Here is a 54,522-nt window from a genome sequence, read left to right as displayed (position 1 = left end):
CAGGTTCTGGCCCTCGGCGAGCATGCCGGCCAGCAGGTCGCCGGTGCCCAGCGCCGGCGCGCCGGCGGCGCGGGCCCGGTCGATCGCCAGGGTGATCACGGTACGGGCGCGCGCGGTGAACCGGGGCAGCCGCTCGCCCAGGTCGTCGGCGCCCAGGTCGCCCAGGGCGGTCTGCCGGATGGCGGTGATCTGGCGGACCGCCTGCTCCAGCGCGCGCTGGCAGACCGCCGACACCGGCACCCCGCTGTCGCGGACCGCGTCGGCCAGTTCGTCGGGCAGGTAGACGTTGATCTTCGGCATGCTCGCCTCCAGGTGGGGTTGGCAGGGGTTATGTTATAGGTATACCCCCTCAGGGGTTAGTTGCGCCAGCGGTTGTGCCCCCATTATTTTCGGCGCAGGGCCGGGGGCTTCCGTGACCGCGCGGGGCGAACCGCCGCCGCGAACTGCCCGGACGCCGCACGGCCTCCCGACGGCGACCAAACGACCGTTAAGCTGAGCGGGTGGCAGTCGACGAACCGGACCCGGCCGCCCGCCGGCCCCGCATCGAAGACAGCGTCGTCTGCACGACGGACGGCGTCGCCCGGCTCACCACCACCCCCACGGAGCTGATCGCGCTATGACTGTCGACCGGATCCTCCCCAGCGAGGACGCCCAGGACCTGCTCGACCTCGCCACCGAGCTGGCCGACCGGGAGCTCGCCCCGCGCGCCGTCGAGTTCGAGCAACGGGCCGAGTTCCCCCGCGAGGTGCTGCGCACCCTGGGCCGCGCCGGCCTGCTCGGCCTGCCCTACGCCGAGGAGCACGGCGGCGCCGCCCAGCCGTACGAGGTGTACCTGCAGGTCCTGGAGATCCTCGCCAGCCGGTGGCTCGCCGTCGCCGAGGCGGTCAGCGTGCACACCCTCTCCTGCTACCCGGTGGCCCAGTTCGGCACCGACGCCCAGCGCAAGCTGCTGCCCGACATGATCGGCGGCGAGCTGCTCGGGGCGTACTGCCTCTCCGAGCCCCAGGGCGGCTCGGACGCGGCGGCCCTGACCACGAAGGCCCTCCGCGACGGCGACGCGTACGTGGTGACCGGCACCAAGGCGTGGATCACCCACGCCCAGGTCGCGGACTTCTACAACATCTTCTGCCGCACCGGCGGCCCCGGCCCGAAGGGCATCTCCTGCCTGCTGGCCGACCGCGACACCCCCGGCATCGCCCCGCAGGCCGCCGAGCGCACCATGGGGCTGCGCTCCTCCCCGGTGGCGCAGGTCGCCTTCGACGCCGCCTGCGTCCCGGCCGAGCGGCTGATCGGCGGCGAGGGGGCCGGCTTCACCATCGCGATGTCCGCCCTGGACTCCGGCCGGCTGGGCATCGCCGCCTGCGCCGTGGGTCTGGCCCAGGGCGCGCTCGACTACGCGCTCGGCTACGCCCGCGAGCGGCAGCAGTTCGGTCGGGCGATCGTCGACTTCCAGGGCCTGGGCTTCCTGCTGGCCGACGCGGCCACCCAGATCTCCGCCGCGCGGGCGCTGACCCTGCACGCGGCCCGGCTGCGCGACGCCGGCCGCCCGTACTCCATCGAGGCGGCCAAGGCGAAGCTCTTCGCCACCGACATGGCGATGCGGGTGACCACCGACGCGGTGCAGGTGCTCGGCGGCGCCGGCTACGTCACCGACCACCCCGTGGAGCGGTACCTGCGGGAGGCGAAGGTGCTCCAGATCGTGGAGGGCACCAACCAGATCCAGCGCCTGGTCATCTCCCGGCACCTGGCGAAGGGCTAGCCGCCGCCCGGCGGGCGGCCCGCCGCCGGGTGGACGGTGCCGCGCGCCGGTCGGCCGCCCCGACCGCCGGGACCGGCGGACCGGACCCTAACCTGGGCCGATGGACTTCGAGCGGATCACCGTCGACCCCGACGTGATGGGCGGTGCGCCCTGCGTGCGGCAGTCCCGGGTGCCGGTCGCCACGATCCTGGCGATGATGGCCGACGGGATGAGCGCCACGGACATCCTCACCGATCTGCCGTTCCTGGACGAGGAGGACATGGCCGAGGTGCTGCACTACGCGGCGGACTCGGTGCGGCGTCGGGCGGCCCGGTGAGCGTCGCCGCCGCCGGTGGGTCGTCGCATGAGGACGGGTTTGCGGGTAGGTTGCACGCCGTGGAGGACATCGACCGGGCCATCGTCGCGGCGCTGACCGTCGACGGGCGGCTGTCGTACACCGATCTGGCCGAGAAGGTGGGCCTGTCGGTCTCCGCGGTGCACCAGCGGGTCCGCCGGCTGGAGCGGCGCGGCGTGATCAAGGGGTACGCCGCGCGGGTCTCCTTCGAGGCGTTGGACCTGCCGCTGACGGCGTTCGTGGCGATCCGGCCGTTCGACCCGTCGCAGCCCGACGACGCCCCGGAGCGGCTGGCCCACCTGCCGGAGATCGACTCCTGCTACTCGGTGGCGGGGGAGGACTTCTACCTGCTGCTGGTGCGGGTGGCGAGCCCGACGCACCTGGAGCGGGTGCTCCAGGAGATCCGGACGGCCGCGAACGTCACCACCCGCACCACCGTGGTCCTCTCCACCCCATACGAGCACCGGCCGCCGATGATCAGTGCCGAGCAGTCGACGCGGCGACCTCGGGGGTCGGGGGAGCAGGCTGGTTCCACCGCCGGATGACCCGTCGCCCGTGTTCGTGACCGAGCACGCCGACGGTGGCGGTGTCCAGCCTCAGCAGCCCGCCGCCCGTCGCCGGCAGCCCGATCCACCGGGCGGCGAGCACCCGCAGGCTGTGCCCGTGGCCGATCAGGGCGACGTCGCCGGCGTCGAGCAGGGGAGCGACCCGGTCGAGCACCCGGTCCACCCGCAGGCCGATCTCCTCGGGTGATTCCCCGCCGGGGCAGCCGTCGGCCCAGATGTCCCACCCGGGGCGTTCGGTGTGGATGTCGGCGCTGGTGCGCCCCTCGTACTCGCCGTACTCCCACTCGGCCAGGTCCGGGTCGGTGTCGTCGACGGTGAGCCCGGCCAGCAGCGCGGTGCGCTGCGCCCGGGTGCGGGGGCTGGACAACACCCGGGCGAACCGCCGGCCGGCGAGGACCGCCCCCAGCGCGCGGGCCTGCCGCTCACCCTCCGCCGTGAGATCCAGATCGGTGTACGAGGTGTGCTGGCGGTTGGCGCTCCACTCGGTCTGACCGTGGCGGATGAGCGTGATTTCTCCCATCCGCCCAGTCAACCACCCACCCCCGCACCTAGCCTCCTAGGAAGCCCTAGACGCGGTTTATCAGCCCTTACCCCTGCCCACGAAGCCCCTCGCAGCGCCCCTTGGCCCGCGCGTCCGCACTGTCCGCACTGTCCGTCGTGCGGACCGCCCGTCGTCCGGCAGCGCTCGGCTCTGCGGGGTTGTCTCTGCCGGGCCGGGTGTCCCTCGCGCGCCCTTTGGAGCTGATGTCGTCAACGACTCATGGGGGGTGATGTCGCAGACGACTCAGCTCCAAAGCGTCCGAACGGAGGGTGCCGCTGCCGCTGGCGTGGTTGCCGAAGTCGTTCGCACGGCGGTCGGGAGCAGGGCGCCGAGCGAGAACAGCATCATTACCGGGACGCCGAGCAGGAAGACCGACCCCCACCAGAGGTCGTCAGCAACGCGCCGCCGATGATCGGCCCCAGCGCGGTGCCGCCCATGGACAGGCGCCCAGACCGAGATCGCGCGGGTCGGCGAGGCCCAGCAGCGCCCGGGCGCCTCCAGAAAGGGTAAGCATTTGCTTCACCATAGGCGGCCGACGCGCTAAAGTGAAGTACATGCTTAACCGTCAGGAGCCGCTCGATCGGCTGTTCCAGGCCTTGGCCGACAGCACCCGCCGGGCGATCGTCGAGCGGCTCGTCCGGGGTCCCGCCACGGTCAGCGACCTCGCGCGCCCGTTCGACATGTCGCTCTCCGCGGTGCTGCAGCACCTGCAGGTGCTGATCGACAGCGGGCTGGTCGCCTCGGAGAAGTCCGGACGGGTGCGCACCTGCCGAATTGAGCCCGCCGCGCTGCGTACGGTCGGGGACTGGGTCGGTCGGCAACGAACCGGCTGGGAGCGGAGCTTCGACCGCCTCGGCGACATTCTCGACACTTCCGGAGAGGACAATGACTGACCGCTCGGTGCTCACTTCGACGTTCACCCTGGAGCGCGACTACCTGGTCGCGCCCGCGAGGGCCTTCGCGGCCTGGGCCGATCCCGCGATCAAACGCCGGTGGTTCGCGCCCACCGCCGACGATTACGAGCTCGACTTCCGCGTCGGCGGTCGAGAGCTGAACCGCTCCGCGGCGCTGACGTTCACGTCGACGTACTACGACATCGTCGCGGGGGAGCGGATCGTCTACAGCTCCGTGCTGGCCGACGACGACCGTCCGGTGACCGCCTCCCTCACGACCGTGCAGTTCTCCGCCGACGGCGGGGCCACCCGACTGTTGCTGGTCGAGCAGGACAGCTTCCTCGACGGCCACGAGGACCCGGCGTGGCGCGAACAGGGGACCGCGAGCTGGCTGGATGCCCTCGATGCGGTGTTCAAGGCGGCCTGACCGCCGAGCGATCCAGGTCGCGAGGTGACAAACTAGCGTCCTAGGACGCGTTAGCGGCAGCACTCCGCACCGCTCCGCACCGCTCATACCAAAAGCGGCCCCCGGCTGACGCCGGGGGCCGCAGGGGAGCCGCGAAGCTCAGTCGTCGGCGTGGTGCTCGCGCCACCACTGCTGACCGGCAGCGGGGAGCGTGTCGATCGGGTCGTAGTAGGCGTACGTCTTGTGCAGCGCCTCCAGGTCGGCCGACTCGATGGAGGTGCGGTAGTTCTTCGTCCAGTAGGAGATGCCGCGCTCACGGTCGTAGTCGGTGAGCATGTGCACCCAGCGCTTGCCGACGAACGGCACGTCGCAGACGATCCGCGGGGTGGCGTAGCCGGGCAGGTAGCCCATGATGTCGTGCTGGAGCTGCTGGGCGTGCCAGACCGGGACCCGCCAGTGCTCGGCGTTGGGGATCATGTCGCACATGTAGAAGTAGTACGGCAGGATGCCGGCTTCGCCCTGCAGGGCGAAGCAGAGGTCGAGCAGGTCGGTGGCGGTGGCGTTGACGCCGCGCATGAGCACGCCCTGGTTGCGCACGTCGCGTACGCCGACGTCGAGGGCGGTCTGGGTGGCCTTGGCGACCAGCGGGGTGATCGACTGGGCGTGGTTGACGTGGGTGTGGATGGCCAGGTTGACGCCGCGCCGGGCGGCGGTGCGGGCGACGCGCTCCAGGCCCTCGACCACGTCGGGCTGCAGCCAGTGCTGGGGCAGACCCATGAGGGCCTTGGTGGCGAGCCGGATGTCGCGGACGGTCTCCAGCTCCAGCAGTCGCATCAGGTACGACTCAAGGTTGCGCCAGGGCACGTTGGCCACGTCGCCGCCGGAGACGACGACGTCGCGGACGCCGGGGTGGGCCTTGAGGTAGGCCATGTGGGCGTCGTAGCGCTCGACGGGCTTGAGGGTGAGCTTGAGCTTGTCGACGGCGGGGGTGGAGTTGCCGACGAGGTCCATCCGGGTGCAGTGCCCGCAGTACTGGGGGCAGGTGGAGAGCAGCTCGGCGAGGACCTTGGTGGGGTACCGGTGGGTGAGCCCTTCGGCGGCCCACATGTCGTGCTCGTGCAGGGAGTCGCGGCTGGCGTAGGGGTGTGACGGCCAGTCGGTGCGCCGGTCGGAGGCGACGGGGATCATGTAGCGCCGGATCGGGTCGGCGAGGAACGCGTCGGTGGTCATCGGCGCGTGCGGGACCATGGTGTTGATCATCTGCGGCGGCACGAGCATCGACATGGTGGCCAGGGCGGCCTGGTCGGCGGCGAGGTCGTCGTAGAACGAGTCGTCGACGGTGTCGCCGAGCACGGTGCGCAGCTGCTTGATGTTCTTGACGCAGTTGACCCGCTGCCACTGGGCGTTCTCCCACTGTTCGCGGGTGATGTGGCGCCAGCCGGGGAAGCGCGTCCAGTCGGGTTCGACGAGCTGGGTGCGGCGGTATTCGTAGGGCTGGCCGGCGGTGGGTGCGGCGACCGGGGGCTGGGGCCGGCGGGGTGGCGGGATGGTCTCCGCCGTCTGGGTCTGGGTCACGGCCCCTCCTCGGTGCGTGTGCTGCGGTGATCAGCGGCCCGAAGGCTACTGGAAAATATTCGGCGAAGAAACTAGTCTGCCGTAAGTTTTCCCGTTACGCGAGTCCTGGCCGGGGCTTCGGACGGCTGGGTGGGGAGGTCGACGTGACGTCACCGGTTGGTCTGCATCGCGTTGTCGAGCCGGCGGGGGTGCTGCCGCAGGCGGCCTGGCGGCTGGACGCCCGTGCGGAGATCGCGCCGAACGAGGTGCGGGTGCGGGTGGAGCGGCTGAACCTGGACGCGGCGAGTTTCCGGCAGCTGTGGACCAAGCACGGTGGCGACGGCGACCTGGTGCGCGCCGAGGTGCTGGAGATCGTGTCGGCGCGGGGGAAGATGCAGAACCCGGTGACGGGCTCGGGCGGGATGTTGATCGGCACGGTCGACGAGGCGGGGCGGCGCTCGCCGCTGGGGCTGCGGGTGGGCGACCGGGTGGCGACGTTGGTGTCGTTGACGCTGACCCCGTTGACGATCACGGACGGGTTGGCCGGGTGGGACGGGCGCAGTGAGCAGGTGCCGTGCGAGGGGTGGGCGATTCTGTTCGCCCGGTCGATCGCGGCGGTGCTGCCGGCGGATCTGCATCCGGAGCTGTCGTTGGCGGTGTTGGACGTGTGTGGGGCGCCGGCGTTGACGGCGCGGGTGGTCGCGGAGCAGGTGGCGCGGCGGCGGCGGGCCGGTGATGAGACGCCGGTGAGCGTGGCGGTGATCGGTGGGGCGGGCAAGAGCGGGTCGTTGTCGTTGGCGGCGGCGCGGCGGGCGGGTGCGGGTCGTACGGTCGGGGTGGTGCCGGTGGCGCGGGAGCGGGACGCGCTGGTGGCGGCGGGGCTGGCCACGGAGGTGGCGTTGGCTGACGCGCGGGATCCGGTGGCGTTGTCGACGGCGGTGACGACGGCGTTGGGGGTGCCGGCGGACGTGACGGTGGTGTGCGTGGACGTGCCGGGGTGTGAGCACGGGGCGGTGTTGGCCACGGCGGACGGCGGGACGGTGATCTTTTTCTCGATGGCGACGAGTTTCGCGGCGGCGGCGTTGGGGGCGGAGGGCCTGGCGGCGGACGTGACGATGCTGGTGGGCAACGGTTACGTGCCGGGGCATGCGGAGTTGGCGTTGGGGTTGTTGCGTTCGGAGCCTGGGGTGCGTGGGTTGTTCGAGGCGCGGTTGGCGGCAGACTGAGTGTCATGACGACTCCCTCGACGACGCACCCGGTGACGCTGTACCGCGGTGGCGTGCTGCATTGTCCGGCGGATCCGGGTGCGACCGCGTTGTTGGTGCGGGATGGGCGGATCGCCTGGTTGGGTGTCGACGCGGACGCGCCGGCGGCGGATCGGGTGGTGGAGTTGGGTGGGGCGTTGGTGACGCCGGCGTTCGTGGACGCGCATGTGCATGCGACGGACACGGGGTTGGTGTTGTCGGGGTTGGATCTGTCGGGGGTGCGTTCGGCGGGTGAGTTGTTGGCGGCGGTGTCGGGGTTCGCGGCGGGGTTGCCGGCGGACGCGGTGGTGTTGGGGCACGGTTGGGACGAGTCGGCGTGGGGGGACGGCTCGTTGCCGGCGGCGCAGGAGTTGGGTCGGGCGGCGGGTGGGCGGCGGGTGTATCTGTCGCAGGCGTCGCTTCATTCGGCGTTGGTGTCGCCGGCGTTGTTGGCGGCGTGTCCGCAGGTGGTGGGGGCGGTGGGGTTCGACGCGTCGGGGTGGGTGCGGCGGGATGCGCATCATGTGGTGCGGGCGGCGGCGTTGGGGTCGGTGCCGCGGGCGCAGCGGGTGGCGGCGCAGCGGGTGGCGTTGGGTCGGGCGGCGGCGTTGGGGATCGCGGCGGTGCACGAGTGTGGTGGGCCGGAGATCTCCGACGAGGAGGACTTCACGGGGTTGTTGGGGCTCTCGGGTGCGGGGTTGCCGGAGGTGTACGGGTACTGGGGTGAGTTGGGTGGTGCGGCGCGGGCGCGGGAGTTGGGTGCGGTGGGTGCGGGTGGGGATCTGTTCGCCGATGGGGCGTTGGGGGCGCGGACGGCGCATGTGTCGCAGCCGTACCTGGATGGGGAGGTCGGGGGGTGTGGGCACGGGTATCTGAGCGCGGAGCAGGTGCGTGATCATTTGTTGGATTGCGCGGCGCAGGGGATGCAGGGCGGGTTCCACGCGATCGGTGATGCGGCGATTGCGACGGTGTTGGCGGGGTTCGCGGGGGCGGCGGCGCGGTTGGGGATGGAGCGGGTGCGGGCGGCGCGGCATCGGGTGGAGCACGCGGAGCTGTTGAGTAAGCGGTTGATCGCGGGGTTCGTGGAGTTCGGTGTGGTGGCGAGTGTGCAGCCGGCGTTCGATCGGTTGTGGGGTGGTGCGGGGCGGATGTACGAGTCGCGGTTGGGGTTGGCCCGGTCGTTGGAGTCGAATCCGTTGGGGGCGATGCATGCGGTGGGGGTGGGGTTGGCGTTCGGGTCGGATTCGCCCGTGACGCCGTTGGATCCGTGGGGGTCGGTGCGGGCGGCGGTGGCGCATCACAGTGCGGTGCAGCGGATGAGTGTGCGGGGGGCGTTCGCGGCGCATACCCGGGGTGGGTGGCGGGCGGTGCATCGTGATGGTGAGGGGGTGTTGGCGTTGGGGGCGGCGGCGACGTTCGCGGTGTGGTCGACGCCGGCGGGGGTGCAGGGTGGGTTGCCGGTGTTGCAGGCGGCGGATCCGGAGTTGCGGGGGGCGGGGGATGTGACGCCGTTGCCGGTGTGTCTGCGTACGGTGCTGCGCGGTGAGGTGATCTTCGATGGTCAGTGAGGGGCGTGTGATGGGCAAGCTTGATCTGGATCCGGTGTTGGTGGCGCGGGCGCGGGAGTTGGCGCGTCGGGCTGGTGGGCCGGTGGTGGAGTTGGCGCGTAGCCACACGACGGTGTCGGTGGAGCGGGCGGTGTTGCGGTTGGCGGGGGTGGTGGGTGCGGATCCGGAGGGGATTCCGTGGGTGAACCGGTTGGTGGATGCGGTGGTGGCGGATGTGGGGTTGGGGCATGGGGTGGCGGTTCCGGTGTTCGACGCGTTGGCGCGGGAGGGCATGTCGGATGTGACGTTGTTGGCGCAGAAGGCGGCGGCGGGGTCGGTGCGGTTCGGGGTGCCGTCGGGTCGGGGGTTGACGTCGGCGCGGCGGGCGGCGCGGCGGGCGGTGGCGGTGGGGGTGCGGCGGATTGATCGGCGGCGGGTGGAGCGGGAGCGGTTGGTGCGGCGGTTCGGGGATCCGGCGCGGCGGCCGTGGGTGTATCTGATCGTGGCGACGGGTGACATCTATGAGGACATTCCGCAGGCGCAGGCGGCGGCGCGGGCGGGTGCGGATGTGATTGCGGTGATCCGGTCGACGGGGCAGTCGTTGTTGGATTATGTGCCGGAGGGTGCGACGCGGGAGGGTTTCGCGGGGACGTATGCGACGCAGGAGAATTTCCGGTTGATGCGGGCGGCGTTGGATGAGACGTCGCGGGAGTTGGGCCGGTATGTGCGGTTGACGAATTATGCGTCTGGTTTGTGTATGCCGGAGATGGCGACGTTGGCGGGGTTGGAGCGTCTGGACATGATGCTCAACGATTCGATGTACGGGATTTTGTTCCGGGACATCAATCCGGTGCGGACGTTCGTGGATCAGCGTTTCTCGCGGCAGGTGCATGCGCGGGCGGGGATCATCATCAACACGGGTGAGGACAATTATCTGACGACTGCGGATGCGGTGGACGAGGCGCACACGGTGACGGTGTCGCAGTTGTTGAACGAGTTTTTCGCGCATGAGGCGGGGTTGGCGGACTGGCAGTTGGGTTTGGGGCACGCGTTCGAGATCAATCCGGAGGTGCCGGAGTCGTTCCGGTTGGAGTTGGCGCATGCGTTGTTGGCGCGGGAGTTGTTTCCGGATGCGCCGTTGAAGTGGATGCCGCCGACGAAGCACATGACGGGGGACGTGTTCCACGGCAATTTGTTGGATGGGTTCTTCAATTTGGTGGGTGCGATGACGGGGCAGGGGATCCTGCTGGTGGGGATGATGACGGAGGCGGTGGTGACGCCGTGGTTGTCGGATCGCGATGTGGCGTTGCGTAATGTGCGGTACGTGTTGGGGGCGGCGGGTGGGTTGCATGAGGATTTCGTGCCGGCGCCGGGTGGGTTCATTCAGCAGCGGGCGAATCGGGTGTTGGGTGAGGCGGTCGATTTGTTGGAGCGGATCGGTGAGCAGTCGTTGTTGACGGCGATCGCGGAGGGGACGTTCGGGATCATGAAGCGGCCGGCGGATCGGGGTAAGGGTTTGTCGGGGGTGGCGGCGCACGAGGCGGACTACTACAACCCGGTGACGGAGATCCTGGAGCAGCCGGCATGACGGAGAAGCAGATCGTGCGGCCGTACGGGGACACGACGGGCGACGGGATGGTGCAGGTGTCGTTCACGTTGCCGGTGTCGCATGACAAGCGGGCCGAGGGCGCGGCGGTGCAGTTGGCGAACAAGATGGGCATCGATCCGGCGATGGTGGTGCATGCGCGGCCGATGAGTGAGGGGTTCACGTTCTTCGTGGTGTATGGGCGGGTGAACCATCTGGTTGACCTGTCGGTGGTGCGGGTGGTGGAGCGGGACTTCGCGCTGTTGTCGGCGAAGGAGGTCAACGCGGTGGTGAAGCAGCGGTTGCGGCGGAAGTTGTCGGTGGTGGGGGCGTGTATCGGCACGGATGCGCACACGGTGGGTATCGACGCGATCCTGAATGTGAAGGGCATCGCGGGGGAGAAGGGTCTGGAGTATTACCGGGAGTTCAAGGTGACGAATCTGGGTGCGCAGGTGAGTGTGCCGGAGTTGGTGGAGGCGGCGCGGGTGGAGCGGGCGGATGCGGTGTTGGTGTCGCAGGTGGTGACGCAGCGGGATGCGCATCTGCACAACACGCGGGAGATGTCGGCGGCGTTCCGGGAGGCGATGCCGGCGGGGCGGCGGCCGTTGTTGGTGGTGGGTGGGCCGCGGTTCGACGAGGCGATGACCGCGGAGTTGGGGGTGGATCGGATCTTCGGTCGGGGGACGACGCCGGGTGAGGTGGCGTCGTTTCTGGTGCACGCGTTGGTGACGAACAGGAAGGTGGGGTCGTGAGCGACGGGCGGTTGGGGTTGACGGTGACGCATCGGCGGTACGTGCCGTATTCGCATGCCCATTACGCGGGTGACCTGGTGGATGGGGCGTACGCGTTGGGGTTGTTCGGTGACGTGGCGACGGAGGTGTGTATCCGCACGGACGGCGATGAGGGGTTGTTCGCGTCGTACGCGCAGGTGCAGTTCCTGGCGCCGGTGCGGGCGGGGGATGTGGTGGAGGTGTCGGCGACGGTGACGCGGGTGGGTACCCGGAGTCGGACGTTGGAGTTCGAGGCGCGGGTGGTGTGTCGGGGGTGCCCGGAGCGGGGTGAGTCGGCGGCGCGGGTGTTGGCGGAGCCGATCGTGGCGGTGACGGCGACGGGCACGGTGGTCGTGCCGGCGCGGGCGTGAGGGCGGCGGTCTGCGTCGACGTCGGGTCGACGTACACGAAGGCGGCGGTGGTGGATCTGGATGCCGGTGTGTTGGTGGGGGTGGGGTCGGCGCCGACGACGGTGGGCTCGGATGTGTTGGAGGGTCTGGACGCGGCGGTGGGGGCGGCGTCGGCGGGCCTTGCCGTGGGGGACGTCCCGTGGTTGGTGTGTTCGTCGGCGGGTGGGGGGTTGCGGTTGGCGGTGGTGGGTTACGAGCCGTTGGTGACGGCGCAGGCGGGCCGGCGGGTGGGTTTGTCGGCGGGGGCGAACGTGGTGCATGTGGCGGCGGGGCGGTTGGGTGCGGCGCAGCTGGCGGGGTTGCGGGCGGCGCGGCCGGATGTGGTGTTGCTGGTGGGGGGCACCGATGGTGGGGATGCGGAGACGTTGACGCACAACGCGACGCGGTTGGCGCGGGCGCGGTGGCGGGTGCCGGTGGTGTTGGCGGGCAACGCGGACGTGGGGGAGGAGTTGCGGGGGTTGTTGGCCGGTGCGGGGGTGCCGGTGACGGTGGCGGGCAATGTGTTGCCGCGGATCGGGGTGTTGGCGCCGGGGTCGGCGCGGGTGGCGATCCGGGAGGTGTTCCTGCGGCATGTCATTGGTGGTAAGCGGTTGTCGCGGGGGCCGAGGTTCGGTCGGTTGGTGCGGGCGGCGACGCCGGATGCGGTGTTGACGGGGGTGGAGGTCCTCGCTGACGCGGTGGGTGGTGATCTGTTGGTGGTGGATGTGGGTGGGGCGACGACGGATGTGTATTCGGTGTTGACGCCGGACGAGCGGGCGCAGGGGCCGGGTACGCAGGTGGCGGGGGCGTTGTGGCGGGCGCGGACGGTGGAGGGGGATCTGGGGGTGCGGTGGAGCGCGCCGGGGGTGGTGCGGGCGGCGGAGCAGGAGCGGTTGTTGGCCGCGGGTGAGGCGGAGGGGTTGGCGGTGGCGGCGGCGCGGCGGGCGGCGCAGCCGGGGGTGTTGGCGGGGGGTGCGGCGGATTGGGCGGTGGATGCGCGGTTGGCGGGGTTGGCGGCGATGGTGGCGGTGCGCCGGCATGCGCGGGGTGGGGCGACGGGGGAGCGTGGGGGGCGGGATCTGCGGGATGTGCGGTTGGTGGTGGGGTCGGGGGGTGTGCTGCGTCACTGTCCGTCGGGGGTGTCGGCGGGGGTGCTGGGTGGGGTGTTGGCGGATCATGCGGGTGGGTGGGCGGTGCCTCGGGCGGCGCGGGCGGTGGTGGATGCTGATTATGTGCTGGCTGCTGCGGGGTTGTTGGCGGCGGAGCATCCGGTGGCGGCGGTGGCGTTGCTGCGCCGCTATCTGGTCGGGGATTGAGACACGCCGACGCGACACGCCGTGGTGGTGGGGCGACTGGCCGGTGCCGGGTTGACAGGTGCCGGGGTGGTGCACGTACCGTCTTTGAGTCCTACTACGGGAAGCGGCTGTTGTTCGCTTCGTCCCTTCGTCCGCTGGCCGAGTGACCTTTTCGGGTCGCGGCGGCCAGGTCCAGCGGGCGGGGGTCGGCGGGGCGGCGCGAACCGGTCGCGGTTACCGGTGTACGGGCAGGGTGAGGTGCACGGCCAGTAGACAACGGCCAGGCGGGGGCAGCCAGTCCACCGTCGGGCCGGTCCGAAGGTCGGCGTGCCTGATTCTTGTCCCACCGGCCGGGGAGGGCCTGGGAGCATCGGGGCGCGGCGTATGCCGCGCCCCGATTTTGTTTCCCGGGGTGTCAGTCGGTGCGGGGGTGGGCGCGTACGTGCAGCCGTTCGCCCTGGGGGCCGAAGAGGGTGAGTAGTTCGGCGGGGTGCGGGTCGGGGTTGGTCACGGCGTGTGGCAGGCGGGTGTCGAATTCGGCGACCTCGCCGGCGGTGAGCAGCAGGTCGTGTTCGGCCAGCAGCAGCCGGACCCTTCCGGAGAGCACGTACAGCCATTCGTGGCCTTCGTGGGTTTGTTGCTGCGGTTGTGCGGGGGTGTGTGGGGGCAGGATCTGTTTGAACGCCTGTAGGCCGCCGGGGCGGCGGGTCAGCGGCAGGAATGTGATGCCGTGGCGGACGATGGGGCGCGGGCGTACCCGGGGGTCGCCGGTGGGTGGTGCGCCGACGAGTTCGTCCAGCGGCACCTGGTGGGCTCGGGCGAGGGGCAGCAGCAGTTCCAGGGTGGGGCGGCGGTTGCCGGATTCCAGGCGGGACAGGGTGCTGACGGAGATGCCGGTGGTCTGGGCGAGTTGGGCCAGGGTGGTGCCGGCTCGGGTGCGCAGGGCCCGCAGTCTGGGGCCGACCGCGGCCAGGACCGCCGCCTGATCGTTTGCCATACCGGCAACGTTACTTGCTGTCGCGGTGTTGTCGGGCGCACCGTGGGCGCGACGACGGGCGACGGAGGCGATGACGGTGGACGACGGATACGACGTGGTGGTGGTCGGTGGGGCGGTGGCGCTGGGGCGGGCGCGGCGGCGGGTGCTGGTGGTCGATGCGGGGCGGCCCCGTAACGCCCCGGCCGGGGCGGTGCACAACTTCCTGGGCCTCGACGGGGTCGCGCCGGGGCGGTTGTTGGCCGACGGGCGGGCGGAGGTGCTGCGCTACGGCGGGCAGGTCGTCGACGCGACCGCTGAGGACGCCACGCGCGACGGCGACGGGTTCGTGGTGCGGTTGGGCGGCGGGCGGGTGGTGCGGGGGCGGCGGCTGCTGGTGACCACCGGGCTGGTCGACGAGTTGCCGGACGTGCCGGGGTTGGCCGGGCGGTGGGGGCGTGACGTGCTGCACTGCCCGTACTGCCACGGGTGGGAGGTGCGTGACCGGCGGATCGGGGTGCTGGCCACGGGGCCGTTGGCGGTGCAGCAGGCGTTGTTGTGGCGGCAGTGGAGCCCGCGGGTGGTCCTGTTGCGTCACGGCGTCGTCGAGGTGGGCGATGTCGAGGCGCGGCGGCTCGCGGCGCGGCAGGTCAGTGTGGTCGACGGCCCGGTGGTCGGGTTGGAGGTGACCGGTGACGCGCTGACCGGGGTGCGGTTGGCCGGTGGTGGGGTGGTGGCCCTGGACGCCTTGGTGGTTGGCGCGGAGGCGAGCGCGGCGGCGGGGGTGTTGGGGTCGCTCGGGTTGGCCGCGACGCAGGTGCTGGTGGGTGGGCAGGTGGTCGGGGCGCAGGTCGACGCTGATGGGGTGGGGGCGACCGCCGTGCCGGGGGTGTGGGTGGCCGGCAACGTGGCGGATGTGCGGGCGCAGGTGGTGACCTCGGCGGCGGCGGGGTTGACCGCCGCGGCGGCGATCAACGCGGATCTGGTGGCCGAGGAGACCGACGTGGCCGTGGCGCAGCACCAACGTGAGCTGGACGCGATGGTGCGGCGGGACTGGTGGGAGCGGCGGTACGAGGATCATCCGGTGATGTGGAGCGGGCGGCCCAACCCGCAGTTGGTGGCGGAGGCCGCCGACCTGCCGGTGGGGCGGGCGTTGGACGTGGGGTGCGGGGAGGGCGCGGACGCGGTGTGGTTGGCGTCGCGGGGGTGGCGGGTCACGGCCGTGGACATCGCGGCCGTCGCCGTGGAGCGGGCCGCGGCGTATGCCGCGCAGGTCGGCGGGGAGGTTGCGGCGCGGATCACGTGGCGGCAGGCGGACCTGCGGGAGCAGCCGCCGGCCGCCGGCGGGTACGACCTGGTGTCGGCGCAGTACATGCACCTGCCGCGGGAGCAGCGGCGGCGGTTGTTCGCCGGGTTGGCCGAGGCGGTGGCGCCGGGGGGCACCCTGCTGATCGTTGGCCATGACGTGTCGGATCTGCGTTCCGGCGCCCACCGGGCGCATTTTCCTGAGTTGATGTACTCGGCCGGTGAGGTGGCCGGTGACCTGGATCCGGGTTGGTGGGAGGTGCGGGTGGCGCAGGCCCGTCCCCGGGTGGTGGCCGATGCCGAGGGGCGGGACGTGACGGTTCACGATGCGGTGCTGGTGGCCCGCCGCCGCTGACCGCCGGTTCCTCCGCGTGGGGGTGGGGCGCTCTGTGCCGTGCCCGGGCCGGCGGGGGTAGCGCCGGCGTGCGGCGGTGGTGGGCGGGTAGCCTTCGGCGGGTGATCGTGGTGAGGTGCCGGTGACGACGCTGCAGCGGCAAGAGCGGGCGCGGGCCGCCGCCGACGGCGGGGGTCCGCTGCGGTTGGCGGTGGCCGCGCCGATGGCGGTGGCCGCGGGGTTGGCGTTGTTGGTGGCGTTCCCCCCGTACGGGGTGTGGCCGTTGGCGCCGGTGGGGGTGGCGTTGTTGGCGGCCGCGGCGCACGGGCGGCGGGTGCGCGCGGGGGCGGGTCTGGGGTTCCTGGCGGGGGTGGCGTTGTTCGCGCCGCTGCTGGAGTGGACGAATTTGCACACCGGTGCGTTGCCGTGGGTGCTGTTGTCGCTGTCGCAGGCCGCTTTCGTGGCGGGGTTGGGTGCGGTGACGGCGGTGGTGTCGCCGCTGGTGCGGCGGTGGCGGTGGGCGTGGCCGGCGGTGACCGGGGTGTTGTGGGTGGGGCAGGAGGCGCTGCGGTGCCGGGTGCCGTTCGGGGGTTTCCCGTGGGGTCGGTTGGCGTTCAGTCAGGGTGATTCGCCGGCGCTGCGGTGGGCGGCGCTGGGTGGGGCGCCGTTGGTGACGTTCGTGGTGGCCGCGGCCGGGGGGCTGCTGGTGGCGGCCCTGTGGCGGCCGTGGCGGGGCCCGCGTGGGGTTGCCGGGCGGTGGGTGGCGGTGGTGGCGACGGCGGGGGCGGTCGCGGTGGTGGCGTTGGGGGCGTTGGTGCCGGTGGGGGTGGCCGGTTCGGGTCGGGCGGTGACCGTGGCGGTGGTGCAGGGAAACGTGCCGCGCCTGGGGTTGGACTTCAACGCCCAGCGGCAGGCGGTGCTCAACAACCACGTGCAGGCGACCTTGGATTTGGCGGCGCGGGTCGACGCCGGGCAGCAGGCCCGACCGGACCTGGTGGTGTGGCCGGAGAACGCCAGTGACATCGACCCGCTGCGCAGCGAGGCGGCGGGGCGGCGGATCACCGCCGCGGCGGACGCGGTGCGGGCGCCGATCCTGGTGGGGGCGGTGCTGGTCGGTCCGGGTGAGGGGCAGAGCCGCAACGCGGGGATTCTGTGGCGGCCGGGCAGCGGCCCCGATCTGGGGCAGATGTATACGAAGCGGCATCCGGTGCCGTTCGCCGAGTACGTGCCGTTGCGGGACGTGGCGCGGGCGGTCAGCAAGGAGGTCGACCGGGTGCGCAGCGACATGGTGCCCGGGCAGCGCCCTGGTGTCGTGGATGCCGGGCCGGCGGTGCTGGGTGACGTGATCTGCTTCGAGGTCGCCTACGACGGGCTGGTGCGCGACACGGTCACCGGTGGGGCGCAGTTGTTGGTGGTGCAGACCAACAACGCGACGTTCGACGTGGCGGAGGCCCGTCAGCAGTTGGCGATGGTGCGGTTGCGGGCGGTGGAGCACGGTCGGGCGTCGTTGATGGCCTCCACGGTCGGGGTGTCCGGGTTCGTGGGTGCCGATGGGCGGGTATCCGACGCCACCGGGTTCAACACCCGCGCGGTGGTGGTGCGGCAGGTGTCCCTGGGTGACGGGCGGACCGTGGCCACGCGGGTGGGGGTGTGGCCGGAGGTGGCCCTGGCCGCCGCGGCGGTGGCCGTGTTGGTCGCCGCGGTGGCGCTGCGGCGCCGGCGCCCGGTGGTCACCGGGTAGCGGACACGTCGGCGGGGGCCGGCGGGGGCGGAGGAGCGGTGGGCGCAGCGGCAGGGGTGCCGCCCCGGGCGGCGTTGGAGCGGGTGTTGGTGGTCATTCCCACCTATGACGAGGCCGACAACGTGGCGTCGATCGTGGGTCGGGTCAGGGCGGCCGCCCCGCAGGTGGACGTGTTGGTGGCCGACGACAACAGCCCCGACGGCACGGGGGTGGTCGCCGACGCCCTGGCCGCCGCGGACGCGCGGGTGCATGTGCTGCACCGGCCCGGTAAGCAGGGTCTCGGCGCGGCGTACCTGGCGGGGTTCGGGTGGGCGCGCGAGCGCGGCTACGACGCGGTGGTGGAGATGGACGCCGACGGTTCGCACGCCCCGGAGGATCTGCCGAGGTTGTTGGTGGCCGCTGGTGACGCGGACGTGGTGATCGGGTCGCGGTGGTGTCGGGGGGCGTCGGTGGTGGACTGGCCGTGGCGGCGGTTACTGCTGTCGCGGTGCGGGAACCTGTATGCGCGGCTGGCGTTGGGGGTGCCGGTGGCGGATGCCACGGGCGGGTTCCGGGTGTACCGGTTGGCGGCCCTGGACGCGGTGGACCTGGGGTCGGTGTGTTCGCAGGGGTATTCGTTCCAGGTGGAGTTGTCCCGGTTGGCGCATCGGGCGGGGGCGCGGATCGTGGAGGTGCCGATCACGTTCGCGCAGCGGCAGCGGGGGGCGAGCAAGATGAGCCCGTTGATCGTGGTGGAGGCGTTGTGGCGGATCACGGTGTGGGCGGTGCAGGACCGGTGGGGGTGGCGGCGCGGCGTCGCCGCCGGTCGGCTGCGTCGGCGGTGAGTGGCGGCGTGTCATGCTGGGTGGGATGACGTGACGGGCCGAGGGGGGTCGGATGCGCCGAGGACTGAGGTTCGTGCCGGTGGCCGCGCTGGCGGCCGCGCTGGTGGAGTTGGCGGTGTTCGTCGGCGTCGGCCGGGCGATCGGGTTCGGGTCGGCGGTGCTGCTGGTGTTCGCGGCGTCGCTGCTGGGGCTGGTGCTGCTGCGTCGGGAGGGTATGCGGGCGTGGCGGGGGTTCCGGGCCGCCGCGCAGGCCGCCCGCCCGCCGGGGCCGCAGGTCACCGACGGGCTGGTGGGGTTGCTGGGTGCGTTGTTGTTGGCCGCGCCGGGGCTGGTCAGCGGCGTGTTGGGGGCGGCGTTGCTGGTGCCGCCGGTGCGCCGGTTGGCCGGTGTCGGGGTGCGTAGGGCCACGGAGCGGCGGGTGTCGTCGATGGTGGCCGGTGACCTGTTCGGGCCGCGGGTGGTGCGGGTGCGTCGCGGGGCTGCCGAGCCCACGCCGCCGGCAGCGGGTGAGCCGGCCGCGCCGGCGGCGGCGCCGACGTTGGTCGACGGGGGTCGTGCCATCGAGGGGGAGATCGTCGAGCCGGGCCGCTGACGGGCTGCCACGAGCAACGCCCCCGGGAGGTGGACTCCCGGGGGCGTTCGTGCTGTGGTGCGGTGTGGGGTTCAGGCGCGGCCGCGGCGGGTGCGGATCTCCTGGAGCCGTTCGGCGAGGATCTCCTCCAGCTCGGCGATGGAGCGGCGCTCCAGCAGCATGTCCCAGTGGGTGCGCGGGGGCTTGGCCTTCTTCTGCTCCGGTTCGGTGCCGTCGACCAGCCGGGCGACGCTGCCGTCGAACTTGCATTCCCAGGTGGTGGGGACCTCGGCGTCGACGGCGAACGGCACCTCGAACTGGTGGCCCTTGGCGCAGAGGTACTCGCGGGTCTGACGCGGCGCGAGCTCCGTGTTGCGGTCGGATTCGTAGCTGACCGCCCCCAGACGGCTTCCGCGCAGCATACGCTCGCCCATGATCGACTTCCCCTCGTTCGTGGTGCTGGTCTTCTCGTGTAACGGTCGGTGTCGGCCGGGTCATTCCCCGTGGCGCAGGTGAGCGCACGGCACGGCCGCCGCCTGGCAAGGGTAGCCGGCCGGGGCACCCACCCGGCGGCGTCGCCCGGCCGGGGCGTCGGTGGGGGTGTGCGGCGGTTCACCCGGATGATACCCAACCCGGCGGTGTGCGGCTCCGCCCGCCCGCCGCCGCGCCGGGAAACGGCCCCCGCCGCAAGCCCGGCCGGCCGGTGACGGGCGGCGGGGTGGGTCAACGCGGCGGGGCGCCCAGCCGGGCCAGGGCGGCGGCCAGGTCGCTGACCTGGTCGACCAGTTGCGCCGAGCGGCGCTGCGCGGCGTCGCGTTCGGTCTCGGCCGCGCGCAGGCGGGCCTCCAGCTCACCGGCGCGGCCCTCGACGGCCGCCGCGGCCTGCCGGGCCGTGGCGAGTTCACCGGTGAGGGCGTCGCGGGCGGCGTCGACCTCGGCCAGTCGCGCCGACAGCGCCGCCGCCTCCTCCCGGGCGGCCTGCGTCGCGGCCCGCGCCACCTCGGCGTCGCGGCGGGCGTCGAGGGCCTCCCCGCGCAGCCGGTCGGCCAGCTGGCGGGCCTGGGTGGCCTCGGCGCGGGCGGCGTCGGCCCGCTCGGCGGCCCGGTGGCCCTCGGCGCGGGCCCGCTCGGCGTCGGCGTCGGCCGCCTCGGCGCGGCGGCGCGCCGCGTCGGCGGCGTCGGCGGCGCGGCGGGCGTCGGCGCGGGCGACGTCACGTTCGGCGGCGGTGTCGGCGGCGCGCTGCCGGTCGGCGTCGCGTTCGTCGCGTACGGTGCGCAGCTCGTGGCGGGCGGCGTCGCGGTCGCGTTCGGCCTGCACCCGCAGCGCCTGCGCCGCGCCCGCGTCGCGGCGGGCGGCGTCGCGGGCGGCGTCGGCGTCCTCGGCGCGTTGCCGGTCGGCGGTCGCGTCGGTCTCGGCTCGTTCGGCCCGGGCCCGGGCGTCGGCGGCGGCGTCCTCGGCGCTGCGGGCCTGCTGGCGGGCGCGGGTGGCCGCCGCCGCGGCGTCCTCGGCGTCGCGGCGGGCCTCGTCGCGTTCGGTGTGTGCCTGTGCCAGCTGCGCGGTGCTCTCCGCGCGTAGCTGGGTGAGCTGCCGTTCCACCCCGGCGGGGGAGAGCTCGGCGTGCAGGGCCTCGGTGAGGGTCTGCACGATCTGGTCGAGCCGGTCCACCGCCTCCCAGGTGCGGGCCACCTGGCCGGGTAGGCCCGGTGCGCTGCGGTGACGCATCCGGCTGTTGCGGGAGTCCCGCTGGCAGGCGCCGTCGTTGTCGCGGCAGTAGCGAAACGGTCGGCCCGCGCCGGCGCGCTGCGGCACGTCGCGCCCGCAGTGCGCGCAGGGCCGGGTCTCGGCGGGGGAGGTGTCGGCGTCCATCGTGGCGGAAGTCTAGCCACGCCCCGGCGGGTCGGGTCTCGGCGCGGCGGGTCAGCCGGCGGCGCGGGCCGCGCCGTCGAGGGTGTAGCGGCGTTGCGCCAGCAGCGCGGCGCACATCAGCGCCGCCGGCAGCAGCCCGAAGCCCCACCGGATCGCGGTCAGCGCCGCGTCGGGCTGGGTGACCGCCTCGCCGCCGGCCGAGGCGACGAAGCCGCCGGCGGTCAGGCAGAGCGCGTACGCGTAGGGGCCCAGCGCCGCGCCGGTGGCCTCGGTGGCCGTCCACACCCCCGTGTAGGTGCCCGCGCCGGTGGCGCCGGCGGCGCGGATGACGTCGGGCACCATCGCGAACGGCAGCAGTTGCATCCCGGCGAAGGACACCCCGAGCAGCGCCACGGCCGCGACGAGGACGGGTAGGCCGGCGGGGAGGCCCACGGCGAGCACCAGCGACCCGGCGGCGAAGGCGCCCTGCGCGGCCAGCAGCGCCCGCTGTTTGCCGACGCGGCGGGCGACGGCCAGCCAGCCGGGGGTGACCAGCAGCGCGGGAGCGACGAACGCCGCGACGAGCACGGTGGTCAGCGCCGGGCGGCCCAGGGCGTACTGCGCGTAGTAGGGCACCCCGGCCAGCACCAGGTGGGTGGTGGTGGACATGGCCAGGTAAGCGGCGACGAGCCAGCGGAACTGCCGGTCGCGCAGGGCGGCGGTCAGGGTCCGCCATCCGCCCGCCGGTGCCGGCGGGGCGGTGGTGCCGGCGGCGGAGCGCAGCCGGCCGATGCCGGCCACCCCGATGAGCATCGCCGCCCCGGTGGCGGCGGCGAGCAGCAGTCCCATCCGTTGGTAGCCGGCGCGGGTGGCGGTGTCCCCGCCGGTGAGCAGCGGCGCCAGCAGCCCGGCGGCGAGGATGCCGGCGGTGAGGACCACCATCCGGAACGCCATCAGCCGGGTTCGTTCGTGGTAGCCGATGCGCAGGTCCGCCGGGGTGGCCAGGTAGGGGACCTGGTAGGCGGCGAAGAGGAGGTTCCCGGCGACGAAGCAGAGCGCCACCCAGCCGGCGGCGGGCGCGCCGGTGAGTCCGCCGGGGACGGCGAAGAGCGCGGCGAACGCCACCGGCAACAGGCAGCCGGTCAGCAGCAGCGCCCGCCGGTCGCCGCGGCGGGCCAGTTGCACGTCGCAGCGGTGCCCCACCCAGGGGTGCAGCAGCACGTCGGCGACCTTGGGGGCCAGCAGCGCCAGACCGGCCAGCCATGGGGTGACCGCGAGCACGTCGGTGAGGAAGTACAGCAGCAGCAGCCCGGGGACGGTGACCCAGACGCCCATGCCGAGTGAGCCGGCGGCGAAGCCGATCAGCGGCCCGCGGGGCAGGCCCACGTCGGCGGCCGGTGCGGCGGTGTCGCGTGCGGTCATCGTCTGCGTCCTTCCGCCGGCACACCGTCCCAAATCCAACGGTCGCTGGATTGTAGGGGGACAATGGTGGCTGTGACCACACCCCGCCGTCGCCCGGGTCGGCCCCGGCGCTGTGAGACCCGGGACACCCGCGAGGCGGTGCTCACCGCCGCGACCGCGCTCTTCGCCGCCCGGGGCGTCGACGCCGTGGGGCTGCGGGAGGTCGCCGCCGCCGCCGGCGTCGACGTGGCGACGGTCTCCCACCACACGGGTACGAAGGCGCAGCTCTACGACGCCTGCTTCGCCCGGGTGTTCGCCGCCGAGCGGGAGGCGTTGCAGGCCGCGGCGGGGCGGGCCCGCGCCGCGCTGGACGCCGGCGCGCCGCAGGCCCTGCGCGCCCTGCACGACCTGCTCGACGTGTTCGTGGACTTCCTGGAGGACCGGCCGGAGACCACGGCGTTGTGGTTGCGCCGCTGGTTGGAGCCGCCGCGGCACGCCGAGCTGGACCAGCGTTACGCCGCCCCGCTGTACGACCTGGTCGAGCGGTTGCTGGTCGCGGCGGCGGCGGGTGGGGCGTTGGTGGAGCCGACCCCGCACGTCACGGTGCGCAGCCTGGTGTGGGCGGTGCACGGGCACGTGGTGGCGTTGACCGCCGAGGGGACGTCCCCGGCGCGGGAGCGCCGCGAGTTCCGGGCGTTCGCCCACCGTCTCCTCGACGCCCTCTACGGTCCCGCCGCTTGACGGGCCGGTCCGCCGGCCCGCATATTATCCAACGCATGTGGGATTAGGTGTCGGGAGGGGAACGCATGGGCACGCCACCGCGCGTCGCGGTCGTCGGGGCCGGCGCCGCCGGCCTGGCCACCCTCAAGGCCCTCGCCGACGCCGGCGTACCCGCCGTCTGCTTCGAGGCCACCGACACCGTCGGCGGCCTGTGGGTCTACGGGTCGCCCGACTCGCCCGCCTACCGCACCCTGCACCTGAACACCAGCAAGTCCCGCACCGAGTTCGCCGACCACCCCATGCCCGCGCACTGGCCCGATTACCCCGACCACGAACTGGTCGCCGGGTACCTGCACGACTACGCCCACCGCTTCGGCCTACGCGACGCCGTGCGGACCGGTCACACCGTCACCGCCGTCACGGCCGGCGACGACGGCCGCTGGACCGTGCGGGCCACCGGCCCGCACGGCGAGGTGACCGTCGACGTGGAAGCGGTCGTCGTGGCCAACGGCCATAACCGGGTGCCCCGGCTGCCCGAGCCCGGCTACCCGGGCCACTGCGCCGCCGAGCAGCTCCACAGCCACGACTACCGGGGCCCCGAGCAGCTCACCGGCCGGCGGGTGCTGGTCGTCGGCGGCGGCAACTCCGCCATGGACATCGCCGTGGACGCCTCCCACACCGCCCGGTCCACCCTGCTGTCCCTGCGACGCGGGGTGTGGGTGGTGCCGAAGTACCTGCTGGGCCGCCCCTCGGACACCCTCAACGGGGCCCTGGCGCGGCGGCTGCCCTGGCGGGCGCGGCAACGCATCAGCCAGGCCATGCTCGCCGCGACCGTCGGCCCTGCGGCCCGCTACGGGCTGCCCACCCCCACCCACGGTTTCCTCCAGGACCACCCCACCCTCTCCGACGGGCTGCTGTCGCGGCTCACCCACGGCGCCGTGCAGGCCCGCCCCGGCATCGCCGCGTTCCACGACCACCGGGTCGAGTTCACCGACGGCCGCGTCGACGACGTCGACCTCGTCGTCTGGTGCACCGGCTACCGCGTCGCCATCGACTTCCTCGACCCGGCGCTGCTCGGCGCCGGCGCCGACACCCTGGCGCTGTACCGGCACGTGTTCCACCCCGACGCCCCCGGCCTGACGTTCGTCGGGCTGATGCAGTCCACCGGGGCGGCGTTCCCCCTGGTCGAGGCCCAGGCCCGGCTCGTCGCCGCGCACCTGGCCGGCCGGTACGCGCTGCCCGACGCCGCCGCGCAGCGCGCCGCGTGCCGCGCCGAGCTGCGCGCCGCCACCGCCCGGTGGGGGTCCCGGCGCCCGGCCATGCGGGTCGACTTCGACACCTACCTGGCCGAGTTGGGCCGGGAACTGACCGCCGGCGCCCGCCGGGCCCGCGCCGCCGGGGCGGCGGCGTGAGCGCGCTGACCGGCCGGCGGGTGCTGGTCACCGGGGCGCGGGGCACCTTCGGCCGGCACCTCGGCGCGGCCCTGAGCGCCGCCGGCGCCCACGTCGTCGGCCTCGACCTGCACCCCGACCCGGCCGCCGCCGTGCCGGTGCTCGGCGTCGACCTGACCGACCCGGCCGCCGCGCCCGCCGCCGTGCGGGCCGCCGTCGACCGCCTCGGCGGCCTCGACCTGCTGGTCAACAACGCCGGCGTCGGCGGGCCCGCCCCGGCGGAGCTGCCGCCCGACGACACCGTGCGCCGGCAGATCGAGGTGAACCTGCTCGCCGCGTGGCACACCACGGCGGCGGCGCTGCCCGCCCTCGTGCCCGCCCACGGGCGGGTGATCTTCGTGGCGAGCCGGATGGCCGTGCTGCCCCTGCCGCTGGCCGCCGCGTACGGGGTCAGCAAGCGGGCCCTCGTCGCGTACGCCGACGCGTTGCGCCTGGAGGTCGGCACCCACGTCGGGGTCAGCGTGGTCTACCCCAGCATGGTGGCCTCACCCATCCACGACACCACCGTGCGCGCCGGGCTCTCCCTCGACGGGGTGTCCCGACCCGAACCCGTGGCGGGCGTCGTCGCCGCGATCCTGCGCGCCGCCACCGCCCGCCGCGCCCCACGCGACGTGGCCACCACCGGCCGGGGGCGCCTGGAGCTGGCCCTGGCCCGGCACGCGCCCGCGCTCGCCGACCGACTGGTGCGGCGTACCGTCGCCGCCCGGGTCGCCGCCGGTGGTTTCGACGGCGCGCCGCTGGCCGCCGGTCTGGTCCGACGCCACCGCGACCCCGCCGGCTGACCACTCCGGCGCACCGCGCGACCGAGGGCGGGGCGGGCCGCGCCGAGGCCCGGCGCTGGGCCACACTACGCAGATGTCGGTCCTGCTGCGGGTCCCCGCGACCGCCCACCGTCCCGAGCTGCTGCTGCGCCCATGGTGCGACGCGGGTGTGAATGGTGCGACGCGGGTGTGACGGGAATGCCCGGCGGCCACGCGACGCTGCCCTCACAGGGCAGGAGGGTACGGCGGGTGCGGGGGTGACGACGGTGACCGACAGGTGGGAAGCGGCGGCGGAGGCGCAGATCCGCGCCGCCCAGGACCGCGGCGAGTTCGACAACCTGCCCGGCATGGGCAAGCCGCTACCGGGGCGCAACACCCCCTACGACGAGTCGTGGTGGATCAAGAGTTTCCTGGAGCGGGAGAAACTGCCCGGCGACCTGCTGCTGCCCACCCCGCTGCAGCTGCGCCGGCGCATCGAACAGCTCCCCGACGAGGTGCGTTACCTGCCCACCGAGGAGTCCGTGCGGGCGTACGTGGGGGAGCTCAACGCCCAGGTCGTGGCCTGGCTGCGCAACCCGACGGGCCCGCGGATCGCGGTGCGGCCCGCCAACGCCGACGAGGCCGTGCAGCAGTGGCGGGCGATGCGCGCCGCCCCGGCCCCGGCCGCCGGGCCGCAGCCGGACCTCGCCGACGCCCCGCCGTGCCGCCGTCGGGCCCGGTGGCGGTTCTGGCGTCGCCGCGACCGCTGACCCCGCCCGCCGCGCCGCACCGCCGCCGCCGCAGAAACGACAACGGCCTGCGGAAACGACAAAGGCAAGGAGCTCGTCGGCTCCTTGCCACCTTCAACATATAGCGCACCGGGGGTCTTGCCGCAAGACCCGGGTCGTGGCGCAGACTCTCCAGCCGACGCCGGAACCCGCGCGGATGTGGGGATCCGCGACGCGTACCCGGTGGTGGGCGCGCGGTGGACGTGGCGTCGTCGAATGGGGGGCTTTTCGTGATCGACGTGATCGTGGTCGGCGGCGGACCGACCGGTTGCATGCTGGCCGGTGAGCTGCGGCTGCACGGGGTGGACGTGCTGGTGCTGGAGAAGGACACCCAGCCACCGGCGTACGTGCGGGCGCTGGGTCTGCACGCGCGCAGCATCGAGGTGCTCGACCAGCGCGGCATCCTGCAACGGTTCCTCGACCTCGGTAAGCAGTACCCGGTCGCCGGGTTCTTCGCCGGCATCCCCGCCCCCGCCCCGCAGGGGCTGGACACCGCGCACCCGTACGTGCTGGGCATTGCGCAGCCGGTCACCGACCGGCTGTTGGCGCAGCGCGCCACCGAACTCGGCGCGCGGCTGCGGCGCGGCGGCGAACTGGTCGCACTCGACCAGGACGACGAGGGCGTCACCGCCGACCTGGCCGACGGCACCCGGCTGCGCGCCCGTTACCTCGTCGGCTGCGACGGCGGGCGCAGCACGGTGCGCAAGCTGCTCGGCGTCGGCTTCCCCGGCGAACCCACCCGGGTGGAGACGCTGCTGGGCGAAATGCGGGTGGACGTGCCGGCGGAGACCGTCGCCGCCGTGGTGACCGAGGTCCGCCGGACCCAGAAACGCTTCGGCCTCGGGCCCGTCGAAGACGGGCTGTACCGGGTCGTCGTGCCCGCCGACGGCGTGGCCGCCGACCGGGCGGTGCCGCCGACGATCGAGGAGTTCCGGCGGCAGCTGCGGGCGGTCGCCGGCACCGACTTCGGGGTGCACTCACCGCGCTGGCTGTCCCGCTTCGGCGACGCCACCCGGCTGGCCGAGTCCTACCGCCGCGGCCGGGTGCTGCTGGCCGGCGACGCGGCGCACATCCACCCGCCGACCGGTGGGCAGGGGCTCAACCTGGGCATCCAGGACGCGTTCAACCTCGGCTGGAAGCTCGCCGCGCAGGTGGCCGGCTGGGCGCCGCCGGAGCTGCTGGACAGCTACCAGGCCGAACGACGACCGGTGGCCGCCGACGTGCTGGGCAACACCCGCGCGCAGATGCACCTGCTCTCCCTCGACCCGGACGCCCAGGCGGTGCGCCGGCTGCTGACGGAGCTGATGACCTTCCCCGACGTCAACCGGCACCTCACCGAGAAGATCATCGGAATCGGCATCCGGTACGACTTCGGGGCGGGCCACGACCTGCTCGGCCGGCGGCTGCGCGACGTGCGGCTGCGCCGGGGCCGGCTCTACGAGCTGACCCACGCCGGCCGGGGGTTGCTGCTGGACTCCACCGGGCGGCTGTCGGCGGCGGGCTGGGCCGACCGGGTCGACCACGTCGTCGACGTCAGCGACGAGCTGCCCGCGCCGGCGGTGCTGCTGCGCCCCGACGGGCACGTGGCGTGGGTCGGCGACGACCAGCGGGACCTGGCCGACCACCTGCCCACCTGGTTCGGCGCGCCCGCCGTCTGAACGCGAAGCCGTGGGGCGGTGCGACGGGGCGGCGCGGCTGCCGAGCGCGGGGCGACCGGGCGGCCGGGTCAGCTGCGCGCCGGCGACCAGCCCTGCGCGGCGAAGCGGGAGGCGTCGGCGCCCTCGCCGTGGAAGAGCACCCCGTGCCGGTCCGCCGCGACGACCCGGTCGACGTAGACGCCCCGGCCCTGCCCGGAGCCGTCGGTGCTGCTGGCCCACCGCAGGTGGGTGGCCCCGTCGGGCAGCGCCACCGACACCTGCCACCACACCCGGCCCCCGTAGCCGGTGACCGTGCCGTCGGCGCTCCACCGGCGGTGGGCGTCGCCCAGCCGCATTGTCGCCGGCGCCCAGGTCCGCCCGCCGTCGGCGGAGACGTCGAAGCGGACGGTGTCGAAGCGGGGTTCGGTGTCGTACCAGAGCAGGAAACTCGCCGTCGCGCCCCGCGCCGGCCGGCGCAGCGGCGCGGTGAGGGTGCTCGTCGTGGCGTCGCGCGGGTCGGCCCGCCACGCGGCGGCCGTACGGGGGCGCACCGGCATCGCCTCGGCGAGGTCCCGGGCGACGGCGCGGCGGGCCACGTTGTTGCTGCCCCAGCCCCGGTCGGGGTGCACCCGGTTGCTGAGCATGATCACGAACGAGTGGGACAGCGGGTCCACGACAATGGATGTGCCGGTGAAGCCGGTGTGCCCAAACGCCACCGGCGACGACAGCCCCATCATGTACCAGTGCTTGTTGAGCTCGAAGCCGAGCCCACGGTCGCTCTCCGGGTTGGCCTGCTCCAACGCCGCGTTCTCGTTGACCAGCATGGCCCGCACCGTGGCCGGGCGCAGGATCCGCCGACCCCGGTACTGGCCGCCGTTGAGCAGCGACTGGCACAGCACGGCCAGGTCCGCCGCCGTGGAGAAGACCCCCGCGTGCCCGGCCACCCCACCGAGGGACCAGGCGTTCTCGTCGTGCACCTCACCCCAGACCAGGCCCCGCCCGGCGTACGGCTGGTACTCGGTGGCGGCGATGCGCGCCCGCCGCTGCGGGTCGGGGTTGTAGCCGGTGTCGGTCATGCCCAGCGGCCCGGTCACGCCGTCGGCGACCAGCTGCTCCAGCGGCCGGCCGGTGACCCGCTGCACCAGCACCCCCAGGGCGATCAGCCCCAGGTCGGAGTAGACGTACTGGCCCCCCGGGGTCGCCCCGGCGGCCAGCGGCGTGGCCAGCGCGGCGGCGAAGCGCTCGGCGGGCGTCGGGTAGCGGCTCCACAGCGGCGTGAACGCGGGCAGCCCCGAGGTGTGGGTCAGCAGCATCCGCACGGTCACCGCCGCCTTGCCGCCGGCGGCGAACTCCGGCACGTACCGGGCGACCGGGGCGTCCAGCGCCACCCGCCCCCGTTCCACCTGCTGCATGGCCACGATCGTGGTGAACAGCTTCGACACCGACGCCAGGTCGAAGATGGTGTCCGGGCGGGCCGGGATCCGCTGCTCGGGGGGCAGTTCCACGCCCGTCAGCTCCGGCGGCGGGCCGACGGAGGCGTACCGCACGGCGTCGCCCACGGCCGCGTGGGACACGACCACCCCGTCCTTGGCGGCCAGGACCACCGCGCCCGCGTACGCCGGGTGGTCGGGGTGGTCCGGGGTCGGCCGCAGGTACGCGGCCAGGTCGGCGGGGAGGCGGTCGACCTGCTCGGGCAGCAGCCCCACCTGCCGGGCGGTGCCGGGGCGCAGCGTGTCGCGGCGGAAGTCGATGTCGGCGGGGCTGACCGTGGGCGGCCCGGACCCGGCCGGGCCGGCCGACGACCCGGCCTGGTCGGCGGGCAACCCCGGCCGAGCCGGGTCGGCGGTCGCCCCGGTCGCGGGCAGGGTGGTGCCCGCCACGGCCAGGACCAGGGCGAACGCGAGGCGACGCAGCGGACGACGCATGACCCGACTCCTTCGGTCAGTACAGCAGGTAGGGCCGGCGGCGCCGGTGGAACGCGGCCAGCTCCTCGGCCCACGCCCCCACCACGTCGTCGACGTCGGCGCCGGCGTCGATCTGGGTCCGCAGGCGCGGCGACCCGGTGAGCTTGTCGATCCAGTACGGGCGCACCGTGTCCCACGCGTCGCGCCGCCAGGCGAACGCCGGGTACTTGTGGGCCTCCACCAGCATCGCCACGCCCGCGCGGATCGGGTCGAACACCGCCGGGTCGACGACCTTGACCTCCACCCCCGCGCAGGGCTTGTTGAGCAGCGCCGGCTTCTGCCCGGCCGACGTCGGCGAGAAGTACGCCTCCCGGAACTGCACCCCCGGCAGGTTCCGGGCGTTGAGCCGGTCGGACCAGTGGTAGTCGAAGTCGGTGTCCAACCCGCCGATCAGCTCGAACGGGCGGGTCGTGCCGCGCCCCTCGGTGATCGACGCGACGCCCTCGAACAGGCCGGTGCCCGGGTAGACCAGCGCGGTGTCGACGGTGGGCATGTTCGGGCTGGGCATCACCCACGGCACGCCCGTGTCGGCGGCGAGGTCGTCGCGTTTCCAGTTGCGGCACCGCACCACGTGCAGGTCGACCTGCCGCCCCGCCTCGGCCGGCAGGAACGTGGCGTTGAAGAACCGGGCCAACTCCCCGACGGTCATCCCGTGCTGCTGGATGATCTCCTTCAACCCCACCCCCGACGTGTACGGGGTGGTCATCATCGGCCCGTACGCGCGCCCGCCGATCGGGTTGGGCCGGTCCAGCACCACGTAGCGCCGGCCGACCTTCGCCGCCGCGACCATCGACGTGTACATCGTCCAGATGTAGGTGTAGAAGCGCACCCCGACGTCCTGGATGTCGAAGACCACCGTGTCCACCCCGGCCTCGGTGAACATCGCCTCCCACTTGGCTCCGGTGGCGCCGTAGGCGTCGTAGACGGTGATGCCGGTGCGGGCGTCGACGCCGTTGCCCTCGCTGCCGCCGGCCTGCGCCGACCCCCGGAAGCCGTGCTCCGGGCCGAACGCCGCGACCAACTCGACCCGACCCGAGCCGTGCATCAGGTCCACCAGGTGCCGGTACGCCGCGTCGACGCCGGTGGGGTTGGAGATGACACCCACCCGCTGCCCGGTCAGCTCGGCGAACCCGGAGGAGACCAGCTCGTCGAGGCCGGTGCGGACCCGCCGGCCACGCCCGGCGGCCGCCGCCGGTGCCGCCGCGCCGCCGATCACGCCCGCCCCCAACGCCGTGGTGCCGACCGCGCCGGCAAGGAAGTTCCTGCGCTGCATCTGTTGCCTCCTACCAGCTCAGACCGTGGCCGTAGGGGTAGAGCACCGTGCCCGGCCCCTGCGCCGTGGGAATCGTGACGGGCAGCCGCCCCCGCGGGGACAGCTCGCCGTGCAGCGCGCGCACCAGCGCGTCCATCGCCGCCCGGGTGTACGAGTAGGTCGCCAGGTAGGTGTCCACGCCCGGCAGGTACGCGATGTCGTACGGGTCGCGGACCGCCACCACGACCACGGGTCTGCCGGTGTCGACCAGCGCCGCGACGAGGCGCCGCTGGGTGGCGCGCGGGTCGGTGCCGGCGGTGTCCCACGCCTTGTTCACCAGCACCACGGTCAGGTCGTGGGCGGCGGCCTGGGCGGCGGTCGCGGCGATCGTCGCGTCCGAGGGCAGCGTCGCCGGCCGGGCGGTGGCCCGCGCGCCGCGCACGGTGAACCCGTCGGCGACCGTGGCGATCGGGGCGAAGGCGGCGCTGTCCCAGCCGGTGACCAGCACCGACCGGTCGGCGCGCGGCAGCGGCAGCAGGCCGGCGTCGTTGCGTACGGCGGTCAGCGTCGGGTCGGTGACCGCCGCGACGGCGGCGAGGTGCGCCGGCGCGCCGACGGTGCGCACGGCCCGGTCGACGTCGACCAGCGGGGAGCCGGCCAGGCCCTGGCGGTACTTCAGGGCGAGGATGCGGCGCACCGAGGCGTCGATGCGGCGTTCGGTGAGCTCGCCGGTGGTGACGGCGCGCAGCACCGCGTCGCGGGCCAGCGCCAGGTTCGGCGGCATCAGCAGCTGGTCGGCGCCGGCCTTGAGCGCCAGTACGGGCACCCGCTCGTCGCCGTACTTCGCCCGCACGCCGGCCATGTTCAGCGCGTCGGTGACGATGACGCCCTGGAAGCCGAGCTCGCCGCGCAGCACCCCGGTGAGGATCGGCGGCGACAACGTCGCCGGGTCGCCGGAGGGGTCGAGGGCGGGGACCACGATGTGCGCGGTCATGATCGACTCGACGCCGGCGGCGATCGCCCGCCGAAACGGCGGTGCGTCGATGCGGTCCCACTCGGCGCGGCTGTGGTCGATCACCGGCAGGCCGGTGTGGCTGTCGGTGGCGGTGTCGCCGTGGCCGGGGAAGTGCTTCGCCACCGCGCTGACCCCGGCGTGGTCCTGAAAGCCGGTGACCTGGGCGGCGGTGAGCGCGCCCACCAGGGCGGGGTCGGCGCCGAAGGACCGCACGCCGATCACCGGGTTGGCCGGGTCGACGTTGACGTCGGCGATCGGCGCGTACGGCTGGTGCACGCCCACGGCCCGCAGCTCCCGCCCGGTGATCTCCGCCGCCGTGCGGGCGGCCTCGGCGGAGCGCGCCGCGCCGAGCGCCATCGAGCCGGGGAACTGGGCGGCGGGGGAGGGCATCCGCACCACCGTGCCCTGCTCCTGGTCGGTGGAGATCAGCAGCGGCACCCGGCCCTTGGCCCGGTCGCCGAGGGCGGCGCGTTGCAGCCCGTTGGAGAGGGTGGCGATCTGCCGGGGGGTGTCCAGGTTGTGCGACCAGGAGAAGTAGCAGACCCCGCCGAGGTGGTACCGGTCGACGACCTCGGCGGGGGTCTCGACGCCGAACGCGGCCCGGTTCGCGGCCCGGTCGGCGGCCGTGGGCTCGGTGGCGTCGCCGCCGTAGACGTAGGTGGCGAAGAGCTGGCCGACCTTCTGCTCCAGGCTCATGTGCCGCAGCGTCGAGGTGACCCAGCCGTGTTCGCCCGCCCCGGGCCGCGCCGGTGCGGCGGCGACAGGGGCGGCGGCCTGGGCGGGCAGTGGGGCCAGCGCGGTGGTCAGGGCGGCCAGCCAGGTGGTGGCGGCGGCGAGTCGGGTCTGCATGGACGGCGACCTCCCAGTCCGGGTGGCTGAAACTTAGCTACACATCGATGCCTCGTCAAGAAGCTAAGCTTCGAGGTCCTGGTCGTGCGAAGAGGGACGTCATGAAACTGCTCGTGTACGGCGCCGGGGTCACCGGCAGCCACTTCGCCGCCCGCCTGCACGAGGCCGGACACGACACCACGCTGCTGGCCCGGGGGGAGCGCCTGGCCGCCCTGCGCCGCCACGGCGTGCAACTCGCCGAGGCCGACAGCCCGAGCGTCCGGCGGGTGCCGGTGCCGGTGGTCGCGCACCCGGCCGACGGGTACGACCTGATCGCCGTCTGCGTCCGCGCCCATCACCTGGACGCGGTGCTGCCGTCACTCGCCGGTGTCGACGGCGACGTGCTGTTCCTGCTCAACTGGGCGGCCGGCGCGCAACCGCTGGGCGCGGTGATCGGCCCCGAGCGGGTGCTGCTCGGCTTCCCCTCGATCGCCGGCACGATGGACGGCGACGTGGTGCGCCACCGCGCCCCCACCCTCATGACCCGGCTGGCCCCGATGCCGATCGGCGAACCCGACGGCCGCACCACCGCGCGACTGCGACGCATCGTGGGGGCGCTGCGCGCCGCCGGGATCAACGCCAGGGCCGAGCCGCGCATGGAGTCCTGGCTCAGGACGCACGCCGCGTTCGAGGTGCCGCTCGGTCAGGCGGTGCACGCGGCGGGCGGCCCGGCGGCGCTGGCCGACGACCCGCAGGCCGTCCGCGACATGGTCCGGCGGATGCGGTGCCACCTGGCCGCCCTGCCGACGCCGCCGGTGCCTCGGGCGTTCGGGGCGTTGCGGACGCTGCCGGAAGGGCTGCTCGTGACCGTGCTGCGGCGCTTCCTGCGCAGCTCCACCGCCGCGCAGAGCGCGCTCGGCAGCACCTCGCCCGCGACGGCGGCCGAACTCGATCGGCTGGCCGAGCAGTTGCGCGCCGACGCGCCGGTCCGGTAGGCGATCAGCGCGGACCCACCCCCGGCATCAACTGGTGTTCACGCTGGTGGGCGCGCCCTCAGGCGTCGTCCTCGGCACCTGAGACACCCCTACCGGACACTGGGGTCATGCAGACCGTCGCGCAGTTGACCATCGTCCGTCACGGGCAGAGCGCCGCCAACGTCGCCTTCGCCGACGCCCACGCCCGCGGTGTCGCCGAGCACGGCCTCACCGGCCGCGACGCCGACGTCGCACTGTCGCCGCTGGGCTGGCACCAGGCCACCCAGCTCGGCCGCTGGCTCGCCACCCGCCCCATCGACGAACGCCCCGAACACGTCGCCTGCTCCCCCTACCTGCGGGCCCGACAGACCTGGACCCAGGCAGCCGACACCGCCGCCTCCCTCGGCGTCACCCTGCCGCCGGCCGACCTCGACGACCGGCTGGTGGACCGGCTCATGGGCGACCTGGAACTGCTGACCCCCGGCATGATCGCCGAGCGGTTTCCCGCCGAGGCGGCCCGCCTCACCGCCGACGGCCTCTACGCCTACCAACCACCCGGCGGCGAAACGTTCGACGACGTCGCCATCCGGGTCCGTGCCGTCCTGACCGACCTGAACACCCGCCACCCCGGCCGACGGGTATGGGTCGTAGCCCACGACGCCGTGGTCGCCGCCGCCCGCCACATCCTCGACGAACTGCCGTTCGTCGACCTCGACGCGATCCTCACCACCACCCCGATCACCAACACCTCACTCACCCGATACACCCACACCGACGGCCACCTCGACCTGGTCGAATTCGCCGCCACCGCCCACCTGACCGAAGAGGACCACCATGCCCCCCTCATCCGATGACACGCCCCTGCCGGGTCGCCTCGACACCCCCGCTCCCGACTGCCAGCAGATCCACCGCAGGTGTGTGCTCGCACCCGGAACTTGCTAGAGGCCGAGTTGGACCGGCTGGTCCGGCGTCCCTGCGGTGAGAAGCGCTGTCAGCGGTGTGGCGAGGTCGCGGGGCGAGAACAGCTCAGGTCCCCGGTAACCGGCGATCTCCGAGAGCTGCCACCACCGGAACGCGGCCAGGTTCTCCGCGGCGAGTTGGTCGTCTGTCAGCTCGCCGCGGGGCTGGAAGTGCTTCGCGCGGACGAGGAAGTAGTCGTTGATGATGCCGTCGAAGCCCGGCACGTGGCCGGCGTCCACGACTTCCTGGTGCCAGACGTGGGGTGGGTCGGCGGTGATCGCCAGACCGGTCTCCTCACGCAGCTCACGGCGCAGAGCCGTCAGCCGGTCCTCACCGGCTTCGACGCCGCCGCCCGGGGCAGCCCAGACGACCTTTGCCTGCTGCGGCACCACCGGGTGAGGAAAGACGAACCGGCAGAGCAGGATGCGGTCGTCCTCATCAAGGATGATCGCGCGGACGGAGCGGCGCAGGTGCGGCGTCATGGCATATCCGACGCGGCGGAGAGACGGATGACGATCGACATCGCCGCAGAGTATCAACGGCTCGCTTGCACCTCAGTCGGTCAGGCCGCCGGCCGGGGCACGGTGTCGGCTGGATGCGGCAGCTAGGACAGCGCTGCCGCAAGGTCGGTAGCGGCCTCATGCGCAGCAGCAGCCCGTCAGCCGGACCGCTCGGCCCCTCCCGAGCCTGAGCGCGGCTTGCCTTCGAGCGCGCTCGAAGCTCTAGCGTCCAGGCCGTGACCACGACGAACGGGACGAAGACATGGATCATCACGGGCGCGAGTTCGGGCCTCGGCCTAGCGCTCGCCGAGGCGGCACTCGCGGCCGGCGAGCAGGTGATCGGGACCGCGCGACGGGCCGACCGGTTCGACGGGCTCACGGCACGGTACGGAGATCGGTTCCTCGCCATCGCGCACGATGTGCGCGACACGGCGGGAGCGGCCGCGGTCGTGCAGCGGGCGCTGGAGGTGTTCGGGCGCGTCGACGTGCTCGTCAACAACGCCGGCGCCGGACAGGTCGGCGCCGCCGAAGAGATCGAGGACGCCGCGCTGCGGGCCATGCTCGAGCAACACCTGTTCGGCCCGGCCGCCTATGTGCGTGCCGTGCTGCCCCACCTGCGGGAGCGTCGCTCGGGTGCGATCGTGCAGATGAGCAGCCAGGGCGGGCGGATGTCGTTCCCCGCCGTCGGCAGTTACTCCGCCGGCAAGTTCGCGCTTGAGGGTTGGTCGGAGGCGCTCGCGGGCGAGGTCGCACCGTTCGGCATCCGCGTCCTCATCGTCGAGCCCAGTCGCTTCCGTACCGCGTTCAACGCCACCGACGTGCTCAACACCGCGCCACGGAGCTCGATCTACGACGAGGCCGTCGGTGCCGTGCGCGCGAACATGGCCGAGGCCGACGGCATCCAGGAGGGCGACCCGGTACGCGCCGCCCGGGTGATCCGCGACATGCTCGACACCCCCGACGCGCCGCTGCGGCTTCCGCTCGGCGCCGAGGCGGTTCGCAATCTCACCCGCGTCTACCGTGGTGCGCTCGACGACGTCGAGAAATGGGCGTCCGTGAGCGAGTCGGCAGACTTCCCAGGCTTGCCGCCCGCGGTCCGTGCGTTCTGATCGCCGTACGCTGTGGGCCATGGCCACTGAAGGGCTGATCGGACGCATCCTCGCTGCCAGCGACGGGCCGTCCTCGTCGGTGATCGACGCGCTGCACGAGCTGCTCGACGACGCCACGATCGAGGCCTCGGCGGCACACTTGGGCATCGCCGAGGCCGCCCGGCTTGTCGGGCTGTCGACGCATGCCCTCCGGTACTACGAGCAGGAGGGACTCGTGCGGCCCGCTCGCAACGCCTCCGGGTACCGCGAGTACTCCGCGGTGGACCTGCGCCGCCTCGTCTTCCTCACCCGGATGCGCCTGTCCGGCATGACCATGACCGACCTCAAGCGCTACATCCTGCTCGTCGAGCAGGGTCCGAGCACCATCGCGGAACGTCGCCGCATCATGCTCGACCAGCAGGACCGAATCACGCGGCGGATCCGCGAGCTCGGGCTGGCGCTGGAGACCACCGACTACAAGATCCGCGTCTACGGAGGACACCCGGAAGGCTGACGCCCACCCGCCACCCAGCGGGTCGGCAGAGGCCTGGTGCCGGCTCGGCAACACGTTCAGTCCGGCGCGGAGACGGCGATGGAAAGGACATGGCTGCTGGCGCCGAGCAGGCTCGGTTCGTCCTCCACGCCGCGCGACATCTCCAGCAGCAGGGCGGTCAGGTCCGGGCTGGCCAGGATCTCCTCCAGTCGTGGCCCCGTCATCCACAGCGGACCCTCGACCGCGACCCGCCGCCGCAGGACGAGCCCCGCTTCCGTCACCTCACCGGTCAGCTCGTCAGGGTGGTGGAAGTAGGCGCTGGTGAACCACGTCCGGTCGGCGTCGACGTTGTGGTGCACCCCGTCGGCCAACGCGCGCTCGACCAGCGGCCGGAACCGGGCGTCGCTGAAGTAGTCCTTGACGAAGCCGTCGAACAGCGACGCGAACCGGCTGATCGTCGCGCCCACGACCACGCCTCCCGGGCGTACGACACGAGCCGCCTCCCGCCACACGGCAACCCGATCAGCTCGCTCCGGCAGGTGGTACAGCGGCCCGAGCAGCAGGACCGCGTCGACGCTGTGCTCAGCGGCAGGCAGCGCTCTGGCGTCGCCGAGCTCGGCGGTCACCCCAGGCCGGGCCGCCGCCTCCACCACATGCTCGGGCAGGGGGTCGACGACGCGTACCTGATAGCCGGCCTGCGCCAACGGCCCGGCATACACGCCGGTGGCGCCACCGACGTCCAGCACCGTCGCGGGCGCGCCGGGTAGCACCCGGGTCAGGACATCCCAGGTACGCAGGAACTCCAGCCTGCCCTGGCCGGTGGCGAGACGAGCTCGTTCGCCACCACGCCGGTAGTAATCCATGATCTCCGGGCTCAACACCCGACAGATCGTGCACCCGTCGACCAGCGGTAGGCAACCGATTACCGCCCTCGCGCCGAGCCCCGGCACCGGCCCGTACGTCCATCCGACCCCGGCCCACGGACCGAAGCCCCCTTCGGGTGGACCAGAGAGCCACCCGACGCCGTCGCGCGCATAACTGTCATTATGGTGTAGTGACCTTATGCCCCTTTTGTGGGCCCGCATTGCTGGATTAGCGTTACCAGTAATTCAATAATCGGCGGTTGCCGGATCGGCGGCGGGCTGGCACCCTCAGGCGATGACACCGGCCGACGGGGAAGACGTGCGCGCCGCGCTCGCCGAGTTGAACCGCGCGCTCGGCCCACAGACCGCCCGGGACTGGACGGCGCTGGCGGGGTCGCTGGAGTGGGACTGCCGGACCACCGCCGCGCACATCGCCCACGACCTGCTCGCGTACGCCGGTCAGGTGGCCGCCCGGCCCACCGACGGGTACCTGCCGTTCGACCTCGTCGTCCGCCCCGACGCGGGCCCCACCGAGGTCCTGGCCACCGTCGCCGCCTGCGGCGGGCTGCTCGCCACGGCACTGGATGCCGCCGACCCGGCTCTGCGCGCCTGGCACTTCGGCCCCTGCGACCCGACCGGCTTCGCCGCCTTGGGCGTGGCCGAGATCCTGCTGCACACCCACGACGTCACCCGGGGCCTGGGCGTCGCCTGGCAGCCGCCCCCCGCGCTCGCCACCACGGTGCTGGCCCGACTGTTCCCCGACGCCCCGGCCGGCCCACCACCGCAGGTGCTGCTCTGGACGACCGGGCGGGCGGAGCTCGACGGGCGGCCCCGCCCCACGTCCTGGATCTACCGGGCCCGGGTGGACACCTGTGCTGGGGCGTGAGCTGTCAGTCTCTGTCCACGGTGAGCAGGCCCCGCCGGAACGCCTCGGCGACGGCCGCGGCTCGGTCGTTGACGCCGAGCTTGGCGTAGATGTGCAGCAGGTGGCTCTTCACGGTTGCTTCGCTGATGAACAGCTTCGTGGCGGCCTCGCGGTTGGTGGCGCCGTCCGCGACGAGTTTCAGGACTTCCAGCTCCCGGGCGCTGAGCGCGTCGACCGGGGTACGCACCTGACCGAGCAGCCGGGTGGCGACGGACGGGGACAGCACCGCCGCGCCGCGCGCGGCCGTGCGGATGGCGTGGACGAGTTCGTCGCGGCCGGTGTCCTTGAGCAGGTACCCGGTGGCGCCGGCCTCGATGGCGGGCAGCACGTCGCGGTCGGTGTCGTAGGTGGTCAGGACGAGGACGCGGGCCGTGACACCGACCCTGACCAGCTCTTTGATCGCGGTGACCCCATCCATCACGGGCATCCGCAGGTCCATGAGGATCACGTCCGGGCCCAGCACGCGGGCCAGGTCCACGGCCTGCGCGCCGTTGGCGGCCTCGCCCAGCACCTCGAACTGCGGGTCGCCGTGGAACATCCCCCGGATGCCACCCCGCACGACGGGATGGTCGTCGACGATGAGCAGCCGGATCGGCGGGTCACCCACGGGTCACCGCCGGGACACTGGCCGAGATCGCGGTGCCGGCGCCCGGCGCCGATTCGATCTCCAGGGTGCCCGCGAGGCGGTCCACGCGCCTGCGCATCGAGGTGAGGCCGAAGCCACCACCGTCGCGGACCCGCGCGGGGTCGAATCCGACGCCGTCGTCACGCACGTCCAGCCGGGTGACGTCGTCCATGTAGGAGAGGGTGAGCCCGACCCGGGACGCGCCGGCGTGCCTGGCCGCGTTGGCCAGCGCCTCCTGCGCCGTACGCAGCAGCGTCTCCTCGATCTCCGGGTGCATGGGCCGGACCGTACCAGTCACGGTGAACTCGGCGGTTGCCTCGTTGCGCTCCCCCCACGCGGTGACGACTGCCCGCAGCGCCTCGTCCAGCGGCGCGGCCGCCAGCTCTCCGGGGCCGACGGCGTGCACGGAGCGGCGGGCCTCGGCGAGGCTGTCGCGCGCCAGCCGGACCGCGATGTCCACGTGCCGCTGCCAGTCCTCGCTGCGCCGCGCCGCCTGCAACTGGGTGATGATGCCGGCCAGGCCCTGACCGAGGGTGTCGTGGATCTCGGCGGCCATGCGCTGCCGCTCGTCCAGGACACCCGCCTCGCGGGCCTGGACCAGCAGCTGGGCGTGCAGGCCGGCGTTCTCCCGCATGGTGGCCTGGAGCTGTTCCACCAGGCGGGTGCGCTCGGCGCTGCGCTCCATGGTGATCTCCCCGAAGAAGCTGAACATCGCGACCCCGCCCACGATCGCCGCGGTGAAGAACAGGAAGGTGAGGATGCCCGACGGGGTGGCCTCGGGCAGTCCGCCGCCGTAGGTCGTCACGCTGATCGCCGCGGTGGCGCTGACCCCGACGAAGCGCCAACGGCCCCGCAGGTACCACCACGAGTGCAGGTAGCCGACGAAGCCGAAGAACGCCGCGAACCACGTCCCCTGCGTGCACAGCAGGCCGATCAGCGCCACCAGCCCGGCGACGTAGACCGGGCCGCGCGGCACCAGCCACAGCCAACCGACCGCGACTGCGGCCAACGCGAGCATCGGCCACGGCCGTTCGCCCGTCACCAGGCAGAGGGCCACGGAGACCGCCAGCAGCACGTACGGCGTCGCCGCCAGTTGCCGCTGCTGCAGCCGCTCCCACCGGTCCAGCCGTTCCGTCATGGTCACTCCCAGCGAAAGAACCTGGCCGCCACGGCGCTGATCGCGACAGCATAGGCAGCGAGGACCCCGAGTAGGACCGGGTTGGGCGTGCCGTCCGCCCACACCTGGTGCATGCCCTGGCGGAAGGCACCGAGCGGGGTGTATTCGCCGATGCGGGCGAGTAGTCGCGGCATCTGGCTGGTGGGCTGCATGAGCCCGGCGAGGTAGGCCATCGGGAAGTACAGCAGCACACCGACGCCGTTGGCGGTCCGGCCGTTGCGGGCGAGGGCGGCGATGAGCAGGCCGACGGCGAACATGGCGCCGGTGCCGAGCAGGAACGTCACCGCGACCGACCCCACGGCGGTGGGCAGGTGGGCGTCGAGGACGGTGCCGGCGACCGCGATCAGCAGCGCACACGTGGTCAGCGTCAGCACCAGTTGCAGTGCGACCTGGACGGCGAGCAGGTTCGCGGGCCGCACCGGCGTGGTGGACATTCGGCGCAGGATGCCCCGCTCACGGTAGGTGGCCAGGGTCGTCGGCAGCAGGTACAGCCCGACCAGTCCCACGGCGATCGCCAACGCCATCGGTAGGAGCACGGTGTCGCCCGGCTCGATGGAACTGCCGAACACCACCAGGATGAACAGCGGGATCAGCAGCGCGAAGATCGCCCCGGGTTCCCTGGTCAGCAGTTTCACTTCGACGACGGCGAGCTTCTTCATGATCGTCATTCCTTCGCGGTTCGAGACAGGGGGACGGAGGCACTGACGCCGTTCGCAGGTCGATCGGCGCGACGGCACGAGCCGGAGCCCGGTCGACCTGGCGAACGGCGTCAGTCGAGGGGCCGGCCGGTCAGGGCGACGAACGCGTCGTCGAGGGTGCGCTTGTCGATGCGCAGGTCGCTGACCAGTACGTGGTGGCGGGCGAGTTGGCCGGTGACGGCGGTGGCGAAGTCGCCCCGGCCGGTCACGACGACGCAGTCCCCGGTCCTGGTCACCCTGGTCACCCCGGGCAGGCCGGCCAGGTCGACCAGCTCACCGGCCATGAGCGTGAACCGCATCTCATGGTCGGCGTCGATCTCGGCGACGATGCCGGCCGGGGTGTCCAGCGCGACGATCCGCCCCCGGTCGAAGATGGCGGCGCGGTCGCACAACTCCTCGACCTCGTCCATGAAGTGGCTGACCAGGACGACGGTCACCCCGGTCGCGCGGATCCGCTTGATCAGCGCCCAGGTGGCGCGGCGGGCCTGCGGGTCCAGGCCGGTGGTCAGCTCGTCCAGGAACACCACCCGCGGGGTGCCCACCAACGCCAGCGCGATGAACAGCCGCTGCTTCTGCCCACCGGAGAGCTTGCCGAACCGGGTGTCGCGCTTGTCCTGCAGCCCCCATTCGTCCAGCAGCTCCCGCCAGTCACGTGGTTGCGGGTAGAACGAGGCGTACAGGTCCAGCGCCTCCCACACCTTGAGGTTCTCCGGCAGCTGCGTGTGCTGCAGTTGGACGCCGATCTGCTCGCACAGCGCGCGCCGGTTGCCGACCGGGTCGAGACCGAGCACCCTGATCGACCCGCCGTCGGGCCGGCGCAGGCCCTCCACGCACTCCACGGCGGTGGTCTTGCCAGCACCGTTCGGGCCGAGAATGCCGAAGATCTCGCCCTCCTCGACACTGAACGAGACCCCGTCCAGCACCGCCAGATCCGCGTACCGCTTGCGAAGGTCCCTGACCTCGATCACTGCCATGCCTCAATCATCTGGGCCCGGCGCGTCGTCCGAATCGATCCGCCAGCTACGCCGGAACTCGAATGCTGCTGACCCGAAAATCCGCCACCTGGTTGATGCGCAGGCGACAGCGGCCGCCCTCGTGGCGCCCACGCCCGCAGCGTGAGCAGGAACGACGCCGCAGCGGCATACCGGAGCGAGCCGGGCACGATGCCCGTCGAGTCGGGCTACGGCCGGTGACTGCGCCCGCCGGGGGTCTCCGCACGGGGCGCCGAGCGGCGCTCGTCGCGCGCGGCCTGCCTCGGCGTCGGCGGTCGGGGGCGGTCGTCGACCACCCCGACCAGCTCGGCGAAGCGCGGGTCGACGGCCAGCAGAGGCCGCGCCCCGTACAGGGCCATGGCGGTGAGCAGGTCGTCGGTGCCGCGGTCGCTCCACACCGGCCGCCGCTGCGGGTCGAGGGCGGCGTGGGCGCGGCGGGCCCGGCGCAGCAGCCGGCGGGCGGCGGCCCCGGTCTCCGGGACCTCGCTGAGCCACCAGCCGACCAGCAGGGTCACCCCGCAGCCGAGCAGCAGGCCGACGACGGAGGCGGGCCCGCCGGCGGCCCGCGACAGCAGGGCGCTCTCGACCAGCCGCAGAATTCCGACGGCGGCGACGGCGAAGAGCGGCACCGCGCCGAGGGCGACGCGGCGGCGCTGCCAGCGGGTCAGCAGCCACCCGTCGCGCAGCAGGCCGGCGACCAGCCGGCGCAGCGCCCGGTTGACGCCGGGGTCGGCCAGCACCGCCGCCCAGGTCTGCGGAGTGCGCACGGCGGCGTGCACCGCCCGGATCAGGGGCGCCGACCGGGGCGGCGGCCCGGCGACGGCGACCATGGTGGCCAGTGCCGCCGGCCGTAGCGCGTCGGCGCGGCGCAGCGCGGCCGCCGCGACCTGGCAGGCCAGCACCGCCCGGTCGGTCAGGTACGCCAGCTCGACCGGCCCCGGCTCGCCGCCGCTGGTACGCCGCCCGGTCAGCTCCCGGACCGCCAGGGCGACGGCCAGCGCGGCGACGACCGCCGCGACGTACTCCAGCAGGAACAGCGGACCGTCGATACCCCAGAGCACGTGGTCGAGTATGGCCGGTCTCATCGGCCGGTGGTGCACCGCGGTGGCGTCATGCTCCGCACGACCTCGTCGGCGTGCGCGGCGTCGCGCGAGTGTGGTTCTGCTCGTTCTCGCCTCCGTCCTAGCCGTGGCCGGTGCGCCCGCTGCTGCGCAGGACCGACAGGGCGAGCCAGATCCTGCTGCCTCGTCCGACCTCTTCCGCACCGACGAACGAGGTGCCTTGGCGAGGTTGGCCCTGGCGAAGTCGAGCCCGCCGCAGACCATGGCTGCCATCGTCTACGCGGACATCAACTGCTACAACGTTCCCACCATGTATGTGAAGGACAAGGGGTGGGGGGTCGACGCCCAGGCCAACAGCAACTAAAGGTCTTCCGGGACCTGTTCATCGACGGCCAGTGGTGGAAGACCACGACGAACTGGCCGTACACCTCGTCAACCGGGTCGTGGAGCACGCCGACCCCTGATCCGCAAGCGGCACATGCTGTGGGTAACGGCGTACTACAAGGCGACCAACGGGTACATCGGCCGGGCCACCGACTACTGCGACATGTAGTCAGCGGCCGGCGCGGCGCCCCGACCGATGCGCGATGGGAGCGAGGATGATCGACGAGAACCCCGCTAACGCTCCGACTCCGCGTTGCTCATGTCCGCCGACGCCAGTGATGTCGCGCGGCAGGCGCTGATCGACGCGCAACGCTGACCCATCGTCCGGCCGGCGAGCAGCAAGCCATCTGACGAGGCTTACTGCTCGCCGGCCGATTCGCTCCTTTGGCGCCGGGCGTGAAGCCGTCGACGGATCCGGCCCGGCCACCAGAGCAGGGCCAGCAGCACCACAGCTACCACCACGGCGGGCAGGAGCAGGCGCAGCGCGGAGATCGGTCGACCGGCCCCTGACGCAACCTCTCCAGCGGTGACACCCGCCGACCCGCCGGCACCTCGACCAAATCCAGGAGCAGACCGGCCTGCCGCGCAGACACCATCGCCGCCAGAGTCGTCCACAGCCGCACGTGCGACAAGCGGACCACCCGGGCCACCAGCCGCTCCAGCTCTCGTACCGCAGGCAGCAGCACTTGACGAGCCAGCAACCAGGCCAGCACTCCCTGAAAGATCACCTTCGGGCCCGCACCCGTCGTCCACGCCCGGTGATCGATCCAGGCCGTCAGGTCCTCGCGGACGTCGGCGAACTCCCGCCATCCGTCGGCCACGATGGTCTCCCGACGGTGCTCCCACTTCGTGTTCGCCCGCTCCACGTACGTCTTCACACACGAGGCGTCCGCGATTCCCAGCTGGGTGGCCAGCACGTCCACCACAACCGACGGCACGTCGATCGGGTCGTCCAGGAACGTGCCCAGGTACCGCACCGTCGTCAACTGCAACGCGAACCCCAGCCGGTTGCCGTCACCCCGACGCTTGGCCAGCAATACCCGGTCAGCGTCGTCAAGGAAGAAGAACCGCTCCAAGTCCTCCACCGACGGCGGCCCGTCGAAACACCCGTACGTCGCGACCTGCCGCGCCGACAGGAACGGCCTCTCGTTCCCGTCTCCGACCTGCTCATCTATGGCAGACACGAACGACCAAACTACGCGACATCCGCGAAGCCGAATACCCATCGGCTGGCCATGACCTCAGCCCAGACGCTTAACGCCAGTTTCCGCAAGATCGTTAGTCACGGGCCTGATCACCGGGGCCAACAAGGGCATCGGGTACGAGACCGGCACCCTTCAGGACGAGGCGGGCCCGCTGCCGTGGTGAACCCCCGGTGCGCCGGCACACCCCGCCCTTGCGGGGTGTGCCGGCGCACCGGCCCCTGATCCGGGTGGGGGCCGCTCAGCGGGTCAGGCCCCGGTGCGCGAAGTCGATCAGCCATTCGAAGCTGTCGTCGACGTCGGTGTCGAGTTGGAAGCCGCCGGCGGCCTCCAGGGTGGCGAAGCCGTGGAAGAGGCTGCGCAGCATCCGCAGCGCGTGGACGGTGTCGGCCGGGTCGCTGCGGTACCCGGCCAGCACCGCCGACAGCGACTGCATCACCCGCGCGCCGGCGGCGACGAGCGGGTCGTCGGGTGTGTCGGCGGTGATGCGGATGGTGGTGGCGTAGCGGCCGGGGTGGGCGGTCGCGTAGGCCCGTATCGTCGTCGCCGCCGCCGCCAGGGCGTCGCGGCCGGCGCGGCCCTGCAGGGCGTCGCGCAGTGCGTCGCCGAGTTCGGTGAGGGCCAGCACGGCGATGCGTCGGTGCAGGTCGGCCTGTCCGCCGACGTGTTTGTACAGCGACGGCGCGCGTACGCCGAGCCGCTCGGCCAGCGCGCCCATGGTGACGTTGCCGAGGCCGACCTCGTCGGCGAGCGCGGCGGCGGCGACGACCACGGCCGCCGGGTCGAGCCCGGCTCTAGGCACGGGCGTGCTCGGCGAGGAACGCCAGCAGCAGCGCGACTGTCTGCTCCGGGAACTGGGTGTGCGGGTAGTGCCCGGCGCCGTCGATCACCGCCAGGGTGGCGGCGGGCATGGCCGCGACGATCGCCGCACCCTCGGCGCGCGGGTCGGCCCAGTCGGGGTCGAGGGAGCCTTCGACGATCAGCGCCGGGCAGCGCACGTTGCCCAGTTGCGCGCCCGCGTCGACGGGCGCGGAGCGGCCCATGCGCCGCATCGCCCGCATCCGTCCCGGCTCGGCGAGCTGCGCGGCGTTGCGCCGCAGCTGGTCGTCCCAGTCGGTCGGTTTGCGGCCGGGGAACGCCACGTCGAGGTACTTGTGCCACCAGGTGACGCTGCCCAGGGCACCGGCCAGCAGCAGCCGGGTCATGCCGGCGCGGTACCGGCCCACGCGCAGGTCGGCCAGGCTGATGGACTGTTTGCGGGTGAATGGGGCGAGCTCGACCACGCCGGTGACCAGCTCGGGGGCGCGCGCGGCGGCGATGGTGACCGCGCCGCCGGAGATGGAGTGCCCGACCAGCGTGGCCGGGCCGCCGAGGTGGCGCACCAGCGCGATGAGGTCCCCGGCGATGTCGGTGCGGGTGTAGTCGGCCCAGTCGGCGCTGGACTGCCCGCAGCCGCGCAGGTCGAGCGCGGCGACGCGGTGGCCGGCGGCCACCAGGTGGGGCACGACGAAGCGGTACGCGGCGCGGCTGTCACCCATGCCGTGCGCGAGCACGACGAGCGGACCGGAGCCGGTCACCTCGTAGGCGAGGGTGCCGCCGTCGACGGCGAGAAAGGTGGGCATGGCGTCCCCCGACAGGGTGGCTAATGTTGTTAGCTAAAAGCTAATGGAATTAGCCAATGGTTGTCAACCGGGGATGGGCGCGGTAACTCGGTGGCGCGGCGCGCGGCCCGGTCGCCATGATCGGCGCCATGCGCGTCGACCTGTGGCCCCCGTACGGCCTGAGCATCCGCACCCCGCGACTGCAGCTGCGCCTGCCCGGCGAGGAGGAACTGGCCGCGCTCGCCGACCTGGCGCCCGCCGGCGTGCACCGGCCCGGCGAGCGGCCCTTCCTGACCCCGTGGACCGAGGGCGGTCCGGCCGACCGGGCGCAGTCCGTGCTGCGCGGGCACTGGGGGCGCCTCGCCGAGTGGGACGTCACGGCGTGGAGCCTCGGGCTGGCGGTCCTGCGCGACGGGGAGCCCCTCGGCGTGGTCACGCTCCGCGCGCAGGACTTCCCGGTGGTGCGCGAGGTGGCGACCTCCTCGTGGCTGGGCCTGGCCCACCAGGGGCAGGGGTACGGCACGGAGGCCCGCGTCGGCCTGCTCACCCTCGCCTTCGACCACCTCGACGCGCGCGCCGCCCGCACCGAGGTCTTCCAGGACAACCACGCCTCGCAGGCGGTGTCCCGCAAGCTCGGCTACGCCGCCGACGGCATCTCCGTCGACGCCCGGGGCGACGAGGCCCTGGTCTCCGACCGGCTCCGACTAACCCGGCAGGTGTGGCGGCGACGGGAGCGCGTCGCGGTGCGGGTCGACGGGGTGGCGGCCTGCCGCCCGATGTTCGGGCTCTGACCCGCCGGGGGAGAAATTTCCGGGCCGGCGGGGTTGACGACCGCCGCGGACCTGCGATAAATAAGAACCAGGTCTTGAGTCACCCCGACTCAACTTGACACCTTCGGCCAAGGAGATCCGAGGAGGCACCGCCATGCTGATGCGTACCGACCCGTTCCGTGAGATCGACCGGCTCGCGGAGCAGTTCTTCGGGACCACCTCCCGCCCCGCGGTGATGCACATGGACGCCTACCGCGAGGGCGACCACTTCTACGCCGCGTTCGACCTGCCGGGCGTCGACCCCGACAGCATCGACTGCACCGTCGAGCGCAACGTGCTGACCGTCCGCGCGCAGCGCCGCCGCCCCACCGGCGACGGCGTCGAACTCGTCGCCGCCGAGCGCCCGATGGGCACCTTCAGCCGGCAGCTCTTCCTCGGCGACACCCTCGACACCGACCACTTGGAGGCCGCGTACGACAACGGGGTGCTGACCCTGCGCATCCCCGTCGCCGAGCGGGCCAAGCCCCGGCGGGTGGCCGTGAGCAGCAACGGCAACGGCCGCAAGCAGATCGACGCCTGAAACACCCCACGCCGCGTCGCCAGCGCCCCGGTTCGGCCCCGGCGCTGGCGACGCGGCGTACGCGCATTCCACGGCGCTCGCCGCCGACGCAACCCCGCCGGGTGTGCTCCGCCACGAGCCGGGCGCGCCTCACCGCCGATCCGCCCACCGGCTGAGAGTCTTTCCCGTATGCCTGTCGAGTTCCCGGTTCCCGCGCGCGGCGCGGCCCTACCGGCCCTGACCGGGGCCGGGCCGGGCGAGTTCACCGAGGCGTGGCTGGCCAACCGGCGGCTCTCCGCGCACACCCGCGACGCGTACCGCCGGGACGTGGCGGGCTGGCTGGCCTGGTGCGCCGCCCGCGAGCTGAACCCGCTGCGGGCCAACTTCCTCGACGTCAACTCCTACGGCCGGCAGCTGGAGGACCCGACCGCGCGCGGCGGCCGGCCGTTGAGCCCCGCCACCGTGGCCCGCAAACTGTCGGCCCTGTCCAGCTGGTACGACTTCCTGGTCAAGCTGCGGGCCGTCGACGCCAACCCGGTCTCCGGCGCCGACCGGCCCCACGTCGACCGGGACCACTCCGCGACGGTGGGCCTGACCCCGGAGGAGGTCGACGCGCTGCTGGCCGCCGCCGACGCCGACACCGGCCCGGCGGCCGCCCGCAACCGGGCGGCCGTGGCGCTCCTGGCGGACCTGGGGCTGCGGGTGGGGGAGTTGGTGTCGCTGGACGTGACCGACCTGGGCGCGGAACGCGGGCACCGCAGCGTCCGGTTCGTCGGCAAGGGCGGCAAGCCACGCCGGCGGGCACTGACCCCGTCGACCACGTACGCGGTGGACGCCTACCTGGCCGAGCGGGCCGCCGCGCAGGGCGTCACCGTGCCCGAGCTGACCGGCCCGCTGCTGGTCGCCACGACCGGCACCCGGCTGGACCGGCACTCGGTGTTCCGGCTGGTGCGCCGGCTGGCCCGCGCCGCCGGCCTCCCCGCCTGGGCGCAGCTGTCCCCGCACTCGCTGCGGCACGCGTTCGCCACCACCGCCCGCGCCGAAGGGGTGCCGCTGGAGGACGTGCAGGACGCGATGGGTCACGCCGACCCGCGCACCACCCGCCGCTACGACCGCGACCGGCACAACCTCGACCGCGACCCGGCGTACGTGATCTGGGCGGCGCGGGCCCGCCGCCGGGGCTGACAGCCGAAGCGGGCGCGGCCGGCGGCGGGGCTGACGGGCCCACCCGGTTGTTCAGCCGTCGCCGGGGCGGGCCAGGGCCGCTTCCAGGTCGGCGAGGTGGTCGGCCACCGGGCCGAGGGTGAGCAGCCCGCTGCCCGCGCCGGCCAGCTCACCGGCGGCGGGCAGCAGCGCGGCATGCACGCGCCGCATGGTGGCCTGGTCACCCAGGGCCAGCGCCGCCCGCCCGGCCAGGCAGAGCCGGGCCTCCCACAGCAGGTCATGGGGCGAGTCGGGCAGGTCGCGCAGCGCCCCGGCGGCGGCCTCGCGCTGCCCGGCGCCCAGCAGCAGCAGAGGGCGCACCCACGGCTCGTGCGGACCCCAGTCCCACCCGTCGTCGACCAGCCCCGCCCCGCCCGTCTCGCGCTGCCGGGTCAGCCGCAGCGACAGCAGGGCCAGCGGGAGCAGACCCTCCTCCAGACCGGACATGCCGCTGCCGGCCAGCCGGGCGTGCGCGACCTGGTACGCCGCCTCCGCGTCCACCCACCGCCCGGACATCGCCAGGCGCAGCGCGGCGTACCAGCCGGTGAAGACCGCGACCAGCGGCAGGTCGTACCGGTCGGCGAGGCGTTGCGCGGCGCGCGCGGCGGCGTCGGCGGCGCGCAGGTCGGCCAGGGCGCAGTGGGCCTGCACCAGGATGAGGTGGCCGAGCACCTCGAAGGTCACCAGGTCGTGCCGGGCGGCCACCTCGACCAACTCGGCGCCGATGCGCGCCCGCAGGGGGGCCCGCCCCGGCCGGTCGAAGGCGTGCATGAAGCGGGCGTTGAGGGCCAGGGCCAGCAGGGCCGGGTCGCCGGACGCCCGGGCGATGGCCTCCGCCTCGCCCGCCGCCCGACGACCCCGGTCGGTGGTGGTGCCGCGCAGCTCCAAGGCCAGGGTGCTCAGCAGCCGGCTGCGCTGCGCGCCGTCACGGCCCACGCCGGCCAGCGCCCGGTCGACGGCCTGGACGATCCGGTGCGACAGCGCCTCGTCGTCGTTGCGGGTCCAGACGGCGGGCACCACGAACTCGGTCAGCACGGCCACCGTCAGGTCGGGGTCGTCGACCCGCCGCTCCGCGTCGAGCGCCTCGGCCCGGTACCGGCGGGCCCGCTGCAGGTGACCGGTGACGGCGAGGGTGCGGCCCAGCCCGAGCAGCGCGGCGAGCCGGTCGCGGGTGTCGCCGTGACCGGCCCGGTCGTGGGCGGCCACGGCCTGGCCCCAGAGGCGGGCCGCGTCGTGCGGGTGGCAGCGGCGTTCGGCCTGCTGCGCGGCGGCGTGGGCGTACCGGGCGGCGCGGGCGGCCACACCGGGGCCGGTGGCGAGGGCGAAGTGGTGGGCGAGGGCGACGACGTCGTGGGGGCGCAGCCGCTGCATCGCGTCGCCGACGGCGGCGTGCCAGCGGCCCCGGCGCAGCGCTGGCAGGTCGTCGTAGAGGGTGTCGCGTACCAGGATGTGGGTGAACCGCAGCCGGTGCGGGTCGCCCCCGGTGAGGAAACCCGCCTGCGCGGCGCGGTCCAGGGCGTCGAGGGTGGCCGATTCGTCGCCGCCGAGCGCGGCGAGCACGTCCGGGTCGATGTCGCGGCCGAGTACCGCCGCCTGGCGCAGCACGGTCCGGGTCGGGTCGGGAAGCTGCGCCAGCCGGTGCCGGATGACGTCCCGCACCCCGGTCGGGACGCTGCTCGACGCGGCGTCGCCCTCCTCGGCGAGCAGCCGGGCCAGTTCCCGGACGAAGAACGGGTTGCCGTCGGCGCGGAGGTGGATCAGCCGGGCGGTCGCGGCGTCGAGGTCCCGTCCCGTGACGGCGCGGGCCAGGTCGCCGGTCGCCGGCTCGGACAACCCGCCCAGTCCGATGCGCAGCGGTTCGAGGCGGGCACAGCGGGCCAGCGCCCCGGTCAGCTCGGCGTTGACCTCGGCGGGGCGGAAGGTGCCGACGACCAGCACCGGGCCGGTGACCGGCTGCGCCGGGGTGAGCAGCGCGGTCAGCAGGTCCAGGGTGTCGCCGTCGGCGCGGTGCAGGTCGTCGAGGACCAGCAGCACCGGGCCCCGGCGGGCCGCCGCCGTGACGCGCGCGGCCACGGCGCGGTGCAGCCGGAACCGGGCCACGGCGGGCTCCGGCGCGGCAGCGGCGGCGTCGGACGGGTCGGCGCCGGTCGGGTCACCGGGACGGCCGGCGGCCAGCGCGTCGGTGATCTGCGTCCACGGCCACGCCACCGGGGCCCCGTCGTACTCGGGGCTGCGGCCCCACGCCGCCGTCCAACCGTCCCCGTGCAGCCGCCCGGTCAGGGCCTCCACCAGCGCCGTCTTGCCCGCGCCCGCCTCGCCGCCGACCAGGGCCAGCGCCGGCCGGCCGCGCCGGGCCACGGACCCGGCCAACGCCAGCAACCGCCCCTGCTCCTCGTCGCGCCCCACCAACGGCGGCTGCGGTGGCGGCGGTCCGCCGACGGGCACCACCAACGGCGGCGCGGCGACGGGCACCACCACGACGGCCGGCAGGTCCAGGTGGGGGGCCTGGGCGAGCACGTCGGCCTCCAGCTGCCGCAGGCCGACACCGGGGTCGACGCCGAGTTCGGCCGCCAGCGTCCGCCGGGCGCGACGCAGCGCGGCCAGGGCGTCGCCCTGGCGACCGGCCCGGTACAGGGCCAGCGCCAGCAGCCGCCAGGTCTCCTCGCGCAGCGGGTGAGCCTCGGCGTGGGCGCGCAGCTCGGCGGCGGCCTCGGCGGCCCGGCCCAGCGCCAGCAGCGCCTCGGCCCGCCGCTGCGCGGCCAGCAGCCGCAGCTCGTCGAGCCGGTCGATCTCCGCGCGCGCCCACCCGTCGGCGGCGTGTTCGGCGTACGCGGGACCGCGCCACAGGCCCAACGCGTCGTCGACGCCGGTCAGGGCCGCCTCGGCCCGCCCGGCGGCCAGCAGCCGCCCCGCCTGGTCGACGGCCGCCTCGAACCGCCACGCGTCGACCGCCCCCGGGGCGGGTTGCAGCGCGTAGCCGGGCGCGGCGGTGACCAGCAGCCGGGCCGCCTCCCGGGGCGGCCGGTCGGGTTCCAGGGCCCGGCGCAGGTCGGCGACGAAGGTGCGGATCGCCGCCACCGGGGCGTGCGGGGGTGTCACCCAGAGGTCGTCGACGAGCCGGTCGACCGGCACGACCCGCCCCCGGGCGACCAGCAGCCGGGCCAGCACCGCCCGGTGGCGGGGGCCCCTGAGCGCGACCGGGCCGGCCGGGGTGTCGGCGACCACCGGGCCGAGCACCCCGAAGGTCACCGCCGGTGCCGTGGTCCGCCCGTCCATCGCTCCCACTGTAGGCCGGCCGGGCCGCTCATCCGCTGCTCATCCGCTGCTCATCGGCCGCTGATCGGCGCCGGGCAGGCTCGGTGTCGACGACCGGCGCCGTGCCGGATCCCCGTCACCCCCACCGGAAGGCTCACCCGTGCAACCGAGGATCAACGGATTCGACTACCAGCGCGTCACCGTCGCCGACGGGGTGGCCCTGCACACGGCGGTGGGCGGCACCGGCAGCCCGATCGTGCTGCTGCACGGCTTCCCGCAGACCCACCTGATGTGGCGGCACGTCGCCGCGCGGCTCGCCGCCGACCACACGGTCATCTGCCCGGACCTGCGCGGCTACGGCGACAGCGACAAACCGGCCGACGTCGACGGCGCCCGCTACGCCAAGCGGACCATGGCCGCCGACGTGGTGGCCCTGGCCCGCGAGCTGGGCCACGACCGGTTCGCCCTGGCCGGCCACGACCGGGGCGCCCTGGTCGCGGTCCGGACGGGCCTGGACCACCCCGACGCGGTCACCCACCTGGCGGTGCTCGACGTGCTGCCGACCCTGGACATGTGGGACGTGCTGCACGGCGTCGACGCCGCCGTGGCCTTCCACCTGTACCTGATGGCGCAGCCACCGGGCCTGCCGGAGGCCCTCATCGGCGCCGCCCCGGACGCGTTCTTCGCGTACTTCCTCGACGCGTGGGCCGCCGACGCGCAGTCCCAGCCGGCCGACGTGCGGGCCGAGTACCTGCGGGCATCGGGGGAGGCGGTCACCTCGATCGTCGCCGACTACCGGGCGTCGGCCGGCGTCGACGTCGCCGACGACGCCGCCGACCGGGCCGCCGGCAACCGGCTGGCCATGCCACTGACGGTGCTGCAGCAGGACTGGGGCGCCGCCCTCGGCTACGACGCGGCCGCCCTGTGGCGGGCGTGGGCGACCGACCTGGAGCACCGCACCGTGCCGTGGGGGCACTTCATGGCCGAGCAGGCCCCCGCCGAGGTGACCGCCGCCCTGCGGGCGCTGCTGACCCGCCGCTGACCGGCGGCCGGCACCGCCACGGGGCAGGCCGGCTCGGTCTGCCCGGCCGGCGGCGCTCAGCAGAGCAGGTCGAGGTGGCGGTGGGCGTCGGCGGAGATGTCCTCGCGGCGCAGCCGCCGCCGCGCCCACAACCGGGCGGCGACCTCGGCCTGCTCGTCACCCCACGCGGCGTGCTCCACCAGCAGCGCGCAGGCCACCGCGGCGGCCAACCGCAGCGCCAGCCCCCGCGCCCCGGCGACCACGCCGGCGGCGCGCGGGTCGGCGACCACGTCGGCCAGGGCGGCGCGCAGCTCAGCGGTGACCGCCGCCAGGGTGTCGGCCAGGGCGGAGCAGAGCGGTCGGGCCAGCTCCACGGCGGCGGCCAGCCGCCGCAGCAGCGGCGCGCCGGCGTCGTCGCGGGTGACCGCCCGCAGCACGTCCAGGGCGAGCACGTTGGTGGTGCCCTCCCAGATCGGCAGGACCTGCGCGTCGCGCAGCAGCCGGGGCACCCCGGTGTCCTCCACGTACCCGGCGCCGCCGAAGCACTCCACGTACTCGGCGGCCGACGCCACGGCCAGGCGGCCGGTGGCGAGCTTCGCCAACGGGGCGACCACCCGCAGCTCGGCGGCGGCGTCCGGGTCGGCGCCCACCTCCACCCGGCCTAGCAGCGCGAAGGCGTGCCCGGCCAGGGCGAACGCGGCGGCGGCGTCGACGCCCAACGCGCCGAGGGTGGCCCGGTGCAGCGGATGGTCGGCCAACCGGGCACCGCCGGCGTGCCGGGCGTCGGCGTACGCGCGGGCCAGCGCCAGGCCCCGACGCATCCCGCCGGCCGCGGCGGCGGCGTTGTGCACCCGGGTCACCACCACCAGGGTCATCGCCCGGACCAGGCCGGGCACCTGCGGGTCACCCAACGGCAGCGCGTACGCGTCGGTCAGCCCGATCTCGGCGGTCGGCAACGCCCGGGTGCCCAGCTTGTCCTTGAGCCGGTGCACCCGCACCCCCGGGGCGGGGTCGGCGGCGGCGGCGGTGATCCCGGCCAGCGGCGAGTCGGCGGCGTAGCGGGGCACCAGGAACGGGGCGAGGACCCGGCTGCCCGCCCCGGCGCCCTCCGGCCGGGCCAACGCCACCGCCACCGGGGCGTCGGCGGCGGAGCAGAACCACTTCTGCCCGGTCAGCCGCCACGACCCGTCGGCGGCGGGCCGGGCGATCGTGGCCGACCCGGCCAGGTCGGAGCCGCCCTGCGACTCGGTCATCCACTGCCCGGACACGACCGCGGTGTCCGGGTCGGTGGAGGTCAGCCGGGGCAGCCACGCCTCGCGCACCGGCGCGTCGACCTCCGGCAGGCTCAGCAGCGCCGCCGCCCCGTCGGCCATCGCCACCGGGCAGGAGAACGTCGCCGACTCCGGCCCGTACAGGTGCAGCAGGGCGTGCTGCACGACGCGGGCGGCGGCCCCCCACGCGGCGCGCGCCGACGGCAGGTAGGGCAGGGCGACCACGGCGTGCCGGGCGGCGGCGGCGCGCTGGGCCCGCCACCCGGCGCAGGTGTCGATCCGGTCGATGCGCGCCCCCCACGGGTCGTAGCGCACCAGCTCCGGCGGGTGGGCCTCGGCGTCGGCGTGCGCGGCGCGCAGCGACCCGGTCACCTCGCCGGCCAGGTCCACCAGGCGGGGCTGCGCGGCGGCGAACCCGCCCGCGCCCAGTTGGCGGCGCAGCCACGACCGCAGCAGGGCGTCGCCGGTGTACGGGTCGCCGAGAGTCGGGGCCGGCTGCACGTAACGGGTCATCGTCTCGCCTTTCGCTCGCGCGCGCTGCGCCGACCGTAGACGACCCCCCGGGGGCGGCGACAGGGGCGAGTTGCTGCGCGCCACCGCACCGGGCACCTACGGTCACAGGTGATGG

The 54,522-nt window shown here is 73.9% G+C and carries 53 protein-coding genes (2 of these 53 cut by a window edge); 31 read left to right on the top strand and 22 right to left on the bottom strand.

Features of this window, described 5'->3' with window-relative positions; translation table 11 throughout:
- Positions 1-300 carry the start of a Clp protease N-terminal domain-containing protein gene (locus tag ACLQ2V_RS22850; protein WP_425720602.1) on the bottom strand. Its footprint begins 459 nt before the window's first position, so the window shows 300 of its 759 coding nt (coding positions 1-300); it begins with the start codon at positions 298-300; the stop codon falls past the left edge of the window.
- Between the two features lie 316 nt (positions 301-616).
- Between ACLQ2V_RS22850 and ACLQ2V_RS22845 the strand changes: the two genes are divergently transcribed.
- The 3 genes from ACLQ2V_RS22845 (at position 617) to ACLQ2V_RS22835 (ending at position 2,638) form a co-directional block, all read left to right on the top strand.
- Positions 617-1,759, top strand: a complete 1,143-nt coding sequence (locus ACLQ2V_RS22845) for an acyl-CoA dehydrogenase family protein (protein WP_425720601.1) — start codon at positions 617-619, stop codon at positions 1,757-1,759.
- Positions 1,760-1,859: 100 nt separating this feature from the next.
- Positions 1,860-2,075 carry a DUF433 domain-containing protein gene (locus tag ACLQ2V_RS22840; protein ID WP_425720600.1) on the top strand — a complete coding sequence of 72 codons (216 nt, stop codon included), beginning with the start codon at positions 1,860-1,862 and terminating at the stop codon, positions 2,073-2,075.
- 59 nt (positions 2,076-2,134) lie between these two features.
- Positions 2,135-2,638, top strand: a complete 504-nt coding sequence (locus ACLQ2V_RS22835; protein WP_425720599.1) for an Lrp/AsnC family transcriptional regulator — start codon at positions 2,135-2,137, stop codon at positions 2,636-2,638.
- Here ACLQ2V_RS22835 and ACLQ2V_RS22830 read toward each other — a convergent pair.
- Complete coding sequence (locus tag ACLQ2V_RS22830) at positions 2,571-3,179, bottom strand: histidine phosphatase family protein (RefSeq protein WP_425720598.1); 609 nt, start codon at positions 3,177-3,179, stop codon at positions 2,571-2,573. The two genes, ACLQ2V_RS22835 and ACLQ2V_RS22830, sit on opposite strands and share 68 nt — an antisense overlap.
- 575 nt (positions 3,180-3,754) lie before the next feature.
- On the opposite strand from ACLQ2V_RS22830, the gene ACLQ2V_RS22825 reads away from it, so the two are divergent.
- Together ACLQ2V_RS22825 and ACLQ2V_RS22820 are read left to right on the top strand one after the other, a co-directional pair.
- Positions 3,755-4,093 (top strand): ArsR/SmtB family transcription factor, encoded by a 339-nt coding sequence (locus ACLQ2V_RS22825; protein WP_425720597.1) that lies wholly within the window; start codon positions 3,755-3,757, stop codon positions 4,091-4,093.
- Positions 4,086-4,520, top strand: coding sequence for an SRPBCC domain-containing protein (locus tag ACLQ2V_RS22820; RefSeq protein WP_425720596.1), 435 nt, complete (start codon positions 4,086-4,088; stop codon positions 4,518-4,520). The genes ACLQ2V_RS22825 and ACLQ2V_RS22820 overlap by 8 nt, the downstream gene beginning before the upstream one ends.
- 138 nt (positions 4,521-4,658) lie before the next feature.
- Here ACLQ2V_RS22820 and ACLQ2V_RS22815 read toward each other — a convergent pair whose 3' ends face one another.
- Positions 4,659-6,074: a KamA family radical SAM protein gene (locus ACLQ2V_RS22815; RefSeq protein WP_425720595.1), complete on the bottom strand. Its 1,416-nt coding sequence runs from the start codon at positions 6,072-6,074 to the stop codon at positions 4,659-4,661.
- Between the two features lie 143 nt (positions 6,075-6,217).
- Between ACLQ2V_RS22815 and ACLQ2V_RS22810 the strand changes: the two genes are divergently transcribed.
- Genes ACLQ2V_RS22810 through ACLQ2V_RS22785 form a run of 6 tightly spaced genes read left to right on the top strand, consistent with a single transcriptional unit; the run spans position 6,218 to position 12,904 of the window.
- Positions 6,218-7,279 (top strand): zinc-binding alcohol dehydrogenase, encoded by a 1,062-nt coding sequence (locus ACLQ2V_RS22810; protein WP_425720594.1) that lies wholly within the window; start codon positions 6,218-6,220, stop codon positions 7,277-7,279.
- Between the two features lie 5 nt (positions 7,280-7,284).
- Positions 7,285-8,865, top strand: coding sequence for an amidohydrolase (locus ACLQ2V_RS22805; protein ID WP_425720593.1), 1,581 nt, complete (start codon positions 7,285-7,287; stop codon positions 8,863-8,865).
- A 7-nt stretch (positions 8,866-8,872) separates the two neighbouring features.
- Entirely contained in the window at positions 8,873-10,432 is a 1,560-nt protein-coding gene (locus ACLQ2V_RS22800; RefSeq protein ID WP_425720651.1) for a lysine 5,6-aminomutase subunit alpha TIM-barrel domain-containing protein, read from the top strand.
- On the top strand, positions 10,429-11,181 hold the full coding sequence (locus tag ACLQ2V_RS22795) for an OAM dimerization domain-containing protein (RefSeq protein WP_425720592.1): 753 nt from the start codon (positions 10,429-10,431) through the stop codon (positions 11,179-11,181). Before ACLQ2V_RS22800 ends, ACLQ2V_RS22795 begins: the two co-directional genes overlap by 4 nt.
- The gene (locus ACLQ2V_RS22790) at positions 11,178-11,570 is read left to right on the top strand and encodes a hotdog domain-containing protein (protein ID WP_425720591.1); all 393 of its coding nucleotides are present in this window, start codon (positions 11,178-11,180) and stop codon (positions 11,568-11,570) included. Before ACLQ2V_RS22795 ends, ACLQ2V_RS22790 begins: the two co-directional genes overlap by 4 nt.
- Positions 11,567-12,904, top strand: a complete 1,338-nt coding sequence (locus ACLQ2V_RS22785; protein ID WP_425720590.1) for a glutamate mutase L — start codon at positions 11,567-11,569, stop codon at positions 12,902-12,904. The genes ACLQ2V_RS22790 and ACLQ2V_RS22785 overlap by 4 nt, the downstream gene beginning before the upstream one ends.
- Before the next feature lie 394 nt (positions 12,905-13,298).
- On the opposite strand, the gene ACLQ2V_RS22780 is transcribed toward ACLQ2V_RS22785, so the two are convergent.
- Positions 13,299-13,880 (bottom strand): helix-turn-helix domain-containing protein, encoded by a 582-nt coding sequence (locus ACLQ2V_RS22780; RefSeq protein WP_425720589.1) that lies wholly within the window; start codon positions 13,878-13,880, stop codon positions 13,299-13,301.
- A 70-nt stretch (positions 13,881-13,950) separates the two neighbouring features.
- Between ACLQ2V_RS22780 and ACLQ2V_RS22775 the strand changes: the two genes are divergently transcribed.
- The 4 genes from ACLQ2V_RS22775 to ACLQ2V_RS22760 all read left to right on the top strand — a co-directional run bounded on the left by ACLQ2V_RS22775 (position 13,951) and on the right by ACLQ2V_RS22760 (position 18,652).
- Positions 13,951-15,516 carry a methyltransferase domain-containing protein gene (locus ACLQ2V_RS22775; RefSeq protein WP_425720588.1) on the top strand — a complete coding sequence of 522 codons (1,566 nt, stop codon included), beginning with the start codon at positions 13,951-13,953 and terminating at the stop codon, positions 15,514-15,516.
- A gap of 202 nt (positions 15,517-15,718) precedes the next feature.
- Positions 15,719-17,236, top strand: a complete 1,518-nt coding sequence (gene lnt / locus ACLQ2V_RS22770) for an apolipoprotein N-acyltransferase (RefSeq protein WP_425720650.1) — start codon at positions 15,719-15,721, stop codon at positions 17,234-17,236.
- Between the two features lie 38 nt (positions 17,237-17,274).
- A complete protein-coding gene (locus tag ACLQ2V_RS22765) occupies positions 17,275-18,060 on the top strand; it encodes a polyprenol monophosphomannose synthase (RefSeq protein ID WP_425720587.1) in 786 nt (261 codons plus the stop codon).
- Between the two features lie 52 nt (positions 18,061-18,112).
- Positions 18,113-18,652 (top strand): FxsA family protein, encoded by a 540-nt coding sequence (locus tag ACLQ2V_RS22760; protein ID WP_425720586.1) that lies wholly within the window; start codon positions 18,113-18,115, stop codon positions 18,650-18,652.
- 71 nt (positions 18,653-18,723) lie between these two features.
- Here ACLQ2V_RS22760 and ACLQ2V_RS22755 read toward each other — a convergent pair whose 3' ends face one another.
- The 3 genes from ACLQ2V_RS22755 to ACLQ2V_RS22745 form a co-directional block, all read right to left on the bottom strand.
- Positions 18,724-19,065 (bottom strand): RNA polymerase-binding protein RbpA, encoded by a 342-nt coding sequence (locus tag ACLQ2V_RS22755; RefSeq protein ID WP_425720585.1) that lies wholly within the window; start codon positions 19,063-19,065, stop codon positions 18,724-18,726.
- Positions 19,066-19,354: 289 nt separating this feature from the next.
- Complete coding sequence (locus tag ACLQ2V_RS22750; protein WP_425720584.1) at positions 19,355-20,497, bottom strand: hypothetical protein; 1,143 nt, start codon at positions 20,495-20,497, stop codon at positions 19,355-19,357.
- A 51-nt stretch (positions 20,498-20,548) separates the two neighbouring features.
- Positions 20,549-21,898 (bottom strand): MFS transporter, encoded by a 1,350-nt coding sequence (locus ACLQ2V_RS22745; RefSeq protein WP_425720583.1) that lies wholly within the window; start codon positions 21,896-21,898, stop codon positions 20,549-20,551.
- A 63-nt stretch (positions 21,899-21,961) separates the two neighbouring features.
- Between ACLQ2V_RS22745 and ACLQ2V_RS22740 the strand changes: the two genes are divergently transcribed.
- From ACLQ2V_RS22740 to rox, 5 genes are all read left to right on the top strand, one after another.
- Entirely contained in the window at positions 21,962-22,618 is a 657-nt protein-coding gene (locus tag ACLQ2V_RS22740; protein WP_425720582.1) for a TetR family transcriptional regulator, read from the top strand.
- Positions 22,619-22,683: 65 nt separating this feature from the next.
- Positions 22,684-24,009 carry a flavin-containing monooxygenase gene (locus tag ACLQ2V_RS22735; protein WP_425720581.1) on the top strand — a complete coding sequence of 442 codons (1,326 nt, stop codon included), beginning with the start codon at positions 22,684-22,686 and terminating at the stop codon, positions 24,007-24,009.
- Entirely contained in the window at positions 24,006-24,830 is an 825-nt protein-coding gene (locus tag ACLQ2V_RS22730; protein ID WP_425720580.1) for an SDR family NAD(P)-dependent oxidoreductase, read from the top strand. The genes ACLQ2V_RS22735 and ACLQ2V_RS22730 overlap by 4 nt, the downstream gene beginning before the upstream one ends.
- A 245-nt stretch (positions 24,831-25,075) precedes the next feature.
- Complete coding sequence (locus tag ACLQ2V_RS22725) at positions 25,076-25,558, top strand: DUF1992 domain-containing protein (RefSeq protein WP_425720579.1); 483 nt, start codon at positions 25,076-25,078, stop codon at positions 25,556-25,558.
- A 248-nt stretch (positions 25,559-25,806) separates the two neighbouring features.
- A complete protein-coding gene (rox, locus tag ACLQ2V_RS22720; RefSeq protein WP_425720578.1) occupies positions 25,807-27,234 on the top strand; it encodes a rifampin monooxygenase in 1,428 nt (475 codons plus the stop codon).
- Between the two features lie 68 nt (positions 27,235-27,302).
- Here the strand turns inward: rox and ACLQ2V_RS22715 are convergent, their stop codons facing one another.
- From ACLQ2V_RS22715 to ACLQ2V_RS22705, 3 genes are read right to left on the bottom strand one after another with little or no spacing between them, the layout of a single operon-like run.
- Entirely contained in the window at positions 27,303-29,138 is a 1,836-nt protein-coding gene (locus tag ACLQ2V_RS22715; RefSeq protein ID WP_425720577.1) for a serine hydrolase, read from the bottom strand.
- A 16-nt stretch (positions 29,139-29,154) separates the two neighbouring features.
- Entirely contained in the window at positions 29,155-30,450 is a 1,296-nt protein-coding gene (locus tag ACLQ2V_RS22710; protein WP_425720576.1) for an exo-beta-N-acetylmuramidase NamZ family protein, read from the bottom strand.
- A gap of 10 nt (positions 30,451-30,460) precedes the next feature.
- Complete coding sequence (locus tag ACLQ2V_RS22705; RefSeq protein ID WP_425720575.1) at positions 30,461-32,293, bottom strand: glycoside hydrolase family 3 protein; 1,833 nt, start codon at positions 32,291-32,293, stop codon at positions 30,461-30,463.
- Between the two features lie 101 nt (positions 32,294-32,394).
- Here ACLQ2V_RS22705 and ACLQ2V_RS22700 point away from each other — a divergent pair, with 101 nt between their 5' ends.
- Positions 32,395-33,267, top strand: coding sequence for a ketopantoate reductase family protein (locus ACLQ2V_RS22700; RefSeq protein ID WP_425720574.1), 873 nt, complete (start codon positions 32,395-32,397; stop codon positions 33,265-33,267).
- Positions 33,268-33,374: 107 nt separating this feature from the next.
- Entirely contained in the window at positions 33,375-34,100 is a 726-nt protein-coding gene (locus ACLQ2V_RS22695) for a histidine phosphatase family protein (protein WP_425720573.1), read from the top strand.
- An 84-nt stretch (positions 34,101-34,184) separates the two neighbouring features.
- Here ACLQ2V_RS22695 and ACLQ2V_RS22690 read toward each other — a convergent pair whose 3' ends face one another.
- Complete coding sequence (locus ACLQ2V_RS22690) at positions 34,185-34,688, bottom strand: NUDIX domain-containing protein (protein WP_425720572.1); 504 nt, start codon at positions 34,686-34,688, stop codon at positions 34,185-34,187.
- A gap of 254 nt (positions 34,689-34,942) precedes the next feature.
- On the opposite strand from ACLQ2V_RS22690, the gene ACLQ2V_RS22685 reads away from it, so the two are divergent.
- Together ACLQ2V_RS22685 and ACLQ2V_RS22680 are read left to right on the top strand one after the other, a co-directional pair.
- Positions 34,943-35,815: an SDR family NAD(P)-dependent oxidoreductase gene (locus ACLQ2V_RS22685; protein WP_425720571.1), complete on the top strand. Its 873-nt coding sequence runs from the start codon at positions 34,943-34,945 to the stop codon at positions 35,813-35,815.
- Between the two features lie 19 nt (positions 35,816-35,834).
- Positions 35,835-36,308, top strand: a complete 474-nt coding sequence (locus tag ACLQ2V_RS22680) for a MerR family transcriptional regulator (RefSeq protein WP_425720570.1) — start codon at positions 35,835-35,837, stop codon at positions 36,306-36,308.
- Between the two features lie 56 nt (positions 36,309-36,364).
- Here ACLQ2V_RS22680 and ACLQ2V_RS22675 read toward each other — a convergent pair whose 3' ends face one another.
- Positions 36,365-37,168: a class I SAM-dependent methyltransferase gene (locus ACLQ2V_RS22675; protein ID WP_425720569.1), complete on the bottom strand. Its 804-nt coding sequence runs from the start codon at positions 37,166-37,168 to the stop codon at positions 36,365-36,367.
- 277 nt (positions 37,169-37,445) lie between these two features.
- Between ACLQ2V_RS22675 and ACLQ2V_RS22670 the strand changes: the two genes are divergently transcribed.
- Complete coding sequence (locus ACLQ2V_RS22670; RefSeq protein ID WP_425720568.1) at positions 37,446-38,036, top strand: maleylpyruvate isomerase N-terminal domain-containing protein; 591 nt, start codon at positions 37,446-37,448, stop codon at positions 38,034-38,036.
- A 4-nt stretch (positions 38,037-38,040) separates the two neighbouring features.
- Here ACLQ2V_RS22670 and ACLQ2V_RS22665 read toward each other — a convergent pair whose 3' ends face one another.
- From ACLQ2V_RS22665 to ACLQ2V_RS22645, 5 genes are all read right to left on the bottom strand, one after another.
- Positions 38,041-38,682, bottom strand: a complete 642-nt coding sequence (locus tag ACLQ2V_RS22665; RefSeq protein ID WP_425720567.1) for a response regulator — start codon at positions 38,680-38,682, stop codon at positions 38,041-38,043.
- Positions 38,675-39,838, bottom strand: coding sequence for a sensor histidine kinase (locus ACLQ2V_RS22660; RefSeq protein WP_425720566.1), 1,164 nt, complete (start codon positions 39,836-39,838; stop codon positions 38,675-38,677). The genes ACLQ2V_RS22665 and ACLQ2V_RS22660 overlap by 8 nt, the downstream gene beginning before the upstream one ends.
- A 2-nt stretch (positions 39,839-39,840) precedes the next feature.
- Positions 39,841-40,536 (bottom strand): ABC transporter permease, encoded by a 696-nt coding sequence (locus ACLQ2V_RS22655; RefSeq protein ID WP_425720565.1) that lies wholly within the window; start codon positions 40,534-40,536, stop codon positions 39,841-39,843.
- A gap of 110 nt (positions 40,537-40,646) precedes the next feature.
- Positions 40,647-41,549 (bottom strand): ABC transporter ATP-binding protein, encoded by a 903-nt coding sequence (locus tag ACLQ2V_RS22650; RefSeq protein WP_425720564.1) that lies wholly within the window; start codon positions 41,547-41,549, stop codon positions 40,647-40,649.
- Between the two features lie 206 nt (positions 41,550-41,755).
- Positions 41,756-42,652, bottom strand: a complete 897-nt coding sequence (locus ACLQ2V_RS22645) for a TIGR04222 domain-containing membrane protein (RefSeq protein WP_425720563.1) — start codon at positions 42,650-42,652, stop codon at positions 41,756-41,758.
- A 196-nt stretch (positions 42,653-42,848) separates the two neighbouring features.
- Here ACLQ2V_RS22645 and ACLQ2V_RS22640 point away from each other — a divergent pair, with 196 nt between their 5' ends.
- A complete protein-coding gene (locus ACLQ2V_RS22640; RefSeq protein ID WP_425720562.1) occupies positions 42,849-42,992 on the top strand; it encodes a hypothetical protein in 144 nt (47 codons plus the stop codon).
- Between the two features lie 472 nt (positions 42,993-43,464).
- Here the strand turns inward: ACLQ2V_RS22640 and ACLQ2V_RS22635 are convergent, their stop codons facing one another.
- The 3 genes from ACLQ2V_RS22635 to ACLQ2V_RS22625 all read right to left on the bottom strand — a co-directional run bounded on the left by ACLQ2V_RS22635 (position 43,465) and on the right by ACLQ2V_RS22625 (position 45,836).
- On the bottom strand, positions 43,465-44,196 hold the full coding sequence (locus ACLQ2V_RS22635; RefSeq protein WP_425720561.1) for a DUF4158 domain-containing protein: 732 nt from the start codon (positions 44,194-44,196) through the stop codon (positions 43,465-43,467).
- 259 nt (positions 44,197-44,455) lie between these two features.
- Positions 44,456-45,016 (bottom strand): TetR/AcrR family transcriptional regulator, encoded by a 561-nt coding sequence (locus ACLQ2V_RS22630; RefSeq protein ID WP_425720560.1) that lies wholly within the window; start codon positions 45,014-45,016, stop codon positions 44,456-44,458.
- Positions 45,009-45,836 (bottom strand): alpha/beta fold hydrolase, encoded by an 828-nt coding sequence (locus tag ACLQ2V_RS22625; RefSeq protein WP_425720559.1) that lies wholly within the window; start codon positions 45,834-45,836, stop codon positions 45,009-45,011. Before ACLQ2V_RS22625 ends, ACLQ2V_RS22630 begins: the two co-directional genes overlap by 8 nt.
- 128 nt (positions 45,837-45,964) lie before the next feature.
- On the opposite strand from ACLQ2V_RS22625, the gene ACLQ2V_RS22620 reads away from it, so the two are divergent.
- The 3 genes from ACLQ2V_RS22620 to ACLQ2V_RS22610 all read left to right on the top strand — a co-directional run bounded on the left by ACLQ2V_RS22620 (position 45,965) and on the right by ACLQ2V_RS22610 (position 48,329).
- On the top strand, positions 45,965-46,606 hold the full coding sequence (locus tag ACLQ2V_RS22620) for a GNAT family N-acetyltransferase (RefSeq protein WP_425720558.1): 642 nt from the start codon (positions 45,965-45,967) through the stop codon (positions 46,604-46,606).
- Between the two features lie 133 nt (positions 46,607-46,739).
- Entirely contained in the window at positions 46,740-47,165 is a 426-nt protein-coding gene (locus ACLQ2V_RS22615; RefSeq protein WP_425720557.1) for an Hsp20/alpha crystallin family protein, read from the top strand.
- A 168-nt stretch (positions 47,166-47,333) separates the two neighbouring features.
- On the top strand, positions 47,334-48,329 hold the full coding sequence (locus ACLQ2V_RS22610) for a tyrosine-type recombinase/integrase (RefSeq protein WP_425720556.1): 996 nt from the start codon (positions 47,334-47,336) through the stop codon (positions 48,327-48,329).
- Positions 48,330-48,380: 51 nt separating this feature from the next.
- On the opposite strand, the gene ACLQ2V_RS22605 is transcribed toward ACLQ2V_RS22610, so the two are convergent.
- The gene (locus ACLQ2V_RS22605; protein ID WP_425720555.1) at positions 48,381-51,623 is read right to left on the bottom strand and encodes a BTAD domain-containing putative transcriptional regulator; all 3,243 of its coding nucleotides are present in this window, start codon (positions 51,621-51,623) and stop codon (positions 48,381-48,383) included.
- 139 nt (positions 51,624-51,762) lie between these two features.
- Here ACLQ2V_RS22605 and ACLQ2V_RS22600 point away from each other — a divergent pair, with 139 nt between their 5' ends.
- Complete coding sequence (locus tag ACLQ2V_RS22600) at positions 51,763-52,644, top strand: alpha/beta fold hydrolase (RefSeq protein WP_425720554.1); 882 nt, start codon at positions 51,763-51,765, stop codon at positions 52,642-52,644.
- Between the two features lie 56 nt (positions 52,645-52,700).
- Here the strand turns inward: ACLQ2V_RS22600 and ACLQ2V_RS22595 are convergent, their stop codons facing one another.
- Positions 52,701-54,407, bottom strand: a complete 1,707-nt coding sequence (locus tag ACLQ2V_RS22595; protein WP_425720553.1) for an acyl-CoA dehydrogenase family protein — start codon at positions 54,405-54,407, stop codon at positions 52,701-52,703.
- A gap of 111 nt (positions 54,408-54,518) precedes the next feature.
- Here ACLQ2V_RS22595 and ACLQ2V_RS22590 point away from each other — a divergent pair, with 111 nt between their 5' ends.
- On the top strand, positions 54,519-54,522 hold the 5' portion of the coding sequence (locus tag ACLQ2V_RS22590) for a hypothetical protein (protein ID WP_425720552.1). Its footprint extends 455 nt past the window's final position; only the first 4 of its 459 coding nucleotides appear in the window; its start codon is at positions 54,519-54,521; the stop codon falls past the right edge of the window.

Source organism: Micromonospora sp. DT233 (assembly GCF_049841815.1).
Lineage (GTDB): Bacteria > Actinomycetota > Actinomycetes > Mycobacteriales > Micromonosporaceae > Micromonospora.
The sequence above is the reverse complement of the archived record's forward strand: the minus strand, read 5'-3'. Positions and strand labels throughout refer to the sequence as shown.

What these genes read in the sequence shown, in the direction of transcription:
- ACLQ2V_RS22795 (WP_425720592.1), top strand. Translation starts at nt 10,429, where the DNA reads ATGACGGAGAAGCAGATCGTGCGGCCGTACGGGGACACGACGGGCGAC.
- ACLQ2V_RS22825 (WP_425720597.1), top strand. Translation starts at nt 3,755, where the DNA reads ATGCTTAACCGTCAGGAGCCGCTCGATCGGCTGTTCCAGGCCTTGGCC.
- ACLQ2V_RS22705 (WP_425720575.1), bottom strand. Translation starts at nt 32,293, where the DNA reads ATGCAGACCCGACTCGCCGCCGCCACCACCTGGCTGGCCGCCCTGACC.
- ACLQ2V_RS22645 (WP_425720563.1), bottom strand. Translation starts at nt 42,652, where the DNA reads ATGAGACCGGCCATACTCGACCACGTGCTCTGGGGTATCGACGGTCCG.
- ACLQ2V_RS22610 (WP_425720556.1), top strand. Translation starts at nt 47,334, where the DNA reads ATGCCTGTCGAGTTCCCGGTTCCCGCGCGCGGCGCGGCCCTACCGGCC.
- ACLQ2V_RS22760 (WP_425720586.1), top strand. Translation starts at nt 18,113, where the DNA reads ATGCGCCGAGGACTGAGGTTCGTGCCGGTGGCCGCGCTGGCGGCCGCG.
- ACLQ2V_RS22620 (WP_425720558.1), top strand. Translation starts at nt 45,965, where the DNA reads ATGCGCGTCGACCTGTGGCCCCCGTACGGCCTGAGCATCCGCACCCCG.
- ACLQ2V_RS22695 (WP_425720573.1), top strand. Translation starts at nt 33,375, where the DNA reads ATGCAGACCGTCGCGCAGTTGACCATCGTCCGTCACGGGCAGAGCGCC.
- ACLQ2V_RS22625 (WP_425720559.1), bottom strand. Translation starts at nt 45,836, where the DNA reads ATGCCCACCTTTCTCGCCGTCGACGGCGGCACCCTCGCCTACGAGGTG.
- ACLQ2V_RS22670 (WP_425720568.1), top strand. Translation starts at nt 37,446, where the DNA reads ATGACACCGGCCGACGGGGAAGACGTGCGCGCCGCGCTCGCCGAGTTG.
- ACLQ2V_RS22775 (WP_425720588.1), top strand. Translation starts at nt 13,951, where the DNA reads ATGACGGTGGACGACGGATACGACGTGGTGGTGGTCGGTGGGGCGGTG.
- ACLQ2V_RS22820 (WP_425720596.1), top strand. Translation starts at nt 4,086, where the DNA reads ATGACTGACCGCTCGGTGCTCACTTCGACGTTCACCCTGGAGCGCGAC.
- ACLQ2V_RS22805 (WP_425720593.1), top strand. Translation starts at nt 7,285, where the DNA reads ATGACGACTCCCTCGACGACGCACCCGGTGACGCTGTACCGCGGTGGC.
- ACLQ2V_RS22690 (WP_425720572.1), bottom strand. Translation starts at nt 34,688, where the DNA reads ATGACGCCGCACCTGCGCCGCTCCGTCCGCGCGATCATCCTTGATGAG.
- ACLQ2V_RS22735 (WP_425720581.1), top strand. Translation starts at nt 22,684, where the DNA reads ATGGGCACGCCACCGCGCGTCGCGGTCGTCGGGGCCGGCGCCGCCGGC.
- ACLQ2V_RS22660 (WP_425720566.1), bottom strand. Translation starts at nt 39,838, where the DNA reads ATGACGGAACGGCTGGACCGGTGGGAGCGGCTGCAGCAGCGGCAACTG.
- ACLQ2V_RS22615 (WP_425720557.1), top strand. Translation starts at nt 46,740, where the DNA reads ATGCTGATGCGTACCGACCCGTTCCGTGAGATCGACCGGCTCGCGGAG.
- ACLQ2V_RS22700 (WP_425720574.1), top strand. Translation starts at nt 32,395, where the DNA reads ATGAAACTGCTCGTGTACGGCGCCGGGGTCACCGGCAGCCACTTCGCC.
- ACLQ2V_RS22845 (WP_425720601.1), top strand. Translation starts at nt 617, where the DNA reads ATGACTGTCGACCGGATCCTCCCCAGCGAGGACGCCCAGGACCTGCTC.
- ACLQ2V_RS22745 (WP_425720583.1), bottom strand. Translation starts at nt 21,898, where the DNA reads ATGACCGCACGCGACACCGCCGCACCGGCCGCCGACGTGGGCCTGCCC.
- ACLQ2V_RS22680 (WP_425720570.1), top strand. Translation starts at nt 35,835, where the DNA reads ATGGCCACTGAAGGGCTGATCGGACGCATCCTCGCTGCCAGCGACGGG.
- ACLQ2V_RS22840 (WP_425720600.1), top strand. Translation starts at nt 1,860, where the DNA reads ATGGACTTCGAGCGGATCACCGTCGACCCCGACGTGATGGGCGGTGCG.
- ACLQ2V_RS22715 (WP_425720577.1), bottom strand. Translation starts at nt 29,138, where the DNA reads ATGCGTCGTCCGCTGCGTCGCCTCGCGTTCGCCCTGGTCCTGGCCGTG.
- ACLQ2V_RS22605 (WP_425720555.1), bottom strand. Translation starts at nt 51,623, where the DNA reads ATGGACGGGCGGACCACGGCACCGGCGGTGACCTTCGGGGTGCTCGGC.
- ACLQ2V_RS22780 (WP_425720589.1), bottom strand. Translation starts at nt 13,880, where the DNA reads ATGGCAAACGATCAGGCGGCGGTCCTGGCCGCGGTCGGCCCCAGACTG.
- lnt (WP_425720650.1), top strand. Translation starts at nt 15,719, where the DNA reads ATGGCGGTGGCCGCGGGGTTGGCGTTGTTGGTGGCGTTCCCCCCGTAC.
- ACLQ2V_RS22830 (WP_425720598.1), bottom strand. Translation starts at nt 3,179, where the DNA reads ATGGGAGAAATCACGCTCATCCGCCACGGTCAGACCGAGTGGAGCGCC.
- ACLQ2V_RS22650 (WP_425720564.1), bottom strand. Translation starts at nt 41,549, where the DNA reads ATGGCAGTGATCGAGGTCAGGGACCTTCGCAAGCGGTACGCGGATCTG.
- ACLQ2V_RS22750 (WP_425720584.1), bottom strand. Translation starts at nt 20,497, where the DNA reads ATGGACGCCGACACCTCCCCCGCCGAGACCCGGCCCTGCGCGCACTGC.
- ACLQ2V_RS22710 (WP_425720576.1), bottom strand. Translation starts at nt 30,450, where the DNA reads ATGCAGCGCAGGAACTTCCTTGCCGGCGCGGTCGGCACCACGGCGTTG.
- ACLQ2V_RS22755 (WP_425720585.1), bottom strand. Translation starts at nt 19,065, where the DNA reads ATGGGCGAGCGTATGCTGCGCGGAAGCCGTCTGGGGGCGGTCAGCTAC.
- ACLQ2V_RS22655 (WP_425720565.1), bottom strand. Translation starts at nt 40,536, where the DNA reads ATGAAGAAGCTCGCCGTCGTCGAAGTGAAACTGCTGACCAGGGAACCC.
- ACLQ2V_RS22740 (WP_425720582.1), top strand. Translation starts at nt 21,962, where the DNA reads ATGGTGGCTGTGACCACACCCCGCCGTCGCCCGGGTCGGCCCCGGCGC.
- ACLQ2V_RS22595 (WP_425720553.1), bottom strand. Translation starts at nt 54,407, where the DNA reads ATGACCCGTTACGTGCAGCCGGCCCCGACTCTCGGCGACCCGTACACC.